This is a genomic window from Mucilaginibacter sp. UYNi724 (assembly GCF_054057495.1).
Window position 1 is genome coordinate 57,334 of sequence record NZ_JBSRZI010000015.1, and the last position, 57,671, is coordinate 115,004.

The 57,671-nt window shown below is 43.6% G+C and carries 58 protein-coding genes (2 of these 58 only partly in view); 29 read left to right on the top strand and 29 right to left on the bottom strand.

Annotation, left to right across the window (positions count from 1 at the left end; genetic code table 11):
* Positions 1-2,403 carry the 5' portion of an outer membrane beta-barrel protein gene (locus tag ACVW0P_RS18570; protein ID WP_457133388.1) on the bottom strand. It extends 45 nt beyond the left edge of the window, so only the first 2,403 of its 2,448 coding nucleotides appear in the window; the start codon lies at positions 2,401-2,403; the stop codon falls past the left edge of the window.
* A 188-nt stretch (positions 2,404-2,591) separates the two neighbouring features.
* Between ACVW0P_RS18570 and ACVW0P_RS18575 the strand changes: the two genes are divergently transcribed.
* Positions 2,592-3,872, top strand: coding sequence for an alpha/beta fold hydrolase (locus ACVW0P_RS18575; RefSeq protein WP_457133389.1), 1,281 nt, complete (start codon positions 2,592-2,594; stop codon positions 3,870-3,872).
* Positions 3,873-3,952: 80 nt separating this feature from the next.
* Here the strand turns inward: ACVW0P_RS18575 and ACVW0P_RS18580 are convergent, their stop codons facing one another.
* Positions 3,953-4,426 carry a DinB family protein gene (locus ACVW0P_RS18580; protein WP_457133390.1) on the bottom strand — a complete coding sequence of 158 codons (474 nt, stop codon included), beginning with the start codon at positions 4,424-4,426 and terminating at the stop codon, positions 3,953-3,955.
* Positions 4,427-4,521: 95 nt separating this feature from the next.
* On the opposite strand from ACVW0P_RS18580, the gene ACVW0P_RS18585 reads away from it, so the two are divergent.
* Complete coding sequence (locus tag ACVW0P_RS18585; protein ID WP_457133391.1) at positions 4,522-6,300, top strand: DUF885 domain-containing protein; 1,779 nt, start codon at positions 4,522-4,524, stop codon at positions 6,298-6,300.
* Between the two features lie 288 nt (positions 6,301-6,588).
* Here the strand turns inward: ACVW0P_RS18585 and ACVW0P_RS18590 are convergent, their stop codons facing one another.
* Both ACVW0P_RS18590 and ACVW0P_RS18595 read right to left on the bottom strand, forming a co-directional pair.
* Entirely contained in the window at positions 6,589-6,885 is a 297-nt protein-coding gene (locus ACVW0P_RS18590; RefSeq protein ID WP_354428639.1) for an FtsB family cell division protein, read from the bottom strand.
* Between the two features lie 282 nt (positions 6,886-7,167).
* A complete protein-coding gene (locus ACVW0P_RS18595; protein ID WP_457133392.1) occupies positions 7,168-8,520 on the bottom strand; it encodes a DEAD/DEAH box helicase in 1,353 nt (450 codons plus the stop codon).
* A gap of 309 nt (positions 8,521-8,829) precedes the next feature.
* Between ACVW0P_RS18595 and ACVW0P_RS18600 the strand changes: the two genes are divergently transcribed.
* Positions 8,830-9,261 (top strand): nuclear transport factor 2 family protein, encoded by a 432-nt coding sequence (locus tag ACVW0P_RS18600; RefSeq protein WP_457133393.1) that lies wholly within the window; start codon positions 8,830-8,832, stop codon positions 9,259-9,261.
* A gap of 41 nt (positions 9,262-9,302) precedes the next feature.
* On the opposite strand, the gene lspA is transcribed toward ACVW0P_RS18600, so the two are convergent.
* A complete protein-coding gene (lspA, locus tag ACVW0P_RS18605; protein WP_457133394.1) occupies positions 9,303-9,842 on the bottom strand; it encodes a signal peptidase II in 540 nt (179 codons plus the stop codon).
* A 198-nt stretch (positions 9,843-10,040) separates the two neighbouring features.
* On the bottom strand, positions 10,041-11,144 hold the full coding sequence (carA, locus tag ACVW0P_RS18610) for a glutamine-hydrolyzing carbamoyl-phosphate synthase small subunit (protein ID WP_354428647.1): 1,104 nt from the start codon (positions 11,142-11,144) through the stop codon (positions 10,041-10,043).
* Between the two features lie 847 nt (positions 11,145-11,991).
* Between carA and panB the strand changes: the two genes are divergently transcribed.
* Positions 11,992-12,807, top strand: a complete 816-nt coding sequence (gene panB, locus ACVW0P_RS18615) for a 3-methyl-2-oxobutanoate hydroxymethyltransferase (RefSeq protein ID WP_457133395.1) — start codon at positions 11,992-11,994, stop codon at positions 12,805-12,807.
* 105 nt (positions 12,808-12,912) lie between these two features.
* Entirely contained in the window at positions 12,913-13,635 is a 723-nt protein-coding gene (locus ACVW0P_RS18620) for an RluA family pseudouridine synthase (protein WP_354428650.1), read from the top strand.
* A gap of 3 nt (positions 13,636-13,638) precedes the next feature.
* Here ACVW0P_RS18620 and ACVW0P_RS18625 read toward each other — a convergent pair whose 3' ends face one another.
* From ACVW0P_RS18625 to yiaK, 3 genes are read right to left on the bottom strand one after another with little or no spacing between them, the layout of a single operon-like run.
* Entirely contained in the window at positions 13,639-13,995 is a 357-nt protein-coding gene (locus ACVW0P_RS18625) for a helix-turn-helix domain-containing protein (protein WP_457133396.1), read from the bottom strand.
* Positions 13,996-13,999: 4 nt separating this feature from the next.
* On the bottom strand, positions 14,000-14,293 hold the full coding sequence (locus ACVW0P_RS18630) for a type II toxin-antitoxin system HigB family toxin (protein WP_457133397.1): 294 nt from the start codon (positions 14,291-14,293) through the stop codon (positions 14,000-14,002).
* A 51-nt stretch (positions 14,294-14,344) separates the two neighbouring features.
* Complete coding sequence (gene yiaK / locus ACVW0P_RS18635; protein WP_457133398.1) at positions 14,345-15,331, bottom strand: 3-dehydro-L-gulonate 2-dehydrogenase; 987 nt, start codon at positions 15,329-15,331, stop codon at positions 14,345-14,347.
* 123 nt (positions 15,332-15,454) lie between these two features.
* Between yiaK and ACVW0P_RS18640 the strand changes: the two genes are divergently transcribed.
* Positions 15,455-15,955: a hypothetical protein gene (locus ACVW0P_RS18640; protein ID WP_457133399.1), complete on the top strand. Its 501-nt coding sequence runs from the start codon at positions 15,455-15,457 to the stop codon at positions 15,953-15,955.
* Between the two features lie 45 nt (positions 15,956-16,000).
* Entirely contained in the window at positions 16,001-16,579 is a 579-nt protein-coding gene (gene purN, locus ACVW0P_RS18645) for a phosphoribosylglycinamide formyltransferase (protein WP_457133400.1), read from the top strand.
* Positions 16,580-16,618: 39 nt separating this feature from the next.
* On the opposite strand, the gene ACVW0P_RS18650 is transcribed toward purN, so the two are convergent.
* From ACVW0P_RS18650 to ACVW0P_RS18665, 4 genes are all read right to left on the bottom strand, one after another.
* Complete coding sequence (locus tag ACVW0P_RS18650; RefSeq protein ID WP_457133401.1) at positions 16,619-17,170, bottom strand: STM3941 family protein; 552 nt, start codon at positions 17,168-17,170, stop codon at positions 16,619-16,621.
* A 48-nt stretch (positions 17,171-17,218) separates the two neighbouring features.
* Positions 17,219-17,599, bottom strand: coding sequence for a hypothetical protein (locus ACVW0P_RS18655; protein ID WP_457133402.1), 381 nt, complete (start codon positions 17,597-17,599; stop codon positions 17,219-17,221).
* Between the two features lie 62 nt (positions 17,600-17,661).
* Positions 17,662-17,946: a type II toxin-antitoxin system RelE/ParE family toxin gene (locus ACVW0P_RS18660; protein ID WP_354428660.1), complete on the bottom strand. Its 285-nt coding sequence runs from the start codon at positions 17,944-17,946 to the stop codon at positions 17,662-17,664.
* A 5-nt stretch (positions 17,947-17,951) separates the two neighbouring features.
* Positions 17,952-18,194 carry a hypothetical protein gene (locus ACVW0P_RS18665; protein ID WP_457133403.1) on the bottom strand — a complete coding sequence of 81 codons (243 nt, stop codon included), beginning with the start codon at positions 18,192-18,194 and terminating at the stop codon, positions 17,952-17,954.
* A gap of 194 nt (positions 18,195-18,388) precedes the next feature.
* Here ACVW0P_RS18665 and purH point away from each other — a divergent pair, with 194 nt between their 5' ends.
* From purH to ACVW0P_RS18700, 7 genes are all read left to right on the top strand, one after another.
* Complete coding sequence (purH, locus tag ACVW0P_RS18670) at positions 18,389-19,915, top strand: bifunctional phosphoribosylaminoimidazolecarboxamide formyltransferase/IMP cyclohydrolase (protein ID WP_457133404.1); 1,527 nt, start codon at positions 18,389-18,391, stop codon at positions 19,913-19,915.
* 215 nt (positions 19,916-20,130) lie between these two features.
* A complete protein-coding gene (locus ACVW0P_RS18675) occupies positions 20,131-21,153 on the top strand; it encodes a rod shape-determining protein (protein WP_067054626.1) in 1,023 nt (340 codons plus the stop codon).
* 89 nt (positions 21,154-21,242) lie between these two features.
* A complete protein-coding gene (gene mreC / locus ACVW0P_RS18680) occupies positions 21,243-22,079 on the top strand; it encodes a rod shape-determining protein MreC (protein ID WP_457133405.1) in 837 nt (278 codons plus the stop codon).
* A complete protein-coding gene (mreD, locus tag ACVW0P_RS18685) occupies positions 22,072-22,590 on the top strand; it encodes a rod shape-determining protein MreD (RefSeq protein ID WP_457133406.1) in 519 nt (172 codons plus the stop codon). Before mreC ends, mreD begins: the two co-directional genes overlap by 8 nt.
* On the top strand, positions 22,591-24,606 hold the full coding sequence (mrdA, locus tag ACVW0P_RS18690) for a penicillin-binding protein 2 (RefSeq protein WP_457133407.1): 2,016 nt from the start codon (positions 22,591-22,593) through the stop codon (positions 24,604-24,606). It begins immediately after the preceding gene.
* Positions 24,599-25,873: a rod shape-determining protein RodA gene (gene rodA / locus ACVW0P_RS18695; RefSeq protein ID WP_354428671.1), complete on the top strand. Its 1,275-nt coding sequence runs from the start codon at positions 24,599-24,601 to the stop codon at positions 25,871-25,873. Before mrdA ends, rodA begins: the two co-directional genes overlap by 8 nt.
* Before the next feature lie 50 nt (positions 25,874-25,923).
* Positions 25,924-26,835, top strand: coding sequence for a hypothetical protein (locus ACVW0P_RS18700; protein WP_457133408.1), 912 nt, complete (start codon positions 25,924-25,926; stop codon positions 26,833-26,835).
* Here ACVW0P_RS18700 and ACVW0P_RS18705 read toward each other — a convergent pair whose 3' ends face one another.
* Positions 26,836-27,924 carry a hypothetical protein gene (locus ACVW0P_RS18705; protein ID WP_457133409.1) on the bottom strand — a complete coding sequence of 363 codons (1,089 nt, stop codon included), beginning with the start codon at positions 27,922-27,924 and terminating at the stop codon, positions 26,836-26,838.
* Between the two features lie 77 nt (positions 27,925-28,001).
* On the opposite strand from ACVW0P_RS18705, the gene ACVW0P_RS18710 reads away from it, so the two are divergent.
* The 11 genes from ACVW0P_RS18710 to ACVW0P_RS18760 all read left to right on the top strand — a co-directional run bounded on the left by ACVW0P_RS18710 (position 28,002) and on the right by ACVW0P_RS18760 (position 39,303).
* The gene (locus tag ACVW0P_RS18710; RefSeq protein ID WP_457133410.1) at positions 28,002-28,583 is read left to right on the top strand and encodes a thymidine kinase; all 582 of its coding nucleotides are present in this window, start codon (positions 28,002-28,004) and stop codon (positions 28,581-28,583) included.
* 254 nt (positions 28,584-28,837) lie between these two features.
* Entirely contained in the window at positions 28,838-29,128 is a 291-nt protein-coding gene (locus ACVW0P_RS18715; RefSeq protein WP_354428679.1) for a putative quinol monooxygenase, read from the top strand.
* Positions 29,129-29,203: 75 nt separating this feature from the next.
* On the top strand, positions 29,204-29,569 hold the full coding sequence (locus tag ACVW0P_RS18720; RefSeq protein ID WP_457133411.1) for a response regulator: 366 nt from the start codon (positions 29,204-29,206) through the stop codon (positions 29,567-29,569).
* A gap of 386 nt (positions 29,570-29,955) precedes the next feature.
* Positions 29,956-31,374 (top strand): alkaline phosphatase family protein, encoded by a 1,419-nt coding sequence (locus tag ACVW0P_RS18725; RefSeq protein ID WP_354428683.1) that lies wholly within the window; start codon positions 29,956-29,958, stop codon positions 31,372-31,374.
* Positions 31,375-31,394: 20 nt separating this feature from the next.
* Positions 31,395-32,474 carry a lysylphosphatidylglycerol synthase transmembrane domain-containing protein gene (locus ACVW0P_RS18730; protein WP_457133412.1) on the top strand — a complete coding sequence of 360 codons (1,080 nt, stop codon included), beginning with the start codon at positions 31,395-31,397 and terminating at the stop codon, positions 32,472-32,474.
* A gap of 89 nt (positions 32,475-32,563) precedes the next feature.
* Positions 32,564-34,501, top strand: a complete 1,938-nt coding sequence (locus ACVW0P_RS18735; protein ID WP_457133413.1) for a tetratricopeptide repeat-containing sensor histidine kinase — start codon at positions 32,564-32,566, stop codon at positions 34,499-34,501.
* Between the two features lie 52 nt (positions 34,502-34,553).
* The gene (locus ACVW0P_RS18740) at positions 34,554-35,225 is read left to right on the top strand and encodes an NAD-dependent epimerase/dehydratase family protein (RefSeq protein WP_457133414.1); all 672 of its coding nucleotides are present in this window, start codon (positions 34,554-34,556) and stop codon (positions 35,223-35,225) included.
* A gap of 340 nt (positions 35,226-35,565) precedes the next feature.
* Positions 35,566-36,261: a response regulator transcription factor gene (locus ACVW0P_RS18745; protein ID WP_457133415.1), complete on the top strand. Its 696-nt coding sequence runs from the start codon at positions 35,566-35,568 to the stop codon at positions 36,259-36,261.
* Complete coding sequence (locus ACVW0P_RS18750) at positions 36,245-37,606, top strand: sensor histidine kinase (RefSeq protein ID WP_457133416.1); 1,362 nt, start codon at positions 36,245-36,247, stop codon at positions 37,604-37,606. The genes ACVW0P_RS18745 and ACVW0P_RS18750 overlap by 17 nt, the downstream gene beginning before the upstream one ends.
* A 249-nt stretch (positions 37,607-37,855) precedes the next feature.
* On the top strand, positions 37,856-38,353 hold the full coding sequence (locus ACVW0P_RS18755) for a hypothetical protein (RefSeq protein WP_457133417.1): 498 nt from the start codon (positions 37,856-37,858) through the stop codon (positions 38,351-38,353).
* 20 nt (positions 38,354-38,373) lie between these two features.
* Positions 38,374-39,303 carry a bestrophin family protein gene (locus ACVW0P_RS18760; RefSeq protein WP_457133418.1) on the top strand — a complete coding sequence of 310 codons (930 nt, stop codon included), beginning with the start codon at positions 38,374-38,376 and terminating at the stop codon, positions 39,301-39,303.
* Between the two features lie 76 nt (positions 39,304-39,379).
* Here ACVW0P_RS18760 and ACVW0P_RS18765 read toward each other — a convergent pair whose 3' ends face one another.
* Together ACVW0P_RS18765 and ACVW0P_RS18770 are read right to left on the bottom strand one after the other, a co-directional pair.
* On the bottom strand, positions 39,380-41,041 hold the full coding sequence (locus ACVW0P_RS18765) for an FAD-dependent oxidoreductase (protein WP_457133419.1): 1,662 nt from the start codon (positions 41,039-41,041) through the stop codon (positions 39,380-39,382).
* A gap of 3 nt (positions 41,042-41,044) precedes the next feature.
* Positions 41,045-42,445: an ATP-binding protein gene (locus ACVW0P_RS18770; protein WP_457133420.1), complete on the bottom strand. Its 1,401-nt coding sequence runs from the start codon at positions 42,443-42,445 to the stop codon at positions 41,045-41,047.
* Between the two features lie 414 nt (positions 42,446-42,859).
* On the opposite strand from ACVW0P_RS18770, the gene ACVW0P_RS18775 reads away from it, so the two are divergent.
* Positions 42,860-43,981, top strand: a complete 1,122-nt coding sequence (locus tag ACVW0P_RS18775; protein WP_457133421.1) for an ATP-binding protein — start codon at positions 42,860-42,862, stop codon at positions 43,979-43,981.
* Between the two features lie 206 nt (positions 43,982-44,187).
* Here ACVW0P_RS18775 and ACVW0P_RS18780 read toward each other — a convergent pair whose 3' ends face one another.
* Positions 44,188-44,736: a hypothetical protein gene (locus ACVW0P_RS18780; RefSeq protein ID WP_457133422.1), complete on the bottom strand. Its 549-nt coding sequence runs from the start codon at positions 44,734-44,736 to the stop codon at positions 44,188-44,190.
* Between the two features lie 208 nt (positions 44,737-44,944).
* Here ACVW0P_RS18780 and ACVW0P_RS18785 point away from each other — a divergent pair, with 208 nt between their 5' ends.
* On the top strand, positions 44,945-45,265 hold the full coding sequence (locus tag ACVW0P_RS18785) for a hypothetical protein (RefSeq protein ID WP_457133423.1): 321 nt from the start codon (positions 44,945-44,947) through the stop codon (positions 45,263-45,265).
* Between the two features lie 325 nt (positions 45,266-45,590).
* Here the strand turns inward: ACVW0P_RS18785 and ACVW0P_RS18790 are convergent, their stop codons facing one another.
* From ACVW0P_RS18790 to ACVW0P_RS18800, 3 genes are all read right to left on the bottom strand, one after another.
* On the bottom strand, positions 45,591-45,827 hold the full coding sequence (locus tag ACVW0P_RS18790) for a hypothetical protein (RefSeq protein WP_354428713.1): 237 nt from the start codon (positions 45,825-45,827) through the stop codon (positions 45,591-45,593).
* A gap of 229 nt (positions 45,828-46,056) precedes the next feature.
* Positions 46,057-46,539 (bottom strand): DUF4385 domain-containing protein, encoded by a 483-nt coding sequence (locus ACVW0P_RS18795; RefSeq protein ID WP_457133424.1) that lies wholly within the window; start codon positions 46,537-46,539, stop codon positions 46,057-46,059.
* A 38-nt stretch (positions 46,540-46,577) separates the two neighbouring features.
* A complete protein-coding gene (locus tag ACVW0P_RS18800; RefSeq protein WP_457133425.1) occupies positions 46,578-47,132 on the bottom strand; it encodes an N-acetyltransferase family protein in 555 nt (184 codons plus the stop codon).
* 204 nt (positions 47,133-47,336) lie between these two features.
* Between ACVW0P_RS18800 and ACVW0P_RS18805 the strand changes: the two genes are divergently transcribed.
* Positions 47,337-49,529, top strand: a complete 2,193-nt coding sequence (locus ACVW0P_RS18805; RefSeq protein ID WP_457133426.1) for an alpha-galactosidase — start codon at positions 47,337-47,339, stop codon at positions 49,527-49,529.
* Positions 49,530-49,562: 33 nt separating this feature from the next.
* On the opposite strand, the gene ACVW0P_RS18810 is transcribed toward ACVW0P_RS18805, so the two are convergent.
* From ACVW0P_RS18810 to ACVW0P_RS18820, 3 genes are all read right to left on the bottom strand, one after another.
* Positions 49,563-49,778, bottom strand: a complete 216-nt coding sequence (locus ACVW0P_RS18810; RefSeq protein ID WP_354428721.1) for a hypothetical protein — start codon at positions 49,776-49,778, stop codon at positions 49,563-49,565.
* Between the two features lie 67 nt (positions 49,779-49,845).
* A complete protein-coding gene (locus tag ACVW0P_RS18815; RefSeq protein ID WP_354428722.1) occupies positions 49,846-49,977 on the bottom strand; it encodes a hypothetical protein in 132 nt (43 codons plus the stop codon).
* Between the two features lie 150 nt (positions 49,978-50,127).
* Complete coding sequence (locus ACVW0P_RS18820; RefSeq protein ID WP_457133427.1) at positions 50,128-51,111, bottom strand: 3-keto-disaccharide hydrolase; 984 nt, start codon at positions 51,109-51,111, stop codon at positions 50,128-50,130.
* Positions 51,112-51,291: 180 nt separating this feature from the next.
* Between ACVW0P_RS18820 and ACVW0P_RS18825 the strand changes: the two genes are divergently transcribed.
* Positions 51,292-52,005: a hypothetical protein gene (locus ACVW0P_RS18825; protein WP_457133428.1), complete on the top strand. Its 714-nt coding sequence runs from the start codon at positions 51,292-51,294 to the stop codon at positions 52,003-52,005.
* Positions 52,006-52,032: 27 nt separating this feature from the next.
* Here ACVW0P_RS18825 and ACVW0P_RS18830 read toward each other — a convergent pair whose 3' ends face one another.
* From ACVW0P_RS18830 to ACVW0P_RS18855, 6 genes are all read right to left on the bottom strand, one after another.
* Positions 52,033-52,821 (bottom strand): polysaccharide deacetylase family protein, encoded by a 789-nt coding sequence (locus ACVW0P_RS18830; protein ID WP_457133429.1) that lies wholly within the window; start codon positions 52,819-52,821, stop codon positions 52,033-52,035.
* Positions 52,802-53,770 carry a glycosyltransferase family 2 protein gene (locus tag ACVW0P_RS18835; RefSeq protein WP_354428727.1) on the bottom strand — a complete coding sequence of 323 codons (969 nt, stop codon included), beginning with the start codon at positions 53,768-53,770 and terminating at the stop codon, positions 52,802-52,804. Before ACVW0P_RS18835 ends, ACVW0P_RS18830 begins: the two co-directional genes overlap by 20 nt.
* 248 nt (positions 53,771-54,018) lie before the next feature.
* A complete protein-coding gene (locus ACVW0P_RS18840; RefSeq protein ID WP_457133430.1) occupies positions 54,019-55,191 on the bottom strand; it encodes a glycosyltransferase family 87 protein in 1,173 nt (390 codons plus the stop codon).
* Positions 55,192-55,250: 59 nt separating this feature from the next.
* Positions 55,251-55,601, bottom strand: a complete 351-nt coding sequence (locus ACVW0P_RS18845) for a DUF1801 domain-containing protein (RefSeq protein WP_457133431.1) — start codon at positions 55,599-55,601, stop codon at positions 55,251-55,253.
* Between the two features lie 113 nt (positions 55,602-55,714).
* Positions 55,715-56,329: a PAS domain-containing protein gene (locus ACVW0P_RS18850; RefSeq protein WP_457133432.1), complete on the bottom strand. Its 615-nt coding sequence runs from the start codon at positions 56,327-56,329 to the stop codon at positions 55,715-55,717.
* An 858-nt stretch (positions 56,330-57,187) separates the two neighbouring features.
* On the bottom strand, positions 57,188-57,671 hold the end of the coding sequence (locus ACVW0P_RS18855) for a hypothetical protein (RefSeq protein ID WP_457133433.1). The gene runs 626 nt beyond the window's last position; the window shows 484 of its 1,110 coding nt (coding positions 627-1,110); the start codon falls outside the window, past its right edge — the gene reads right to left on this strand; it ends in the stop codon at positions 57,188-57,190.

Genomic DNA, 57,671 nt, shown 5'->3' on the forward strand with positions numbered 1-57,671 from the left:
GGTAACGTGCTTTGCGGAACCCTTAACGCTTGTTTTACCAAAACGGTAGCTAAAGTTTATATAAACTTTACGGTACTCTCGCCTATCTAAAATATTAATGTTAAGGTTTTGATAATTTATGGATGCCCTGTCGCGGTTCAGCTTAAAAATATCGTTGCCAACTAAACTTATGCGGCCCCTTTTATTCAATATCTGTTTGCTGATGCCTGCATCAACAAAGCCGGCGGGCCTAAATTGCTTAATGCCATAAAATGTATTGGTCTCAAATTTTCCTAACAACTGTGCAGCAAAGCCCCCCGGCAAAGTAAAGGTTTGCATAGAGGAAACTGTCACATCGGCTGTACCTTTATTAAGGTTGCCGTACTCAACATAAGCAATGTATCGTTGGTACGAAGCATCTACTTCAGTATTACTTGTCCACCAACGTGTGAATTTTATAGGTGTATTAATGTTAATGCCATAAGTATATACCCTGCCCAGGTTAACATCGGCACTTAGCGATAATTTAGATGCGTCATCCTGCCCAACAAATGGGAAGGTGGCACCAGTTGTAATTTCGGCACGTAATGTTGTAACCGTTTCACTATTATACGTATGACTAAGCTGCACCAGGTTATGATATTCGGGCTTTAAGTAGGGATTGCCCGATTGGTAATTATACAGGTCAATAAAATAAAGGAACGGGTTAAGCTTATCATACCCCGGCCTTGTAATACCTCTTGACAGGTTTAATGCAAACTCATTCTTATCGTTATGCTTGTAATTTAATGTCGCCGTAGGGAACATATTAAAATACTTATGGGGGGTTACTCCTGTGGTTATCCCGGCGGTGTTTAGCGATGTGCCCTCGTTGTTGGTGTATTCGCCGCGCAGGCCACCGTCAAAATCAAACTTGCCAAACTTGGTGGTGTAATTGACATAAGCGGCCGCAATTTTCTCGTCGAACAGGAAGTGGTTACTAAAAGTAGTGTTAATCGTGTAAATGCCATCCACTTGCGGGCCAAACACAAAGTTATTATCTGTAGTGGTGTAGCTATATTTTACCCCTATATCTAACTTGCCTTTTGGTAACGGGTTGGTTAATGCCAGAAAGCCACTCCAGTTTTTTATTTTAGTAGGCGATATATTTTGCAACAGAAGCGGGTCGCGGTAAGCAAAGCCCTGTTCATCGGCAAATGTATTGGTAATGTATTCGTCCGAGTGGCGCTTAGCCCTGCTGTAAGTTGCATTGGCGGTAATGCTCCTGCCCACTTTATCTAATTTGGCAGTATAGTTAAGGTTATAATTGATATTGCTGATATCCCTATCTACTGTTGAATTGGCAATAATGGTAGAATCTAAAAGCGCATTGTTATAAATGCGCAAGATGTTATTCTTGTCGATATTGTTATTATTTACAGTACCGGATACCAAAAAGCCAAGGCTTTGGTTAGGCGACAGAAAGAAATCGGTACCAAACCTAAACGTATGGCTGCGCGATTCGATAACGCTTTTATAGGTAGTGCTGTAATTGCTTTCTACACCTGCGTAATCAACTTTACGGTCGGTATAAACATCTTTCCATGTTTTATTGGCAACCACGCTATAACTGCCAAAAATATTATAGCTTGCTGTGCGATGGTTTAGGCTAATACCCGTGCTTCCTTTATAGTATTTGCCATACCCAGCCGATGCATTGAAAGTGCCGTTTGTACCGATGTTTGTCCCTTTTTTATAAATGATATTGATGATGCCGCCGCCTGCAGCATCATATTTTGCAGAACCTCCCTTGATCACCTCTATCCGGTCGATGTTGCTACCTTGTGTGCTTTTAAGCAACGCTGCCAGATCGGCGCCGTTAAGATTGGTAGCTTTGCCATCTACCATTACCAGGGCATCCTGGCGGCCATTAACGCTTACGTTGTCATTATTATCAACACGTACCCCCGGCGACTGCCTTAAAATTTCTAATACAGATTGCCCGTCGGCAACGATGCTGGCCGATGGGTTGATGATCATTTTACCCGGTTTTACCTCGATATAGGGCTTTTTGGCAACTATCGAAACTTCTTTTAACTCTTTATTAATTGATAACAGGGTGATGGAGGCGATGGTTTTATCGAGCCCGGCTGTAATTGTAAAGTTAGGGGAGTAAGCTTTTTTAAACCCAAGCCTTGTAGCGAGAACAATGTATTTGCCAGGGTTAACATACGATAAGCGGAAACTGCCGGTATTGCCAACAAGGGCAGACATAGCCACAGACGAGTCGGGCAGGTTTAATAGAATAACCGTGGCAGCTTGGGCCGGTTGGTTATTTTGTATTAAAACATTACCGCTTATAGTTGAAGAACCCGTTTGGGCATAACAAAAACTAAATAGACTTGACAGGAGAGCTGCAAATAAGCACCCGAATTTAACCCTCATTAATATACCTTGTAGAAATGTTGCTTATAGTATCCAATTTAAAGCCTTAAATATAACAACAATTTTACAATGGAAAATAATCTATTATTGCTTTTTACGACTTTATACTATTAAATGTTGCTTTAAGTTATTAGTATAAAAGTAAATCCTTTCTATTTATTAATTTCGCCACAGACAATTAGCACTATATGAAGAAAATATACCTGATAGCGTTTGTTTTATTATTTGCAGCACGGCTTAAGGCCCAAGAGCCTGCAAATTACGCGGCAGTTGCCAATAAATTTAAACAATTTTATAACAGTAACCAGCCCGATAGCATCTTTGCTATGTTTAGCCCTGAAATGAAGGCAAGCTTACCGTTAGATAAGTTTAAACCAACTACTGTACAGCTAAAATCGCAACTGGGTAACATCAAACAAAACAGTTTTTTAAGTTACAGTTCGCAATTAGCTGTTTACAAGGCAACGTTTGATAATGCCGTGTTTTTACTTAATTTATCGCTTAACAGCCAAAATAAACTGACCGCTTTGTTGCTTAGCCCTTATGTGGAGGAAGCTAAATCAATAGCGATGGACGCCTCTCTAAAGGAGTCTCCTGTGCTACTTAAAACCTTTTCGGGTTCTATTTCGGGCACTTTAACTACGCCGGCAAATGCACAAGGTAAAATACCGGTGGTAATTATCATTGCGGGATCGGGCCCTACAGACCGAGACGGTAACAGCCCTAAACTTGGCCTTAATGGCAATACCTATAAAATGCTGGCAAACGAGCTTGGTAAAAATGGCATAGCCAGCCTGCGTTATGATAAACGCCTGGTGGGGCAAAGTGTAACTACTACTAAAGAAAAGCAACTGCGCTTTGAAGACTATGTGGATGATGCCGTAGGCCTGGTGAATTTACTGAGCGAAGATCAGCGCTTTTCTAAAGTGATCGTTTTGGGCCATAGCGAAGGTTCGTTAGTAGGGATGCTGGCTATTCGCGATCAGCCGGTTAAAGGTTACATCTCAGTTGCCGGTGCAGGCCGCTCGGCAGATATTGTGGTGACCGAGCAGATGAAAGCTTACCCTAAATTTATCCAGGATAACTTTAAAACAATGCTGGATAGCTTGAAAAAAGGAAAGTTTACGGATAACATCGACCCGAAACTTTACCCAATAGCCAGGCCGGATATCCAGCCTTACCTATTATCATGGTTCAGGTACTCGCCAGCCCGAGAGATTAAAAAAGTAAAAATACCGGTCCTGATCGTACAGGGGACTACAGATATCCAGGTACCGGCCACTGATGCCGACCTTTTGAAAAAAGCAAAATCGGACGCGGTGTTATTGATGATCCCAAATATGAACCATGTTTTAAAAGAGGCCCCGGCAGATAAGGAACAAAATGCGGCCACGTACAGCAAACCTGACCTTCCCCTGAAACCCGAACTTGTTACCGGGATAGTAAATTTTATAAAGGGATTGAAATAGATGTGTAAATGTACGGATATCCAGATGTGCAAATGAGTTCATCTGCATATTTGCACATCTGAAATCTGCACATCCTTTAACTACTTCCAGGCACCCAGCAACCTTCTCAACAATATAATTTCTGAGGTATGGTACGCGTTATGGTCGGCTACCTGCAGGGCTTCGCGCAAGATGCTTTGCCCATCGCCATGCGGGATATTTTTGTAGATATCGTCGCTATTTAACAAGTTTATAAATTCGGCCCTGTCAGCGTTGATCTGGTCCACCGTTTTATCCCACTCGGCATCATCTTTAGGTTCGGCTTCTTTAGGCCAATAATCATCAGGCCATTTTGGCGATTGGTGGCTGCCGTCTTTACTAAACTCCAGCATATCCCACTGCGCAATGCGGATGTGCTCTGCAAGTTGCCAGATACTGTAGGGCAGGTTATGGGGTTTTACGCCGCGCAATTCTTTAGGCAGGCCCGCCAGTGCATCTTTCAACGTAACATGCGCGCCACCGCCCTCTATCATTTTTATTAATTCGTTTATAAGTATTTCGTGCTGATGATCCATAATAAATAAGTTTGTTGTTTAACAAATTAGATACAGGTTTGATTTATATGGTTCAAAAGTTTTAAGTTTATGCACCAAAGTTAAATTGTACCATAGTGATCAAAAAACTACTATTAATGGCCCTTTATGTGGCTGCATTTACCGGTTGTAAAAAGGATGGCAACATGTCCCAGGAGTTGGGACTGAAAGATGACGCCGCCTTTTTAAGATACGAAGACCACTTTTTAGAGGAACTATGGAAGAACAACCCCGACTGGGCAACAAGCGTTGGTTATCATAAATACGATAGCCTTTTGCTGGTACCATCGGCCAAAAACCGCGACCTTGCCGTAAAGTTTGCCAAAGTTCAGATAGACTCCTTGAGCCGCTACCAGCCTAATACGCTTAGTGATTTTAACAAGATGGATAGCCGCCTGATGCAAAACGAAATGGAGAAGATCCAGTTTTACAACGAGCAGCTTAAAGCATACGAGTGGGACCCTTCATCATATAATGTTATAGGATCTTTCGCTACAATATTGAATGAGAATTATGCACCGCTTACCAAGCGCCTGCGTAGCTTTTATCAAAAGATGGAAAACATCCCTGCGTATTATAAAGAGGCAGAGAAGCAAATAAAAAATCCAGTTGTTGAACTTACCCAACTTGCAATAGACCAGCACTTGGGTGGTGTTGGTGTTATTGAAAATGATTTTGCCGACTCCCTTAAAAAGACCAATATCCCCGCTGCCGAGCAGACATTAATGCTTGGCAGGGCTAAAATATCTGCGGCGGCTATTAAAGAATACGCGGCATGGTTAAAGGCATTGAAAAATGATAAGCCACGCAGCTTTAGGCTTGGTAAGCAATTCTACGAGGCCAAGTTTAAATACGAGATCCAAGCCGAGGGGACTGCTCAGCAAACTTATAACTCGGCAGTAGAGCGTAAGAAATTCTTGCACAAAGAGATGGCCAAGCTAAGCCGTGCGCTTTGGCCCAAATATTTTGGCAAGCAGCCAATCCCGAAAGATTCTTTAGAATTTATTGCCAGGGTGATAGATACGCTATCGGCTAAGCACGTTGCCCCGGGTGAGTTCCAGTCGGCAATTGAGAAAGAGATACCTAAGCTAACAGCATTTATCAGGAGTAAAGATATTGTAACGCTCGACCCTACGAAGCCGTTGGTTGTACGCAAAGAACCTGCATATATGGCAGGAGTTGCAGGTGCATCGATCAGCGCGCCGGGCCCGTATGATAAGAACGGTAATACGTATTATAATGTGGGTAGCCTTTCGGGCTGGCCGGCAGAAAAAGCGGAGAGTTATCTGCGCGAATACAATGATTATATATTGCAGATCCTTTGTATCCACGAAGCAATCCCCGGCCACTATACCCAACTGGTATACGCCAACAAAGCGCCAAGTATGATCAAAGCTATCTTTGGCAATGGTGCTATGGTAGAAGGTTGGGCGGTATTTAGCGAGCAGGAAATGATGGATGCCGGCTTTGGCGATAACGCGCCGGAAATGCGCCTGATGTGGTATAAATGGCACCTGAGATCGGTTTGTAACACCATATTAGACTACAGCGTGCACAGCAGCAATATGACCAAAGAGGATGCTATTAAAATGCTAACCAAAGAGGCCTTTCAGCAACAAGCTGAGGCCGAAGGCAAATGGAAACGTGTTAGCGTGAGCAATATACAGCTAACAAGTTACTACACTGGTTACAAGGAAATAAACGCCCTGCACGAAGAGTGGAAAAAGAAGAAAGCCGACAAATACAAGTTGAAAGAGTTTAACGAGAAGTTCCTGAGTTATGGCAGCGCACCGGTTAAATACATTAAAGAGGCAATGTTTGCCATACCTAAGATAGACCCGAAAGGGAATAATTAGATGAGAAGATGTGCAGATGTGCGAAATTTGCAGATATTTGGATAAAACAAATACTGGCGTAAGCTAAAGCTTGCACATGTTTTCAAACAAGTTACGCTATGCTTAACTTGCGCGAGCGGAAATTTTACTTTTTCATACTGAGTGATAGCGAAGCATCTATCAACAAACGTTGCATTGCCGATTGTCAAGTCGGCGATTAGATGCTTCAAATCGTTCAGCATGACGAACGAGAGATAAGCGCGATGGTGTTATTTATCTACACATCTGCATATCCACGCATTTGCACATCTATTTTTTCTTCTCGTGTACAATAACAAATACGTCTTCGTTATCTTTTTTCATGAGATACTTTTCGCGGGCGAATTTCTCGAGCTTGACTTTATCGGAGGTAAGTTCGGATAGGTCTTTGTTAACCTTGTCAGTTTCAGCCTGGTAAAAAGCCTCTTCTTGCTTTAACTTGTTGAGTTGCTGGTGATAATCGTACTGAGAGAACAGATCGTTCTTGTCAAAAAAGGTCATCCACACTACAAAAGCCACCGTAACCAGGAAGAATTTGTTCTTGATAAGGTTTAAAAGGCGTCTCATTTGTGTCGGTTCGATTTTCACTTTAAAGCTATTTAATTTCTTTTGAGGTTGCAAATATGGTTATTAACATCCTAACATAAAAATTTTATGATAGATGATCGCATGGAAAAAGGCCCTAAAAAACAAGTAAAAATTTCATCATTTTTCGACTTTAAACCACCTAAAAACGACAGTTGAACGCAAAAAACAGAAGGTTGCTTACCGAAAAAAAAGTAATAAAAAGAGGATAGAGATTAAGTAAATCCTAATCTCTATCCTCCAATCTCTAACCTTCGGCCCGGATTATCTCCGGCCCGATGATGACCTGCTGGCACCGCTCATACCGCTGGCACCGCCACGGCTGTTGGTTGCACCACCGCTACCGCGATGGCCTGCCGGCCTGCCGCCTGCACCGGCCCTTTTGTTGCCGCCACCATGCCTGCCACCTGCCGAAGCCGGGCTTTTTGGTGTGCCGTTTTTAGCTTTGCTCATCATCTTCTCCGTCATGGCTTCGTAGCTTAACGGGTAGGGATGGCCAAGCTCTACGGGGATATCTTTGGCAATCAGTTTATGGATGTCTTTAAGGTAATCTATCTCTTCCTCGCCATCGCAAAACGTAAGGGCTATGCCGCTTGCACCTGCACGGCCGGTACGGCCAATACGGTGTACATACGTTTCAGGGATGTTCGGGATCTCGTAATTAATAACGTGGGTAAGCTCGTCAATATCGATACCGCGGGCGGCAATATCGGTAGCTATAAGCACGCGGGTGGTACGGTTCTTAAAGTTAGTCAACGCACGCTGGCGCGCGTTTTGTGATTTATTCCCGTGGATAGCCTCGGCAGTGATGCCGGCCCGAAGCAGGTCTTTAACCACCTTATCTGCACCATGCTTGGTACGGGTAAACACAAGTGCTGTCTTGATACCTTTATCCTGTAAAATGTGGTTAAGCAATAAGCGCTTATCATTTTTGCTTACGTAGTATAACGATTGCTGAATGGTATCGGCAGTTGATGATACCGGGGCAACCTCTACACGTGCAGGTTTCTGCAAAATGCTGTCTGCCAGGTGCTGGATCTCGTTAGGCATGGTAGCGCTAAAGAAAAGCGTTTGCCTGTTGGCAGGTACCTTGGCTATTATTTTTTTAACGTCGTTAACAAAACCCATGTCCAACATCCGGTCGGCCTCGTCAAGGATCAGCATTTTTATCTGATCGATGTGTACGTGGCGCTGGTTCATCAGGTCTAATAAGCGGCCCGGGGTAGCTATCAGGATATCTACACCACGGCGCAAGGCATCAACCTGTGGGTTTTGCGATACACCACCAAAAATAACCAGATTTTTAAGGCCGGTATTTTTACCATACGCAGTAAAGCTTTCGCTGATCTGGATAGCTAGTTCGCGAGTTGGCGTAAGTATAAGCGCCTTAATTTGTTTTTGCTCTTTATGTTTTTGCTTATCCAGGAATAACAATTGTAAAATAGGGATAGCAAATGCAGCCGTTTTACCGGTACCGGTTTGGGCACAGCCCAACAGATCGCGGTGTTGTAATATATAAGGTATAGCTTGTTCTTGTATAGGCGTTGGGGTTGTATAACCCTCTGTTTTTAAGGCCCTTAATATGGGCTCAATTAAATTTAAATTTTCAAATGACATGTAATGATTGTAATGTATATGTGCTAACGCGAAGCATTAAGCGGATCTGAAGAGTGTCTAATAAATCAAAACCGTAAATCGACGGGTAATTATCGCAAAGATACGCTTTTTATACACAAGTTGTGTTAACAGCTGTAATGTGATGAAATAGTGACGATGTGGTTGATAAGTAGAGAGTGGTTAAATGTTGAGTGGGTGCTTTTCGCAGCAACTATTGCATTTGTGGAGAACTGGTAATTCGCTTATTTGATTGCTTGTTTATTCGTAAATAGCCTCATTATAAAACAGTTAAATTTATTATACTTGTTTATGAAAAAACTATACTGCCTTATCCTGTTTGCCTTTATAAGTGTAGAAGGCTTTAGCCAAAGCGCTGCCAATGAGCCGAAGATAAAAGCTGCCATAGTAAGTTTTTATAACGGCTTATCATCATTGGATGATGCTGCTATTGGCGCCGCGGTAACTAACGATTTTACCTTGGTAGAGCATAAAAAAATCTGGAATACCGATTCGCTGATGAAGGCCCTGGCGCCTATGAAAGGGACAGGCGTTAAACGGATTAATAAGCAGGAATATACTAAGATAGAGCAAAATGGCAATGTAGCATGGGCCGTTTATTACAATACCGCCGATATTACCCGCGGGGATAAAACAAAATCTTTTAAATGGCTGGAAAGCGCGTTGTTAGTTAAGGATGGCGGGAAATGTAAACTAAAGCTACTGAATGTAACCGACTTGTAGCAAGCCGAAGTTCTCTCTCCTGTTCAAACAAGCGGTACGTATTATTCCGCTGTATGTTCTCCTGCTTCAACCAGCCCTTCCGCTTTTTTCTGCTCTTTTCTTTTCAAAAAGGCATCCAATAAGATCAGCCCGATCCCTATCATGATAGAAACATCAGCCGCGTTAAAAATGCCTGTTTGCAATGCGCCGAATTGGATGTGTATAAAATCGGTAACCGATCCTTTTGTGATCCTGTCGTAAAGGTTGCCCACGCCGCCACCGATGCAAAAAATGATGCCGGTAACCATAAGGTTGCTTAACCCCTTTTTGGTAAGGCTATATATTAATGCGCCAACAAGTGCTATAACGGGTAATAGGGTAAGCAGTATAAACCTGAATGGCTGCACCAGTTTATCGCCAAGGCTTAAGAACGCGCCGGTATTTTCTACCCGTAGCAGGGTAACATGATCGTTAAAAAAGCGGTATTGGTCGTAAATGCCGATATGGGCACGCATCATGGCTTTCGTTTCCTGGTCGGCAATTACGTTCAGCGCCAGTATCACAAGGAAAAATATAATGCGAGTAGTGCCTGTTAATTTCATTGATGCGAAAATAGAAAAATATCTTCAAGCATCATTATAAGGAGTGATAGTGACGTGGTGATGATTTGATAGAACTAATCGCAGATCTTGCTATCAAAGATTGCCACGCTACGCCCATAATGGCGCATAGGTTAAACAAAAAGCCTTTCAAGTTAAACTCGAAAGGCTTAATCATTTGCACATCTGCACATCAAAATACTATTTCTTCATCATGCCGATGAAATCATCGAACAGGTAACGGCTATCGTGCGGGCCGGGTGACGACTCGGGGTGATATTGTACCGAGAACGCGTTCTTGTTTTTTACACGGATGCCTTCAATCGACTGGTCGTTTAGGTTTACGTGCGTAATTTCTACTTTGTCTGACGCTCTTACGGCATCTTGCACCACACCAAAGCCATGGTTTTGCGAGGTTACTTCACAATGATTGATGATCACGTTTTTAACCGGGTGGTTTAAACCGCGGTGGCCATTAAACATTTTTTGAGTTGGGATATCGTTAGCCAAAGCCAAAAGCTGGTGACCAAGGCAAATACCGAACAACGGTTTATCTGTAGCCAATATCTTTTTAACAGTATCTATTGCGTATGGCATTGCCGACGGATCGCCGGGGCCGTTAGAGATAAAGTACCCCGAAGGAGAAAAATCTTTCTCCATTTCTTCGAATGTGGTTTTTGCCGGGTAAACTTTGGCGTAAACGTCACGGTCGTCAAAATTGCGTAGGATGTTCTTCTTAACACCAAGGTCAAGCACCGCTACACGGTAGGCAGCGTTCTCGTCGCCAAAGGTGTAAGTTTCTTTGGTAGATACCTGTGATGATAGCTCAAGGCCATCCATATCGGGTGCTTCTGCCAGTTTGGCTTTCAGTTCGTCGAGGTCTAAAATTTCTGAAGAGATAATGGCGTTCATGGCGCCTTTATCACGGATGTGGCGAACTATCTGGCGGGTATCTACATCAGAGATGCCGACGATGTTTTGCTCCTGAAAATAATCCTGGATGCTTTCGTTTGCTTGTTTGCGGCTGTAGGCGATGTTGTAGTTTTTACAAACCAACCCGGCTATCTGGATATTGGCGGATTCAACCTCTTCGGTAGCAATACCGTAGTTGCCAATGTGCGCATTGGTAGCCACCATAATTTGCCCAAAGTAAGATGGGTCGGTAAAAATTTCCTGGTAGCCGGTCATGCCGGTATTAAAGCAAATTTCGCCTGTGGTAGTACCAATTTTCCCGGCGGCCTTGCCATAAAAGGCTGTTCCGTCGGCCAATAATAAAACTGCAGGTAATTTGGTGAAATGATTCATTTAGCAAAAAAATTGAAAGGGTTATTGATTCGGATTTTCTGGCACGAAGCTCCGTGAAAACAAACCGGATGGTTGAAGTAAGATACCTCGTTATTCACGGCGCAAAAATAGAAAAATATTTACGATTTTAGATGTACGATTTTAGATTTTTTGGATGCATGTAAATCCTGACGCAAATCTGAAGAATATACAGCCTTTTGTTTAAAAGCCAATTAATAGGTATCAAACATCTAAAGTTGTAGATTTGGGTAAGCCTTAATAATAATCACAAACGGAATTCAATTTTATGCCGCCAACCTTCCTTTTATTTTTAGGCTTTGTATGCTATCTCGGATTTATAACACTTTCATTAGTGATATGTATCCCAATGTTATTTATAGAGTCGGTAAACTTACTGGCAAAAAAGATTATCTTAACAGTATTGATCTCATTTCCATGTTTACTAATGACAGGATTTGTATTTACAATTGTATGTGTATTACCGGCATTGTTGTTTACCTGGTTGTACAATAATAAATATATACCAACAACAGTCGGAATTTATGCAACCATTGCAAGTTTTTTGATTTTCGTAGGCATAGTAGCTATTTGCTCGCTTTATCTTTGGTATTTTGCAAGTAACCTAATTTACAAACGACTGGATAAAAAGCCTTTGTCTGACTTTTTAGATAATGATAAGATTTACAATTACCTGAAGCTTTTTTTGATTAAACTTAGAATTGTCAATACTTAACGGACTTCTGCTTTTAACCCGTCAAAATATAACGCATTAAAAAAGCAAATCCGAAATCGTAAATCTAAAATCCGAAATAAGAATACCTTTGCATTACAAAACCAAAAAGATGCCATGTCGGTAAACAAAGAAGTTAAACGCATTACGACGCATATACTGCAGGAAATGAAGAACCGTGGCGAGAAGATAGTCATGCTTACGGCCTACGATTTTTCGATGGCTGCCATTGTAGATAATGCCGGTATGGATATTATCCTGGTGGGCGATTCGGCCAGTAACGTTATGGCCGGGCATGAAACCACGCTGCCTATCACGCTGGATCAGATGATCTATCATGCGTCGTCGGTAGTGCGTGCGGCTAAACGCGCTTTGGTGGTTGTAGATCTGCCATTCGGGTCCTACCAGGGTAACTCTAAAGAAGCTTTAGCATCAGCCATCCGTATCATGAAAGAAGCGGGGGCACATGCGGTGAAGTTGGAGGGTGGTGTAGAAATTGCAGAATCTATCAGCAGGATTTTAACCGCGGGTATCCCTGTAATGGGCCACTTGGGTTTAACCCCGCAGTCGATCTATAAATTTGGCACTTATACCGTTCGTGCAAAAGAAGAAGCAGAAGCTCAAAAGTTAAAAGAAGACGCCTTGAAATTGCAGGAACTTGGATGTTTTGGGATAGTGTTAGAAAAGATCCCCGCCAAGCTTGCCAAAGAAGTAAGCGCGAGCCTTACTATACCAACCATAGGCATAGGCGCAGGCCAGCATTGCGACGGGCAGGTATTGGTGATCCACGATATGCTGGGAATAAACAAAGGGTTTAAACCCCGCTTTTTACGCCAGTACGCCAGCCTGTTTGATGTGATGAACGATGCCATAAGCCATTATGTTGGCGATGTAAAGGCAAAAAGCTTCCCTAACGAGAAGGAGGAGTATTAATGTGCGGATATGCAGATGAAGCCTCTCCCCAGCCCTCTCCGAAGGAGAGGGAGTTATAAAATAAACACTTTCGGACTTCCGGACTACGGACTTCCGACTTAAAATATGGCTCGACCGGAATTTAATTATATAAGTAAAGATGTTACCGATGAGGATGTGCTGTATGAGGACAACCACCTTATTGCGGTGAACAAGCGCGCGGGCGATATTGTGCAGGTAGATGATACCGGCGATGATTCGTTAGATGAGAAGGTGAAGCGGTACATCGCCCAAAAATACAACAAGCCGAACGGCGCTTTTCTGGGCGTAGTACACCGGCTGGACAGGCCCGTTAGCGGGGTTATCCTGTTCGCTAAAACCAGCAAGGCTTTAGAGCGCATCAATAAGATGTTTAAGGGCCGCGAAATGCATAAAACCTATTATGCCATCGTGCGTAAACGCCCGCAGCCAGAGGCTGGTAACCTGGTGCATTACCTCATTAAAAACCCACAAAAAAATGTTACCAAAGCCCACGATAAAGAAGTGGCCGGCAGCCAGCGGTCCGAATTAAACTACAAACTGGTTGGCGAACTGGACGGCTACTTTGTAATAGAGGTAGACCCCATAACCGGCAGGCCGCACCAGATCAGGGTTCAGCTATCAACCTTGGGTTGCCCAATAGTTGGCGACAATAAATATGGTTACCCCCGTGGCAGCCTGCGTAAAAGTATTTGCCTGCATGCCCGCCGCCTGCAATTCATCCACCCCGTAAAAAACGAGCCGATCCTGATTGTAGCTTCCCTGCCTAAAGATGGTTTTTGGGAAAAGTTTGAGGGGTTGATAGATTAAGGGTTAGTAAGCCTGTATCAACACCTCTGTAGGTATTTTTAAATTATCGTGCAAAAGGCGTATCATTTCTAACGATAGCTTTCTTTTCTTATTTAAAATTTCACTTGCACGGCTTTTTAAGCCAATAACTTTAGCCAGGTCATTTTGGTTATAACCCATTTGTTCCATCCGGAATTTGATGGCTTCTACAGGGTCGGGGAAAGATATTGGAAAATATTCGTTTTCGTAATTCTCTATCAGTATCCCCAAGATCTCCAATTCGTCACCGTTTTCAGAACCATGTGCTGCATCAAAAATAAGCTCCAGTCTTTCTAAAGCATGTTGGTAATCTTTCTCGTCTTTAATCGGTTTTATTGTCATCGTTTTAAATAGTTGTGGCGTCAATTTTATCATACTCGGCATGCGTTCCTATAAACCTGATCCATGCCATTTGATAGCCATAATTAATTTTTACAATTAGCCTGTAATTATTCCCTTTAACATTAAAAACAACCCTGTTGTCAGCCAATATACTTGCACTTGGGTATTCTTTTTTTATATCATTAGGGCTGCTCCATTCGCTATTACATGCTTCTTGAAACCACGCCTTTAATTGCTGTTCGCAGTCGGCATGTTTTGCCCAAAAGTCACGTAAGATCTTTTTAGCGATTACTCTCAAAACAATAATTTAAATAAAGATAATAAATAAGTTCCCAATACGGGAATTTATTTACAATTGTTTTAATTTCTCCCAAGCCCCATCATCCACCCAAACTCCTTCCTTTAAACTTTGCTCCCTTGTGCGCAGCATGTTTTCGCCGGGGAACAGGATCTCGTCATTGCTTTCGCCACCGCCGGTTTTGGTGTAGCTGATGATCTGGTCTATCAGCGATGCGTTCCGTTCGTTATCTGTTTTAATGGCGATAAATACTTGCGATACCCCTGTTTCTTTCCTGCCCGATTGTGTGATAACCGAAGTAGAGTCGCCCCCGCTAAGCAAAGTGGCCAGCAAATCTAACACCAGCGACAAGCCCGAGCCTTTCCAAAAACCGATAGGCAGGGCGCGTTTACTTTCCACTATCGCGGCAGCATCAGTAGTTAAATTACCTTCCATATCATATCCACCGGGGACGGGTAGAGGTTTGCCCTGCGCCTCATACTGCCAAAGTTTGCCGAATGCATATTGCGAGATCGCCATATCCAGCACCACATTTCCGCCATCGCGAGGGATGGCAATGATGAGCGGGTTATTGCCCAGGCGTGGCTCGGTGCCGCCCCAAGGGGGCAAGTTGGCAATGGTGTTAGTAAAACAAAGGCCAATGTAACCTGCCTCCGTAGCTTGGTTGCCGTAGGTGCCGCCACGCATCCAGTGGTTGGTATTTTTGATGGCTACACAACCAATGCCGTTATCCGTTGCCAGGGATATGGCCCTATCCATACAAAACTGCGCGTTAAGCATACCGGGACCAAGGTTGCCGTCCCATTGTTCCATAGCGCCAAAAGCGTTTACTTTAGTTGGCACAGCACCGGGGAACACCAAACCCTCTTTAATATATTCAATGAAAGTGGGGAAACGGTTAAGGCCGTGGCTGTACACGCCGTCGCGGCTGTTATCGGTAAAAACGGTTGATATGGCATCGGCAATGTTATTATCAATATCGAGGCTGGTAAGCACCCGTTTAAATTCGGCTTTTAGTTGTTGGTAGGGTATGCGCATAAGGCAAATATAGCAGGCTTGTGCAAGCTGTATAATTATATCGCCCCGAAATATTTACACATATAATGAGTTATAATAAAGCAGCTTTTGAAATTGCTTAAGTAAACTATCTTTGTAGCGTAAATGAAGAACAAACAATTATACTTTTTACTGGCCGTTTTGATGGTTTTGGGCTTTATGTTTAACTCATGCAAAAAGGAAAAGACCGACAGCCTAAAAAGTTTATTTACAACCGGTAAATGGCAATTGGGTACCGTTATCGAGTATAAATACCTGGGCAACCAGGAAACTTCCAAAGATACTTTGCAATGCGATTCGGCCCAGATATTTAAGTTTAACAATGATATGACCTGTAGCTACAGCTACTTTGATTGCCTTGGGTCTACGGTAAATGGTAAATGGTCGTTATCTGATACTAGGTTGTTTTTGTTTGCAGATCTTACTTATCCGACCGCTACTACAGCGGGCACAACGCAGCCCTTCATCAATTCGCGCATTGTTAACCTTGGCGAATTTTCGATGGTGCTGGAAACCGGCAACCTGCAAACTTATTACACCGCAACCGATACGCGAACCATTCGGCGATATGGATTTATACGTATTAAGCCTAATGTTGCACAATAATTTGAATAAATTTTATATTTTGCGTAACAAAAGCTACCATCCATTTTGAAAAAGAGAATTGCCATTTTTGCATCAGGGTCCGGGTCTAATGCCCAAAAGATAATGGAGCATTTTAAGCGTAACGCCGATGCCGAAGTTGTACTGATACTCACCAACAACGCACAGGCCTACGTTTTGCAACGTGCCGATAACTTCGAGATCCCATCGCATATATTTAACCGCCACGAGTTTTACGATACCGATGATGTGATAAGCCTGCTAAAAAATCTTCAGGTAGATATCATTGTGCTGGCCGGCTTTTTATGGCTGGTACCGCCAAGTTTGCTAAGCGCCTTCCCCAATAAAATCATTAACCTGCACCCCGCATTGCTGCCTAAATTTGGCGGCAAGGGTATGTATGGCGATAACGTGCATAAGGCTGTATTGGAAGCAGGCGAAGAGGAATCGGGAATTACCATCCACTTTGTGAACACCCAGTTTGATGAAGGCGAGATAATTCACCAATCGCGCTTTAGGATAGAACCCGGCGATAACCTGGAGATGGTGAAATTTAAAGGCCAGCAGTTAGAGCACCAACATTTCCCCAAGGTTATTGAAAATTTGTTGAAGAAGATGCGTTCGTAAGTGATTAGCTAACTTATGGTTATTATAAGTTGCTTGTTATTATAACTGACCTTCAATCTCTTCCGAAACTGTCTTCCACCTCTCATTTACCTGTTCGTATAGGTCTTCAAAAGAGATCCGCAAAGTGCTTGTGCTGATATTTATCGGCGAGCCGTACATCCGGTAGTTCATCCTAGCTGCGCGCCTGCCCAATACATTGTTTTGCCTTTTGATGTAGCCTTCTGCGTCTTCTACCTTAACCACCATAAATTTTTGACTGCCAATTTCTATAACAGATAAGCTCACAATGTCTACCCAGGGTATAAAACCAACTGAAAAGGGGCTCGAATTATCTACAATGCCGTTATTATCTATAACAAAACCGGGGCCGGCATCAAACATTTTATTGGCTATAAATAAGGCGCATACGCCAAAAAATACAATGGCTGTGTATCCAACAATAGTTATTAATAAAAGGCTTTTGTGGAAGATGCCGGGGTTTTTCACAAGCCAGATGCCTGCGGCAACAAACAATAACGCACCAATTAGCAACGCTGTTATTTTTAGCTTATTTAAACCTATTTCTACAACACCGTTTACATCCTGATCCATAGCGGTAATTAGTTAACGCTATTGTAACCGCAGGGATGGCGAACTGTTTTATTTAACCTTTACAAACTGCATGGCGCAGCCCTCAATACAAGCTCTGTTGCCAAGGTTTAGCGAATCGCCTTTTACGCGGTATATAAAGTTTTGTTGGCCCGCGCCGCTAACTGTAAGGGTGATGCTGTCAGTTAAAGTATAGGTTTTGTAATCTTTAAACAGGGTGCCTCCAATGGCGCCGCCTACTTTAAATACAGCACTGGTATTGCCGGCTGCAGGTGTCCAAATTGTAGCAGGCGGGCCTATGCCTGCTTTAGTTCGCACCAGCTTCCATTCACCAACTATAGAATTTGTAGGGTTGGAGACACTTTTTTTACAGGCACTCACACTAATAAACACCAGCATAGCAAGCAATAAAATTTTAACAGCAGGTTTCATAAAATTGGTTTTTATCGTGTTACGCAAAGGGTTGTAAATACGCTACAAAAATGAGGCTGTTTTTACGCTAATAACGAACCATGAATGATTTCATAAACAATCAATTCTCCATTGACTATTTTAAAAGCAATCACCCAGTCGTTAAAGTTAGTGCAAGAGTAACTTAGGGCCGCTAATTTTGGGTGCGAGCAAATGGTGTATTGGACATTAGGTATCGCGAGCCTATCAATTGAAGCTTTAAATTTAACGGCAAATCGGGCTCCACTACCAGGTGTGTTTTTAGATTCAACAAAGTCAGCTATAGCATACAGCACACGAGCCGCTTTAGGAAGTAGTTTAACTTTCACGCGCACTACTTGCGATTGATGTAGTTTGACAAAACTGTGTCTAAATCAATAGGTTCTTCATTTAACCCTTTGTTTAGATATATTTCCAGTTCCGCATCTGTTGCATTTCTGCCAATGCCGGTAACCATGTCAGCCTCACTTAATTCTTTAATTTCAGAGGTTTCGGCATGAAGGCCAAGTTCTTCGGCAAGCTGCATAAGCAACGTGGTTTTTTTGTCTGAGTTTGATTGAATAATCACCGTTGTCATACCTCTAATTTAGCTCAATTATTTAAATTGAACAAATTTTATTAAACCAACCAAATTTGCGAGACACAAGCTTAAAAAATACTGCTGCCGATCTCTTTCTCTAACCGCCAATTAACTAATCACTAATTAACTATTTATCTAACCACTAATTAACTTAATTACTTACCTTTGCGGCTCAAAAATTCCCTGTTGTAATGAGTCATTCTGTTCAAATAAAAAACGCGCTGATTTCTGTTTATTACAAAGACAACCTCGAGCCTATAATACACGAGTTGAACCGCCTTGGTGTGAAGATCTATTCTACCGGTGGTACCGAAACCTTTATCCGCGACCTGGGTGTTGATGTAGTTGCTGTTGAGGACCTTACATCGTACCCGTCTATCCTGGGCGGCCGTGTAAAAACCCTGCACCCAAAGGTGTTTGGCGGTATCCTTGCCCGCAGAAGTTTTGACAGTGATGAACAGCAGCTGGCACAGTACGGAATTCCCGAAATTGACCTGGTAATTGTTGATCTTTATCCGTTCGAAGAAACCGTAAATTCCGGCGCAGGCCAGGAAGATATTATCGAGAAGATAGACATTGGTGGCATCTCGCTTATCCGCGCGGCGGCAAAAAACTTTAAGGACGTGGTTATCCTTGCGTCTAAAGACGATTACAGCGAGTTAGAAGAGATATTGAAAACACAGGAAGGTGCTACCACGATTGACCAGCGCCGCCGTTTCGCTCAAAAAGCATTTAATATCTCATCAAACTACGATACCCATATTTTCCAATACTTTGACCAAAGCGAGCCGATGCCTGTTTTTAAACAAAGTATCCAAAGAAGCCAGGTTTTACGTTACGGCGAAAACCCGCATCAAAAAGGTACATTCTATGGTAACCTTGATGCCATGTTCAACAAACTGAACGGTAAAGAACTTTCATACAACAACCTGGTTGATGTTGACGCCGCCGTTTCTTTAATTGATGAATTTACCGAGCCTACCATCGCCATTTTAAAGCACACTAACGCCTGCGGTATCGCATCGCGGCAGCACATTAAACAAGCCTGGATAGATGCTTTGGCTTGCGACCCGGTTTCGGCCTTTGGTGGGGTTATCATCGCTAATGATGAGATAGATGCCGCTACCGCGGCAGAGATCGACAAGATATTTTACGAAGTTTTAATTGCCCCGGCTTATACCGACGAGGCGGTGCAGATACTATCAGCTAAAAAGAACCGTATCGTATTGGTTCGCCAGCCGGTTGAGCTGCCGCTTAAACAATTTAAAACTTTGTTGAACGGTGTTATCGAGCAGGATAAGGATAATACAGTAGAAGGCCCGTCGCAAATGAATTCGGTAACGGATAAAAAAGCAACCGATCACGAAATGCACGACCTATACTTTGCCAACAAGGTAGTTAAGCATACAAAATCAAATACCATCGTGTTCACCAAAAACAACCAGTTAATGGCAAGCGGTGTTGGCCAAACTTCAAGGGTAGATTCTTTGAAACAGGCTATTATCAAGGCAGAAGGCTTTGGATTTGACCTAAAAGGCGCAGTAATGGCATCTGATGCTTTTTTCCCGTTCCCCGATTGTGTGGAGATCGCTGCCGATGCCGGTATTACCGCGGTTTTACAGCCGGGTGGTTCTATAAAAGACCAGGACTCTGTAAATATGTGTAACCAAAAAGGTATTGCCATGGTTACCACAGGAGTTCGCCATTTTAAACATTGATTGTGAGTGGTGATTAGAGAGGGGTGAGTGGTTGCTTATTTGACAACATAATAACTACTCACTTAATAAACTCCCCACAAATCAACCACAACAAATACGAATTATAAAAAATTAGAGTTATTAATTACTAATTTACACGAATACAAGGCCCGTGTTACCTGGGCACCAAAAACAGTTTTTAATTTCACATTCCAGCTAAATAGAAATAACGCCAAATGGGTTTATTTAATTTTTTCACGCAAGAGATAGCTATCGATCTGGGTACTGCAAATACCCTTATCATACATAATGATAAAGTTGTAGTTGATGAGCCATCAATTGTGGCCTTTGACCGTACAACAAACAAAGTAATTGCCATTGGCCGCCAGGCTATGCAAATGGAGGGCAAAACCCACGATAACATCCGTACTGTTCGTCCGCTTAAAGATGGTGTAATTGCCGACTTTAACGCTGCCGAGCTAATGATACGCGGCATGATAAAAATGATTAATCAGGGTAAAGGATGGTTTTTCCCATCGTTACGTATGGTGATCTGTATCCCATCGGGCATTACCGAGGTTGAAAAGCGCGCGGTACGCGATAGCGCCGAAATTGCAGGCGCTAAAGAAGTTTACCTGATATACGAACCAATGGCTGCTGCCGTAGGTATCGGTATCGACGTGGAAGAGCCCATGGGTAACATGATCATCGATATTGGTGGTGGTACTACCGAAATAGCGGTTATCGCTTTATCGGGTATCGTTTGTGACCAGTCTATCCGCGTAGCGGGAGATAACTTCGATTCGGACATCGTTCAGTACATCCGCCGCCAGCATAACATTATGATAGGTGACCGTACTGCCGAGAAAATTAAAATTGAAGTAGGTGCAGCTTTGCCTGAGCTTAGCGAACCTCCTGCAGATTTTGCGGTACAGGGCCGTGATTTGATGACAGGTGTTCCAAAACAGATCACCGTATCATACACCGAAATTGCGCATTGTCTTGATAAATCGATCTCTAAAATTGAGGAAGCGATCTTAAAGGCATTGGAGATTACCCCGCCCGAGCTTTCTGCCGATATTTACCAGACCGGTATTTACCTTACAGGTGGTGGCGCATTATTACGCGGTTTAGATAAACGTGTGGCTGCCAAAACCAAACTACCTGTACACGTAGCCGAAGACCCGCTTCGCGCCGTAGTACGCGGTACAGGCACAGCCCTTAAAAATATAGGTAACTTTAAGTTTTTAATGCAATAGTGTAGAAGCAAGAAATAAGAGTCAAGAATCAAGATAAGGTCTTGGCTCTTGACTCTTGACTCTTGATTCTAATAGCAAATCTTCCAGGCATGCGTAACCTCCTGATATTTATTGCCAAGTACAACGCATTCTTTCTATTCCTTATTTTCGAGATAAGTTCGCTTATCATCTATATCAAATACAACTCTTTTCAAAAGGCAACTTTCATTAATAGCACCAATCAGGTTACCGGTAATTTATATGCTAGGGCAGATGAGTTTAAAGGTTACCTGAGCCTGAAAGAAGTTAACGATAAGCTTGCTAAAGAAAATGCCGCGTTGCGTAACGAGTTGCGCTCATCTAAATATGTAGATACCGTATCAAAGCACCAGGTAACCGATTCTGTTTACAAGCAGCAATATATATACATCCCGGCGCAGGTTATCAGCAATTCGGTAAATAAGCGTAGCAACTATTTAACAATTAGCCGCGGCAGTAAAGATGGTATTGCCAAAGGTATGGGTGTAACGTCTGCAGATGGTGTGGTAGGCAAGGTTGTTTTTGTGGGCGAGCATTTGTCTATCGTACAATCGCTGCTGCATAAAGATTCGCGCTTTAGCGCTATGCTGGCTACCAACAAGGCTATTGGCTATTTGCAATGGGGCGAAGCTATGGACCCGCATAAAGGTTTATTGGTTGATGTATCTAACAACGCCCAGCCAAAGGTTGGGGAGTTAGTGGTAACGTCAGAATTGTCGCTGTTCCCGGCGGGGATCCCGATTGGTAAAGTAAGCAAGCTTAACGCCAAGGGTGGCGGTTTTTTCCTGAATATGGAAGTAGCCTTCGCGGTTGATTTTAGCAAACTGGAATACGTGGATGTAGTGATCAACAAGTTTGCCCTGGAGCAAACCACTTTAGAAGCACAGGAGAAAAAGGCCGATGAGTAGGATCTTAATAATTAATCTTATCCGTTTTGTAGTGCTTGTAGCGCTACAGGTTTTCCTGCTGAAAAATATTTCGCTTTACAACCTCTCAACGCCGTACCTGTACATACTGTTTATACTTTTGCTGCCGTTCGAAACCCCAAACGTGGTGGTTTTTGTGCTCGCATTTGTACTGGGTATAACCATAGATGCTTTTTATGATACGCCGGGCCTGCACGCTGCATCATGTACCTTGCTGGCATTGGTGCGTGTGCTGTTCATCAGCATAACGGTGCAAAAGGATGGTTTTGATAATGAACCCGAGCCTACGCTAAGCATAATGGGTTTCAGGTGGTTTTTTACTTACGCGCTTGTCCTTACACTTTTTCACCACTTTTTCCTGTTCAACCTCGAGGTTTTTAGGTTTGATGAGATAGGCTACACACTAAGCCGGTTTTTATTGAGTTCGATATTTACTGTATTTTTGATGCTGGTTTCGGGCTTATTGTTTTTCAGAAAGAAAGAGCGTAAATAAATGAATAGTTTTTTTGAGCGGAGGTACGTTATAGCGGGCATCTTTATCACGTTGATATTGGTGTTGCTTGCCCGCTTGTTTTATATCCAGGTGGTGGACGACCGCTACTCGCTTTACGCCAGCCAAAACGTTGTACGTAAATTTGTAAAATACCCTGCCCGCGGGCCAATACTTGACCGCACCGGCAAAATAATGGTGGAGAACGAACCCGTTTACGACATTACCGTTGTGCCCAAACAAGTAAAATCATTTGATACCGTTGAGTTTTGTAAACTGCTTGGCATAGACCGTGAAGGTTATGATAAGCGCATGGTAAAGGCACGGAAGTATTCGCCATACCGCACTTCTGTTTTTGAGAAGCAGGTAACAGTAGAGCAATATGCCGCCTTCCAGGAACGCTTGTCAGAGTTTCCCGGTTTTGATACCCAGCAACGATCGTTACGTACCTATCCGGATACCGCCGCGGCGCAATTTTTAGGTTATATAGGGGAAGCTACAGATGCCATCATCAAAAGATCTAACGGGTACTATAGTCCGGGTGATTATGTGGGAATAACCGGGGTCGAAAAATCATATGAAACCGTTTTGCGCGGCCAGCGTGGTGTCGAGAACATTATGGTAGATTCGCGCAATGTACGTAAAGGCAAATATGCCAACGGCGCTTTCGACACATCGGCAGTAGCCGGCGAACGCCTCATCTCGTCACTGGATATGGCCATCCAGAAACTTGGCGAAAAACTAATGACCAACAAGGTGGGCAGTATTGTAGCCATCGAGCCATCAACCGGCGAGATACTTTGTTATGTAAGCAGCCCAACCTATGATCCTAACCTGCTTGTGGGGCGCCAGCGTGGCAACAATGCCGCTAAATTATATAAAGACCCGTACAAGCCATTTTTTACCCGGCCCGTTCAGGCATACTATCCGCCCGGCTCGTCATTCAAACCGCTTAGCGCGCTTATAGCAATGCAGGAAGGTGTTATAACCCCGCAAACCGTTTACCATTGCAGGGGGTATTACCAGGCCGGTAACCGCCGCGTTCCATGTTTCCATCACGAGGTACATGGCGATGTTAACCTGGCCAGCGCGGTTGCCCATTCATGTAATGGTTATTTTGATATGGTTTTTGAGAAGCTGATCAATCGTAACGGGGCAAAAAAAACGGATACATCATTTAATTACTGGCGTGATAATGTGGCCAAGTTTGGCCTGGGGGCAAAATTAGACCTGGATATGCCAAATGAAAACCGTGGCAATTTGCCTAAAGCAGCTTATTACGATAAAGTTTACGGTAAAGGCGGCTGGCGTTCAAGTACTATAATTTCGTTGGGTATAGGCCAGGGTGAATTATCTGCAACGCCACTGCAGTTAGCTAATATCGAGGCTACTATTGCTAACCACGGTTACTATTACAAACCGCATTTAATTAAGTCTGTTGGCGATAAACAAGTGATCAGGAAAGAATATACGCTACGGAATTATGTAGGTGTTGATGCACAATATTTTGAACCTGTTATAGACGGAATGCAAAATGTGGTTGACTTTGGTACGGCCAGCAGTTCAAAAATACCGGGCATTGTAATGTGCGGAAAGACAGGTACAGCCGAGGTTAAGAACCGCGAATCTAATTCGGTGTTTGTAGCGTTTGCCCCGCGCGACAATCCGAAAATAGCTATAGCTGTGGTTGTTGAAAGCGCGGGACAGGGCGCTACCTGGGCAGCGCCCATTGCCAGTTTTATTGTTGAGCAATATTTAAAAAAGAGCATCTCTAAACGCCCGTCGGGTATTTTCCCGGAGTATTATATTGGGAGGAACCTGCTGCCCGAAATAATTTTGAAACCTGCCGATAAAGCAAAGATAAAAGCTGATAGCCTTAAAAAAGCTACTGCCGACTCACTAAAAAAAGCAGCGGCAGATTCCGCAAAAAGAATTAAATCGGCACAAAACAAACCGGCAAAAAAAACTGACCAGACCAGGTTAACTGCCATGCTGCCAAACAGGAGGGACAATGAATAACCAGCGCAGCTTCTTTTTTAATGTAGACTGGTTAACGGTGTTGCTGTACCTTGCGCTGTGTACAATTGGTTGGTTCAATATTCATGCTGCGATGTATGATGAGAGTAATACAACCATCTTTAATATGGATACCGAATACGGTAAACAACTTGTTTATATCATTTCGGCGTTGGTAATAGGGTCCGTGATCTTGTTGTTAGAAAGCAGGTTTTTGTCCGCCTTGGCGCCCGTGTTTTATATTGTAACGGTACTTTTGCTTATAGTGGTACTTGTTGCCGGGCATAATGTTGGCGGTAACCAGGCCTGGATAGATATGGGCGGCGGTTTTAGGCTGCAGCCATCCGAGTTTGCCAAGTTTTCTACCTGCCTCTTGCTGGCGCGATACCTAAGCGCCACCAACGTAAAAGTTACCGACCCAAAATCGTTTCTGATAGCCGGCGGGATCATTTTCCTGCCCATGCTGCTTATTAAAATGCAGCCCGATGATGGGTCGACATTGGTATTTTGTTCGTTAATATTGGTGCTTTACCGCGAAGGTTTATCGGTTTATTTCCTCATTATTATTGGCCTTTTGGTTACCCTGTTAATTTCAGCATTGCTGGTGAACGCCTGGTATATCATCATCGTTTTGGTAATTGCAGTTGCTTTACTGCTGTTTATGTTTGGCCGTAACCGCAAGTTTGCTACCGGTATAATTATAGGCTTAGTAGTAGCTATCGGCTTTGTTTTTGCCGCGAAACCTTTGTACCTGCATGGTTTAAAACCACACCAGCGCGTACGTATTGATGAGGTTTTGGGCTTAAGTAAAGACTTGCGCGGGGTTGGGTATAATCAAAATCAATCAAAAATTGCCATAGGCTCGGGCCGTGTCTGGGGTAAGGGCTATTTGCAGGGCACCCAAACAAAATACTCTTTTGTCCCTGCGCAAAGCACCGACTTTATATTTTGCACCGTAGGCGAAGAGTGGGGCTTTGCCGGTTCTGTTGTGGTACTTGGTTTATACCTGTTCCTGCTATTGCGCCTAATTGTTATTGCCGAGCGGCAACGTGCGCCTTTCGCGCGGATTTATGGATATGGGGTAGCCTCTATCATCTTCTGCCACGTTATCATAAACATAGCCATGGCTATCGGTTACATGCCTGTTATTGGCATTCCGCTGCCATTCATCAGTTATGGCGGGTCTTCATTATGGAGCTTTACTATCCTGCTGTTTATCATGCTAAAGCTCGATTCTAACCGGATGGGCTTATCTAATGATAGGTTTTAATAACTGCAAAAAAGCGTTAATTTAGGATACCTAACTTTAAGGTGATTACAATGAGCGCAATCCTTAACTTCCTCAAAAAGAAAGACCTTTACCTGGGGATACAACGCTATCTGCTGGGTTCGGTCATGATCGCTTACGCCATCCCCAAAATATTAAAAGCCCAGTTTGTAATTATACCCTTCGAAACCTGGCAAACACCATTAGAGCATCTTTCTGGTAAATCATTGGCGTGGGCATTTTTAGGATATTCGACTTGGTTTGAGATAATGCTTGGCTTTTTTGAGCTTATCCCTGCGGTGCTTTTATTATTCAGGCGCACTACACTCACCGGGGCGATATTGATATTTCCACTTACACTAAATGTGTTCCTCATTAATATGGCGCTAAACATATCGCATAACACCAAAGTGATTGCCTTGATCTTACTTGTGCTGAATATTTTAGTGCTGGTATTCGAGTGGAGAAAACTATGGAATGCAGCTCTGGTCATCATAGGCAAAGTAAAATTGAAATTCACAGCAGCCGAAATTGCCATAAATTTTATAGTGATTGTTGTTGTAGGTTACATGGCTGTACGCGGCTTAAGCGTTTACATAAAACAAAGAAACTTTTTAACCGGCGACTGGATAAACCGCCACCCCAATGAGTGGGTGCTTAAAAGTGAAAAGTTAGGCGATAGTACATTAAAAGCAAGGGAACTGAAAGTTTACTTCGGTTCTTACGGTAGTTATTCGGAATTGGATTCGGCCGGCAAAAACGGTGAACAATTAACGTATCGCTTAAACGAAAAGAAAAAGACCTTAAATTTTTATACTGTTGGTGGAAACGCGGTGTTTTACAAAGGCAAATACCAACTAACCGGCGATACTTTACTACAGATCAAAAAGGTGATAGACAGCACTCAAAATACCATATTAACGCAGGTATATAAACGACGGATAATTAATGGCGATAGCGAATAACTACGCGTAGCGCCGTTTTAGTAGAGCATAAAATTTATCCATCGTAGCCTTTTTGCCTTCCCAGTTGTTTTTGGTGACGTAGTTAGTTTTCAGGAAGCGGTCGGCCTCTTCAAAATTGGCAAAGCGGTTCACTATTTCAATGGCCTCGCTGTAGGCAAGGCTGTAGCCGTTAAACAGGTCTTTCACAAAAAGTAGCTTATCATTCAGGCTGATGGCTGCTTTAATATCCTTTATCGGTGCTTGGGCAGGGTCTGCGCTTGTTGACGCCTGTGTTCCCTTCAATTGTGCCGACATGCGCTCGTTAAACGATAGTGGCTTGGTTTCCTTTATGGGTTCGGGTGCAGGTACAGGTTCTTCCTCCTTAACCTTTGGCGTATTATCAATAACCGGCTCGGGGTTGGTTGGTACTATGTTAGGCTCCTGTGTTTCGTCGTCGGTATTAATTGTCTCGCCATCCAGGATGCTTTCCATGGTAACCGCGTTAGTTTTTGGCTCTTCCTCTTTCTCAGTGATAACAACCGGGGCCTCGTCTTCCTCGTCCCAGTCATCGGCTTCATCCAGGATCAGGTCATGCTTAATAACTTCCGGCTCCTCGCGTTCAAACGAATAGCTGTCTTTATCGGTACCGCTGCTTAGGTCTATCTGCGGGGTTGGTTGTTCATCCTCAACAGGGGTAATATCTATTTGAATAGGCTTTTGTTCAACAGGGTTTTCGGGCTTAAACGGCGTACGCTCAACTACCGGCCTTGCCTGGTGCACAAGCGGTTCAAAATATTTGGGTTCGTTGGTATTTAGCTTTTTTACTTCCTCAATAACGGCTTTTACAGGCGCCGGTCTTAAATCTGCGGGTTTTGGCAAATCAAGCTTTTTCTCCTCCACATGCGGGGGCAGGGTATGCTGCAACTGTACCTTTTGCAGGTTTAGTTTCCTTAAAATTTCGGCGTGGTCTTTTAAAAAGTGGGTGTTGGCAACAAAAAGTTCAAGTTCAAGGTCGTTAAGGTTATCTGCAGTACTTTGCAGGTACTCATATTGCTCGTTAAGTTCTTTTATTATGGCGCCGGTCTTTCTAAATACTTCCTGCTGCTTCATGGCTGTAATGTTAGGAAAATGCTTACCAAAAATAGCATAAAATTCTGATATTAGCCCCTCACTAAAGTTTTGAGAGATTGTACACCGAGGAAGTTTTTAAGAGGCGAAATGAGATTGGCGGGAGTGTGGAAGTTGTCTGTGGATCAATGTTTTCGGGTAAAACCGAGGAATTGATCAGGCGGGTAAACCGCGCGCGGATAGCGAAAGTAAATGTTGAGATTTTTAGCCCCGTGGCCGATACACGCTACGATAAAAGCGCCCTGGTATCGCATAACCTCAATTCTATCCCATCTAAAGCGGTTAGTAAAGCTGCCGAAATTTTGCCCCTTGCCAGCCATATCCAGGTTGTCGGGATTGATGAAGCGCAGTTTTTTGACGATGGCCTGCCCCAAGTTTGCCAGGCCCTGGCAGATGCCGGCATCCGGGTAATTGTAGCCGGTTTAGATATGGATTTTAAAGGCCGCCCCTTTGGTACCATGCCGCAGATAATGGCCATGGCCGATTCGGTAACCAAGCTGCATGCCGTGTGCGTAAAATGCGGCCAGCAAGCCATGTACTCGTACCGTTTAGTACCCAACGAAAGCCAGATACTTTTAGGCGAAAAAGAAAGCTACGAAGCCCGTTGCCGCAATTGTTTTAATTTGGACGGAAGTATATAGCATATATTTTAGCCTGGTGAGTTACTCCCCCCCCACACAAGCCTGTCCCCGCCCACTCTCTGAAGAAGAGGAGTAAACCAAAAAGTCTTTTCCCCTCCTTCCGCGCAGCGAAAAAAGGGAGGTCGAACGTAGCGATGACAGGGAGGTAAAATCTTCGCCTACAGCCCACAAATCCACTTTGTATAAATAAAATTACATTCCTCAAATAAACAATACACCGATTATAAAGGTTATCTTACAAAACAAGATACACCATGAGCATTAGCTTACTTGCCTCTATACACTGCAAAAAAGATGCAGAGGGAGCGTTTGATACCGAATTGAAAAAATTAGTTGAAGCGTCGTTAAAAGAAGAGGGCTGTATTGCCTACGAACTTTACCAATATAAAGACGAGCCTACCAAGTATGTTATTGAAGAGGAGTGGGCCGACGAAGATGCCCTGAGCCGCCACATGGAAACGCCTCACCATAAATATTTTGTACATATATCGCCGGCACTTTTAGAAACGCCTGCTGATGTAAAGATCCTGACACGATTGGTTTAACGTGTCGTTTGTCCTCGTAGATATAAACAATATTTACATTTTACTGTTATCATTTAAAGCAATATTTTTAAGGTTATGGCCAGGAAGATTTTATTAATTGAGGATGATAAGGATATTAGGGACACGGTAACACTCGCGCTTGAAAGCGAAGGGTATGAGGTGATCTCGTCTGATAACTCCCGTATACTAAAATCGTTAGACCAACACCAGCCCGACCTGATCATGATAGATAACTGGCTTACTGAATGGAAAAGTGATGCCAACGGCCAGCAATTAAGCCGCGAATTAAAATCAGACCCAAAAACAAAACACATCCCCGTTATCATCGTATCGGCAGTTAGCAACATTGCCGAGATAGCGAAAGAGGGCCTGTCTGACGGATATCTCAAAAAACCATTCAACCTTGATGAGTTGTTTGGGATAGTTAAGAAACACCTGTAAGGTTAAGGAGAAAGGGCTTTAACATCATATAAAAGGCGCGAGGTTTTAAAACTTCGCGCCTTTTAACTTTAACCTCAGGTTACAACTTCATACCTAACCCATTACCAAGCGAAAATGCCATCACCAGGCAAAATGCCGGGGCCGGGATACTTTACACGGCTGGTGAAGTATTTCTGATCTGTTAGGTTATTGATATTGAAGTTAACTTGATGGTTTTTCAGGAAACTGTAGTTAAAAGCAATTGCATCGGTATCATAATATGCATATTAGTTACACGTTATATCCCAAAAATTAATAATTATTTAGTTATTTTACAGTTACAAACATAATTTTCATATCGGCCTTAAACCCCTTTAAAGTCGGTTTTTTATAATATTTTTCTATTGATGCAAAGCAAAAAGCGAGTGCTGTTCTATTTAGTCGACGGCGCCCACAGTGAAGTTTTACCAGAGCTGATAGCGCAAGGCGAACTTCCAAATATAAAACGGATAATAGACGAGGGAACTTACCGTAAGGCTACTACCTGTTTCCCATCTACCACCGGCCCTGCATACCTGCCGTTTTTAACCGGGCATTTTCCGGGTACTATGGATATTACGGGCATCCGATGGTTCGATAAAAAAGAATTTAAACGCAGCCGCCTAAATAAAATGGCTATGCGCAGCTACTGCGGCCCCGAAGCCGCATGGTTTAATACCGATATGCCCGCAGATAAACCCACGCTGTTTGAACTGATGGGCGAATCTTACAACCTGTACAACATGATAACCCGTAGCGTGCCCGATGAGTACGATTTGGGTAAAAAAGGCAAAGGCTTAATGTACACACGCGCGCATTTTAAACTGCGCCACCACCCGGTTGATATACAGGGGCATGCACGTATCATGGAAATGCTCAACTCGGGCAAGGATTTCGATTTCCTGTTCGCGGTATTCCCAAGCGTGGATTGGGATTCGCACTATCACCACATCCGCGACCCACGCACAGTTGAAGCTTATAAAATTGCCGACCGCAGTTTAGGTGAAGTGCGCGCCAAATTAGAGGAGCAAGGTAAATGGGACGATATCCTGTTTATAATGACAAGTGACCACGGCCTTACACCAACCACCAAGCACCTTGACCTTGCCGACTGGATGACCGATCATGGAATAAAATCTGTGTATTACCCGGTGATTTGGAAAAGCAACCCAAAGTGTGCGGTGATGATCTCGGGTAACTCGTTCGGGAGCATCCATTTCCTAAATCATGAGGGCGACCACGTGCTGCGCGAGCAAGGAATTATGGAAGCCATGGGTGCCGACCGCTTAGCTTTACTCCTGAAGGAAGACGCCGTTGATTTTGCTATTTACCGTGGCGATGAGGAGCAAACATTTATTGTACATAACAAAACAGGTAAGGCGAAGATCTCTGTTAAGGGTAGTATATTTACCTATGAGCCTGTTACTGCCGATGTGCTAAAATACGGCGGCAAAATAGAAGCTGCCGGCCACCGTGCCATACTTGCCGCTACATTTGATACCGATTACCCTGACGCTATATTCCAGATCTACCAATTGTTCCAAAGCCGTAGGGCGGGGGATATTGTGATCAGCGCGGCCTTGGGTTATGACCTGCGCGATTTTTGGGAGTACCCGGAACACAAAGGCTCGCACGGTTCGTTACACAAATACCACATCCATGTGCCGATGATCTATAACCAAAAAGGTTGGGACGAGAAGCCAATGCGTACCGCCGACTTGTTCGATAGCATCCTGAAATGGAAAGGCATCACCCCAACAAGTTCTGAAGGCGAACCATTATTTTAATTATTACTGCCAAAGTATAAATGACACAAACTAATAAGCATAACGCCGAACCCGAAAAGCAGGACGCGAAAAGCGTATTTAACAGAAAGGTGATAGTCAAAGGCGCCTTTTGGTTCGCGCTGATCACGATTGCTACAATCGCGGTTGTATTTTTTTATAATAACACCGGCGATACGTTAAAGGCCCTATCGCACATCTCATACAAGTACATTGCAATTTGTTTTGTAATGATCGCTGTCGATTTGATGCTGGGCAGCTGGCGTAACCATATCTACATTCGCAAACTGGCGCCCGGTGTATCAAATTGGGTAAGTTTTAGGGCCAATGTTGCCAATATGTTTATGGGGGCGGTAACCCCGGCGCATGGTGGCGCAGGCCCCGCGCAAATTTTTGTTTACACCAGCAATGGCGTAACGTTTATAGACTCGTTCGCGGTAACGTTATTAAACTTGGGCGCCACGTTGATATTTATGCCTTTGGCAGGGTTTATTGCCATAATGCTAATGGATACAACCGAAGTTGGAAGCCTGGTACCCGCCATGCTTAAGTATGGCTTTAGTTTTTTCCTGCTTTTTTTATTGGCATTTTTAATGGCATTTTGGAAGCCGTTATGGGTGGGTACAATCATTAAGAAATTGGCTAACGGCTTATCAAAGATCTTCCCTAAACGTAAAGAAAAGCTGGAAAAATGGGCCGATAGTTCTTTCCAGAGCATCACCAAATACCAGCAAACCTGCAGTGTTATCATTCGCAAACACCCATATTTATTCCCGCTGAGTTTGCTGATAACAACGGTATTATACCTGAATAAATACTGCCTGCAATGGGTATTATTAATGGGCTTAGGCGTTAATGCTAACCTGGTGCAGGTAATATCTATTCAGATCCTGATCCAATTTATGATCTATTTTGCACCAACCCCGGGTGGTAGTGGCTTTGCCGAAGGTTTTATATCTACCCTGTTTGGTAAGATAGTGCCTGCCACGCTGATACCCATTTTTACACTGTTGCAGCGCTCGTTCCTGTTGTTTTTCCCGGCATTGATAGGCGCCTATGTGGTGCTTAACCTGCTGCGCAAACAAACCATGAAGAAGGCTTAGGTACAGCCGGTTAGCTTATTATTCTGCAAGTAAATATTTTTATTAATAGCAATAATATATATCTTTAATAACCAAATCTTATTCCCCTGATGAGAAAGTTATTATTGATGCTGTTGCTGTGCGCTCCTGTTTTTGCGCTTGCCCAAAACAAAACTGTTGATAGTTTAAAAAAGGTGCTTGCCATTACCAAGGTTGATACCACCCGGTGTGACCTGTACTACAAAATAGCCGTCGAACTGCAACGCATGGATCCCGTTGATGCCCAAAAAATGATAGAACGGTCCATGGCTATCGCGCAGAAAGAAAATTTCCAGAAAGGCTTCGCCAATATATATTCATTTAAATCAGTACAAAGTTCCTACAAGGGAGAGTTTGATTCAATGAGGATTTACAGCGAAAAATGTATCTACATATCTAAAAAAGTCAGCTTCCCGTTAGGGATAGCAAAAGGCCATAATGGGTTGGGGATATTTTACTGGCAAACAGGCAACTTCAGCGAAGCGATAAAAAACCACCTTACAGCATTATCCATTCGCGAAAAGCTGAAAGATACAGCGGGGATAGCTACTTCGCTGGGCAATTTGGCGCTGGTGTATTTCGATAATCAAAATTCTAAAGAAGCTGAGCATAACGCGCTGCTAAGCGTACAACTGGCTAAAAAAATAAATAAAAGCAGCATCGTTGTCAGCAATTTACAGTTACTGGCAAATGTTTACGGGCAGGATGGCCGGTATGACAAAGCCCTTGCCCGCGATGCCGAGGCTTTGGTGCTTTGTAAGCAGCATAACGATATGCGCGGCTTGTCGCAGGTGTACTCCAACATGGCGAATTGCTACACCGCAATGAAACAATATGACAAAGGGTTAAAATTCCAGTTAGAGGTATTAAAGATCGACGAGTTTTTTGGCGATAAAAAGAACATCAGTGATACCTATATGAACATCAGCGCCATTTATACCGAGCAAAAGCAATACAAAACCGCGCTCGATTGGATGCAGAAAGGCCTAACATATGCGCAGGAGAGTAAATACAAACAGGGCGAAAAGCAAGGCTGGGGCGCGCTTAGTAATATCTACGAACAACTGGGCGATTATAAAAATGCGCTGGCCACGCACCAAAAATTCCAGGCCATGAGTGTTGAGATGATCAACGAGAAGAGTAACCAGCAAATTGCCCTGATGCAGACCACATTTGATACAGAAAAGAAAGAGCAAAAGATAAACTTGCTGCACAAAGAGAATACCATCCAAAAGCTATCCATAAGCAAACAAGAAACTACCATTGCCATTATTATAGGCCTGCTGGTGGTTGCGATAGTGGTGGCCAGCCTGGTTTACAACCGAAACAAATTGAAGCAAAAGGCACAGCTACAAGCCCAAATGCTACAACACCAGGACACACTGACTAAAGCGGTTATTGACGCGGAAGAGCATGAGCGCAAACGTATTGGTGCCGACCTGCACGATGGTGTAGGGCAGCTATTCTCGGCAGTGAAAATGAACCTGAACGGGCTGTTCGACAGGATCACATTACAGCGCGAGGAGGACAGGTTTTTGGCCGAGAATACCCTGGCCCTTGTGGATGAAAGCTGTAAGGAGGTACGTGTGATATCGCACCAGATGATGCCAAATACCTTGCTAAGATCAGGCATAGCATCGGATCTGAAAAAGTTTATAGAGAAAATAGATGCCGACAGCCTCAAAATAAAACTGGAAACCACAGGCTTTAAAGATCAGCTGGAAAGCAATGTGGAAACAATGCTTTATCGCATCATCCAGGAAACGATAAATAACGTTATTAAACATGCCAATGCTACCCAGCTGGACATTGTTTTGAGGCGTGATGCTGATGAAATAACAGCAATGATAAAAGACAACGGCGTTGGTTTTGACACCACCAAGCCCGGCGGCTTCGAAGGCATCGGCCTTAAAAATATCCAAACCCGGATAGAATATTTGAGAGGAACGATAGATTATGAGTCGGCACCTGGCAAGGGGACAACCGTTACAGTAAACGTACCTGCCTGATTATTGCAAAACCATTACCATAACTCGCTTGTTTAAATAGATATTTACAAACATGGCAGGCAAAAAGTTAAAGGTGATTATAACAGGCGCCACCGGCATGGTTGGCGAGGGCGTAATGATACAGTGTTTACAACACGCGGATGTAGAGGCAGTGCTCATCATCAACCGTAAGGCATCGGGATATAACCACCCTAAACTAACCGAGATTGTCCACACCGATTTTTATAACCTGATGCCTATTGAGGATCAATTGGTGGGTTATGATGCCTGCTACTTTTGCCTCGGCATCTCGTCGGTAGGGGTAAGTAGGGACGATTATTACAAAACTACTTATATGATTACCCTTGGTGTTGCCCAAACACTTGCGGCGCTAAACGCGGATATGACCTTCTGCTATGTATCCGGCGCAGGTACCGATAGTAAAGAAAAAGGGACAAGCTGGCCAGCCGTAAAAGGGAAAACCGAAAATGACCTGATGAAGCTGCCATTTAAACAGGTGTTTGCCTTTAGGCCGGGTTTTATAAAACCGATAGAAGGGCAAACGCGGGTAAACAAGCTTTTTAAATTTATTGCCTGGATGTACCCTATAGGCAGATCGTTATATTCCGGCGGGTTTGTCCAGGTAAGGGAGATAGCAGAGGCCATGATAAAGGTTACACGGGATGGTTACGCCAAACCAGTTATAGAGGGTAAGGATATCATTGCCCTTGGCAAAACAGCTTAACAATAGCAGTGCGGTATATGAGAAAGTGCTCCGCAATAATTTGCAAGGCACTTTCTGTGTAATTCTAACAGGTGGAAAATAACTTAATTAAAGGTGTTTTACAGCCTATGGATTTTTTTGCGGGTGAAGTAGCTTTACATCGTTAATAGGAACACCTAAACCTTATTAGTTAATACAATTAAGTGCCATAAACGGAAATTCGGGGGATTTTTCGTGTATGGCACTTTTTGTTTTTGCCTTTTTTGGCTGTCAAAAGACGCTTTGCTCAAAAATTAATCGCCTTAATAAGTTAAAACATTTATTTTGGGCAGATGGTTCTAAGTTCCGTAACCCCAATTAAATGAAAGTACTGCTTGTAGAGGATGAACCGGGATTGGTATCGGTAATTGTGCGCGGCTTAACTGATGCAAGTATGGACGTGAGTGTAGCTGCCGATGGCATCATGGGGTTGGAGATGGCGCAGGCGCATAAATTCGACATTATCTTGCTGGATATTATGCTGCCGGGCATGAACGGCATCCAGGTTTGTAAAGAGATCCGCAAGCGGGATGATGCCGTGGCTATTCTGATGCTGACCGCCCTAAACAGTACTGAAAACATTGTTACCGGCCTCAACAGCGGGGCAGACGATTACCTGGCAAAGCCCTTTAAATTTGCCGAGCTCGAAGCCCGCATCCGTACATTGGTACGCCGCAGCAAGGCTGGCAGCGCGCCCAAAAATGTACTTACCATTGCCAACCTGGAGATAGATACCGTTTCAAAAACAGCCAAACGTGCGGGTAAAGCGATTTCGCTTACCGCAACAGAATATCATTTATTGGAGTACTTTGCCAAGAACCAAAATATGGTGCTATCGCGCATCCAAATTCTGGAGAATGTTTGGGATATCGATTTTAATATGGGCACCAACGTGGTTGATGTGTATGTGAACTACCTGCGTAAAAAGATAGATACGGGCTATGATAGCAAACTGATCCACACCGTATTTGGGATGGGTTATATTTTTAAAGAGGGCGGGGATGAAGCTTCAAACTAAGATAACCCTGCTGTTTGTCGTAATTTCTACCATAGGCCTGGTATTACTCAACGCGTCTATATTTTATTTTGTATCTGAATTTAGCTTCGAGGACTTTTTTAAACGACTGGAAGCACGCGTAAACCTTACCGCCGAAACCAACATCCACCCGGATAAAGAATCGGCGGCCTACAAAGAAGTGCGTACCCGTTATCTCGAAAAACTGGCGAACGAGCAGGAGTATATCATTAAGTTAGACACCACCAGATCGCCATCATACAAAAAAGTTTTAAACCTGCCCGATGAGTTTTACCAAAACATACTGAAAAAGAAGAAAGAACGATATACGCAGCAAAATCATTTTTATGCGGGGGGGCTGTTTACCGTGCACGGCGAAAAATACATCGTAATTGTAACGGCTAATGATCCCTATGGCTTTAAGGAACTGGAACAATTGAAGCGGGTGCTCCTTATAATTTTCGTGGTTTCTATCTTGCTTACGTATGTAGCGGGTAAGATCTTCTCATACTACACGGTGCAGCCTGTACGCGGCATCATCAAAAGCGTAAAAAATATAACAGCTAATAACCTGCACATGCGGCTGGACGAGGTAAAGGGAAAGGACGAGATAGCCGAACTGGTGCTTACATTCAACAATATGCTAACCCGATTGGAAACCGCCTTTGAAACGCAGAACAACTTTGTAAGTAACGCCTCGCATGAATTGCGCACCCCGTTAACCATCATCAGCGGGGAAACACAGCTGCTGCTGAAAGGGGATAAGGTTACCGAAGAGGGCCGGGAGTCTGCCAAAACAATATTGGCCGAGGCCGAAAAGCTTGGGCATATTTTAGCAAGTCTGCTTGGTTTAGCTCAAACAGGTTTCGACGGTAAAAAGCAAAACTGGACCAGGATAAGGGTAGATGAGCTGGTAATGGGTGTCGCCGATTCGGTAAAAAAGATAGACCGTAACAGCATTATCGATCTTGATTTTTCGGCCCTGCCGGATGATGAACGCCTGCTTTATACCGAAGGCAATGTAAACCTGCTGCAACTGGCTGTAAGCAATATTGTGCTCAATGCTTGTAAATACTCCAACAACCGTCCGGTAGGCATACAGGTTACCGCGCAGGACGGCCACATTGTTATTAAAGTAGCCGATAAAGGCATCGGCATCCCCGAGCAGGAACAACAGCACATATTTCAACCATTCTTCCGCGCGTCAAACACCGGCGATTTTAAGGGTCACGGTATTGGCCTGCCGCTAACGCTAAACATCATCCGCCTGCACAAAGGCAGTATTGGCATCAGTTCGGAAGAGCTGGTGGGGACAGAGATCCAGATCTTGCTACCGGTAGCAGGATAATCCTGCTCTTGAAAAGGAAATCAACCTTTAGAAGACCAAGAACCGGCACCCCGCTTCTAATAACTTTCTAATAAGTCGTCCTCAATCATTATTCTTACCGGTTTTATTAACTGATAATCAATTCTTTGATACCACACAATAACCGTGACATTCTAATAAACTTCTAATAGCGCTCTTAATTCATTTTAATGGGCTGTAGGTAGTATTGTAATAAGCAAAAACACAAGGTTTAACTTAAAACATCTACCCATGAAAACCATATTGATCCCAACCGATTACCAGGCAACCTCATTAGATAGCATCCACACGGTTTGCCGCCAATTTAAAAACGAGGAACTAAACCTTGTATTTGTACACGTATTTAAACTGTCAGACTCCTACACCGACCTGCTGATGCTTAGCCGCCGCAGCCGCGATTACGAAAAGGTGAGCGACGAGTTTTACCGCTACTGCAATGTGCTGCGCGCCCAGTACCCGCAGATTCAAAACATCAGGATAGATTTCCTTTACGGCAGCACGCTAAGCATGTTTAAGGATTTTATTGAGCATAACGAAGTGGACGTAGTTTTAGAAAGCGACAGCTACACTTTCACGCCCATCCATCAATCAAGCGTTGACCCGGGCCTGCTCATTAAACGCTCGGGCCTGCCAGTAATTAACGTCCCCAAAGGCGACTACGCTAAAATGATGCGCCAACAAAAAGACGCCGTTCCTGCAAATCAGCACGAAGAATTGTTAGAAGTATAACCCCTAAAACATCTGCCATTATGTTATTAAAAGAAAATATCCCCGTTACCTACATCTTCGGGAAGATCAAAAAAGAAGTGTTGCTGGTAACCGTGTACTCGGTTTTTATAGCCGTTATGTACAGTACTTTTCACTTCACGCGCATCTCGATACCCATTGCCGTGCCTACCATTTTGGGTACGGTTATATCGCTGCTGCTGGCCTTTAAATCTAACCAGGCTTACGACCGCTGGTGGGAAGCACGTACCCTTTGGGGCGCAATTGTGAACGATACCCGCAGCCTAACCCGACAGCTATTAACTTTTGTAGATACCCCGTATGCCGAGCACGAGCAGAAAGACTTTTGCGAACGGGTAGCCAAACGCCAGATAGCCTGGTGCTACAGCCTGAGCCATCACCTGCGTAAAGAGAACCCTTTGCAGGGCCTCGACCGCTTGCTTTGCCCGGAAGACTTGGAGCATGTTAAACGTTACGATAACGTACCGATGGGTTTGTTAGAAATACAAGGTGCCGACTTGCGCAGCGCCTACAAACTGGGCTGGATAAACGAGTACCAACAAGTAGCTATGGACGAAACCTTAACCCGTTTCAGTAACGAAATGGGTGGCTGCGAACGCATCAAGAACACGGTGTTCCCGGCTACGTATAGTGTTTATATCCACCTGTCGGTATTGTTGTTTGTGTTGTTGCTGCCGTTTGGGTTGATAGAGTTTTTTGGTGTGATAGAAGTGCCGCTGGTTATCGCGATAGCCTCTTCTTTCTTTTTGATAGAGAATATGGCCATCCACCTGCAGGACCCATTTGAGAACAAGCCTACCGATACCCCAACTACAACCATATCCCGCACCATAGAGCGTGATATAAAACAAATGCTGAAAGAGAATTACAAACACGAAGAGCCAGCGCAAGGGGCGTCCTACAATAAATCAAAAGTGTTTTATATCCTATAATTAGTTTCGTTGACTTGTTTATGAAAAGGCCGGTGAGTTGTGAGAGCTCCCGGCCTTTGTTTTTTTATCGGATTGATTATACTTCGTTCAAGTATTTATGCACAAAGCTTATTGCCATAGAGCCTTCGCCTACGGCAGATGCCACGCGGTTCATGGCGCCGGCACGTACATCGCCTGCGGCAAAAATACCCGGGCAACTGGTTTCTAACAAGTAAGGGTCACGGTTGCCTTTCCAAATCTTTTCAAAATCCGAACACAGGTTAAGATCGCGGCCGGTTTCTATAAAACCCTTGCCATTGGTGATGATGTCCTTGCAAAGCCAGTCGGTATATGGTTTTGCGCCGATGAAAATGTACAGCGCCTCTGCTTCAACGGTAGTTTCTTCTTTGCTTTGCAAGTTTTGAATTTTTAACTGCTGCAGGTTGCTATCGCCCAATGCCTCGGTGATCTCACTGTAGGGCATCAGCGTAATATTGCTTTGGTTGCCCAACTGGTCTATCAGGTATGACGACATGGTTTCTGCCAGGCTCTCTTTCCTTATCAGGATGAAAACCTCTTTAGCGAATTTGGACAGGTACATGGCCGCTTGCCCGGCAGAGTTGCCGCCCCCTACCACGAAAACGTGTTTGTCTTTGCAAGATGCAGCCTCCGTCATGGCGGCACCATAGTAGATGCCCGCGCCGGTAAATTTATCGATGCCCGGCGTATTTAAATGACGGTAATCTACGCCTGTGGTTATGATAACCGCTTTGGTGATCACCTCCTTGCCATCATCCAGTATCAAAGTTTTATAATTGTCTTTCAGTTTAATTTCTTTTACAGCTTGCGGCGACAAAAAATCGGTACCAAAACGGGCCGATTGGGTGATGGCCCTGCGTGTAAGATCAGCGCCGCTAAGCCCCGCCGGGAAGCCGAGGTAATTTTCGATGCGCGAACTTGTGCCCGCCTGTCCGCCGGGTACTTTCTTTTCTATCAGCAGGGTTTTCAATCCTTCAGATGATCCATAAACTGAAGCAGCCAGCCCGGCAGGGCCTGCACCGATGATGACTACATCATAAAGCTCGTTTTTGGCTTCCTGGTTAAGGCCTATCTTGGCGGCAATATCCTTTACTGCCGGGTTTTTCAACAACGTACCATCCGCGAAAATAATAGCGGGCAATTCTTTAGTATCCAGTTTATTAAGGGCGACGATTTTTTGGGCGTCCTCGGTATTGGCGTCCATCCAAAGGTAAGGCACCAGGTAACCCGACAGGAACTCCTTAATATCGTGCGATTTTGGAGAGTATTGGTAACCTATCACCTTTATCCCTCTAAAATCCGGGCGGTAATGGCCTTGCCAGTCTTCCAGCAGATCGGTTAGTATTGGGTATAGTTTTTCTTCGGGCGGGTCCCAGGGTTTGGTGAGGTAGTAATCTAATTTAACCTCGTTGATGGCTTTGATAGCGGCATCCGTATCGGCATAAGCGGTTAATAAAACGCGTTTGGCATTCGGGAAAATGGAAGTTGTACGGCATAAAAAGTCTACACCCTCCATTTCGGGCATGCGCTGGTCGCTCAGGAAAAGGGCCACCACTTCGCCTTTATTTTTTAGTTCAAGCAGGCTGTCTAAAGCCTCTTTGACCGAGTCGGTGCTAAGGATGCGGTAGTCCTGCCGGTAATGGTTTTTTAGGTCGCGGCTTATGGCGCGCAGTACTTGCTGGTCGTCGTCAATTACAAATATGATAGGGAGTTGGTCCATTGCTTAGTTGTCTTTTAGGGGGAAACAAACAGTAAATTCGGTATTGCCGGGTGCCGAGGCCACCTTTACGGTGCCATTATGCTGGCGGATAATGCGGGTAACCATATCCAGCCCAAGGCCGGTGCCTTTGCCCATATCCTTGGTGGTAAAAAACGGATCGAACACCTGCGACTGCACATCTTCCGGGATGCCCACGCCGTTGTCTTTGATGTAAACGCACACATAATCTCTGTCCAGTTGGGTGCGGATGGTTATTATGCCGCTGCCGTTCGCTTCCATGGCATCAATGGCATTATCTATAATGTTGGTCCAAACCTGGTTAAGCTCGCCGGCCAGGGCTTTTACAAGGGGCAGTTTCAGGTCAAAATCTTCCTCTATCTTGATGTTGCCCTTGCGCAATTTATAGTTGAGCATGGTGATGGTGTTGCGGATGCCGGCGTGGATATCCAGCGGCTGCTTATCGGTATCCCTATCCATGTGGGTAAAGGTTTTTACCGAGCTAACCAGTTCTGAAATGCGGCCGGAAGATTCTTTGATATCCGACACCATTTTTTCTTGCAGCAGGTAGTTGCTCATCCAATCCAACACAACGCTTAACTGGGGCTGCGGCGTACAGGTGTTCATATGCTCCAGGTCCTCGGGCGTAAAGCCAAACTCGGTTAAGTTTTCGGCTATGTCGAAATCTTTTATGCCGTGGCTGTTTAGCCAGTTGCTCAGTTCGTCCTCTAGGTCGGCGCGCTGCATCATGCTGAGGGCGGGGCGGTCGGTTTGGTGGGTTTTACTGATGAGGATCTGGTTTATGGTATCCAATTTTTCGGGCACGATATTGAGCGCCGCCACCTCCTTGAAAATTTCGGGCAGGCGTTTTATCTGGCTTTGTAGCGACGATGCGCCCCTGCTAATAGCCGATGCCGGGTTATTCAACTCGTGCGCTAAGCCTGCCGATAGTTTACCAAGCGCGAACATCTTTTCGTTTTGTTGCTGCTGCGAGGTAAAATCGCGCACGCGGGTGGTCATGGTGTGGACGAGGGCGGCAATAAGTTCGTAATGCAGTTTGATGGCATCGTGCAGTTTTACCTTGGGCACGCGTAGCATGCGGCAATCCTCTACTGCCTCGCCATAGCCAAAAGTATTGGTGCCGCGGCTAAAGGGCAGGTAACCGGTAATGGACTGCGGCTTTATCACGAACACCTCGCGCAGTTTGCCATTTTGCTCGGCACACACGCGGATGCGGCCCTCTATCATAAATATCGTACCGTCCAGCGCCTCGCCTTTTTCGAAAACGCGGACGCCTTCTTCAAACTCCATGGTTTGTCCGTTGGCAAGCAGCCATTCCAGCTGATCATACGGGACATCTTGCAGGGCAGGGAAAGCCTTTAAATCGGCCAAAGTTACGTTAGTCATGCGGCGGTGGTAATGTTATACAAGTATAACGGTATTTATGGTTTACCACAAGGCAGGTTAGCCGTTAACCACCAAAAAAGCAGCCGCAAATAGCCCTCTTTTTCTGTCTGCTGTACCGGGGTGTCCCACTATTTATGACAGGAATGAAAAATTAAATGCAATAAACTGATAATGAGATATTTGAAATATTGACTAATTGGCAATAATAGTCAGCATAAAATATAGTTAATTGATAATAAGATATTTAAATATTTTAATGGGTGTCTAATTTTGCGAAAAACGGTACAGAGTGGTACAGGGTGAGACACCCAGGTTTTTTGTGGTTTTTTTGATGGGAGCTTTTTAATTAAAAATTAAAAAAATTGTCACAAATCAGCTTTTTAGCTGTATATATCTATACATACAGTAAAGAAAATGGATAATCGTGGCATATTATTATTGAAAAATATTGAGGGGCAGGAGCAATTACTTATCGCAGCTTTGGGGGCATCTATAAGCGGAGTGGTAATAACCGACTGGCAGCAAGAGGATAACCCTATTATATATTGCAACAACGCCTTTGAGGAAATGACAGGTTACAGCCGGGAAGAGATATTAGGAAAAAACTGCAGGTTTTTGCAATTAGAAAACCGCGAACAAATAGGAAGATACAAAGTACAGGATGCCTTGTCTGCCGGCTCTGATTGTTATGTTGAACTGGCAAACTACCGTAAAGACGGCTCGATGTTTTATAACGAGTTGTATATAGCCCCTATAAAGGATAGGGAGGGTATTGTTACCCATTACATCGGCATACAAAACGATATTACTTTAAGAAAGCAGAAAGAGATTTCCTTAGAACTGGAGTTAAGAATGCAAAAGCAAAAAGATGCTTTTACAAACCTTGCCAGCCACGAGTTAAGAACGCCCATCACCAGTTTGCGGGCAACACTTCAATTGATGAACCGGATCATTCAGGAGAAAAAAATAGAAGATAAGCGCCTGATTGAATTAGCGAAAAATTCGGAACGCCATGCTAAAAAACTTGGAGCGTTGGTTGACGATCTGCTGATCACGACGGTGCTGTCTAACGAAGAACTTGTACTCAATAAAACGATGTTTTTATTTTCTGACGTAATAGATGGGTGCTGTAACCACATCGCTATGAATGGAACAAATACTGTAGAAAAGTCGGGTGATATGAAACTGCCGATCTTTGCTGACCAGCATAAAATTGACCAGGTAATGATTAATCTGCTTAATAACGCGGTAAAGTATGCACCCAATTCTAAAACTATTTCGATAAGCGTTGAACATAAAGATCATTTTATTAAAATTACGGTGAAGGATAAGGGTATCGGGATAGCCGATAAGGATGTTAGTTCGATTTTTAAGCGTTTTAAAAAGGCGGACAATGGGCAGCACAGCCAATCCGGTCTCGGAATAGGGCTTTACATTAGTTCAGAGATCGTAAAACAGCATGGGGGCGAAATGGGAGTTGATAGTGTACTTGGGCAGGGGTCGTCCTTTTGGTTCACGTTGCCTGACGTTGCTTAGACCCCCTGCCGGCGCATGCATGGCGCGTGCTATAATTGGAAGCAAGGACTATGTGCATATAAGCGCATAGCGGAATCACCCCATCCCATGCACAACTGCCGTTACTTTGGATAAAAACCTTATTGACTCCAAAAAGCAAAAGCCGCATCCTCAAACGAGTGGACGCGGCTTTGCATTGGTAATTAACTATGAACTGTTTCGGCTTATTATTCGGTGGTGGTGGGGATAAATTTCCAGGTGAATTTATCGGTTGGTTCGGCCGCTTCGAAACGGATCTCGGTTGCCGAATCGGCGCTATATACAAAGCTGCGCAGGGCGTCGCCATTATAAAATGTGCTTTTGATGAACCATTCTTTGGCGCCCGGCCCGGCCAAGATGCGGAAGCTTGTGCCCGCGCCTGCAGGGCCTATCATTGGGGTATGGTCTTTAACGGCATTTGGCTGAAAGAACATGTTGTCCGTCCCCGCCAAACGCATGGTGTAGCTGAAGCCTTTTTTAGTGCGGAATTGTTTTACTTCCCACTTTTGCATCCCGCTGCCACTGTATGGCCGCAGAAATACGTTTTGGGCAATCGTTGGCTGCAAAGGGGTAAGGGCTTTAGAGCCATTCACGATAAAATAGGTGCCGGTGGGCAGGGGCGCGGTATTATCGATGCCGGCGGGCATCTGCATGCTTTGGCCTATGGTTTTCATTTGGCTGCAGGCCGATATGGCGAAGGTGAGCAGTGCGGCAATGGATAGTTTTAATGTTTTCATGGCGGTTGTTTGTTTTGTTGATACAAGTATAAAGGCCTGCTTGTTATGGTTTTGCGGGAATGAGTGAAGTGGGGGTTTTAGTGAGTGGGGAGTGGGTGAGGAGTGAGTGGTTGGGGTTTTAAAAAAGCCGTCATTGTGAGCGATAGCGTGGCAATCCCCGATTTACATAGAGGTTAAAAAGGTGATCTGCTTCTGATAGATTGGGGTAATGAATGGCTTTGAATTAATTAGTTCTTTGTTAGTAATGGGTTTGCTTTATGAATCGTCAGTAGATGTTCGTTTCTTTTTTGTCGCAAAAAACAAACGAACCAAAGAAAAAACACGCGGCTTAACCGTGTTGCTGTTTAAGGGTGTGGGAGGGCAGTGCCTGTGCTATCCGCGACACGCTAATGCCGCATTAGGAGTGGACCCCTTGGGTTCATCAGATAGAAGAAAAAATGCTACACCCATACCGCCAACAGGGCCACCAGTGTTCTGCCCAATTTCAGGCGAAGCTGTTTTGACTGACGGGGAAAGGAAAGCCTGGTAATAGTATAAATAAGAGGACCTGGTTCAGAGAATTGAGTTTGACGAACCTGAATTTACCGTCCAAATGTAACACACGGGTGGCGCAGGCAATGCCAAAACCCCAGCACTCACAGCGTGTTACCAACCCGCGACTTTCTTTGGTTTGTTTCTTTTGAGAGAAAAGAACGGCGTAGACCTCTTGAGGCTGAAAAAAAAACACGAAAAAATGATCATCCACAAGCCCTACAATTTAGAACGACCACTCCTAACGAAGAACTAATAGTGTGCTCTGTACAGCAAAGAGATTGCTTCGTACCTCGCAATGACGCGCGGAGTGGTGTGCCGGCTTAAAACGCCATCTTCCTTCTCACCAAAATGCTATCTATGCGCTTACCAATAGCGTTAAGGATCTGTTCGTCTAAAAAATCTTCGTTACGCTGCATCCATTCGCTGCCCAGTTTAAACAGGGTGGCGGCTTTGCCGTCGGCGAATTTTATGTTCCACACGTGCCAGGTTTTAAAGTAAGCGCTGGTAATTTCTATGAGTTGAGCGGTACCATCGGGCAGTTTAATTTTGTGTTTCATATGTAGCAGGTAGTTGTAGAGCGATGTCCTATAGAGACGTATAAAAACGCCTGATATTGTGGTTTGTTTGTCGGTAAATTGTCTGATTTGGGTACTTACCTGCTAATGCATTAATTCTCAACCGATAATATTTAATGACTTTTTTACTTCGTTAAAGGGAGACTTATTCGGGTCACTTGAGCTGATTGAATTTACCCGCCTTATAATTTTTCAGGTATTGCCTGGCGGGCTATCCTTTGTCTTTCTTCCATGCGGTTTTCATGGCTTTGTATTTTGGATTGGCTTCGGCCTGTTTGTATAGCTTGTAGAATACGGCCGCTGCCCGCGCTTTTTCGTCCTCGCCGGTGCCGCGTTCCAACTGTGCGTAGTTATTTTGTTCGTCGTATTTTTTGCCGCCTTTATAATTGGCATAGCGGCGGGCGCGGGTGTAGCCCATTTGCAAAAACTTGCGGGCCATATCGGCGCCTACAAAGTTATCGTGTTCCAGATAGTCGTTAAACATGCTGTAAATTATCTCGCTGCTTTGCCGCGCGATGGCTTCGGTTTTAAAACGCCAGTGCTGGCCTATCTCGCTTTTGTAAGGTTCGCAAATAAGCACACCTTGTTCGCCCTTGCCCACACGGTAATGCCCGGGCTGCTTGCGGTAATCGATATCCGGTTTCCATGGATAGGCGGCTTTATCAAAATTAAGGTACGAGGGTTTATCGGCCATAATCAATTAACAGCTGTTGCCTGCGGGATGTTTGGCAGTCACACCCGGCGTTGCAAATGGTAATGAGAGCCGCCCAGTAATCGCTTTTCGCCTTGCTCGGTAAAACCCAGATCGGTGTAGAGCTTTTTAGCTTTATCGTTGCCTTTATCTACCAACAGGCCAACGGTATGGTGGCCAAGTTCCGCGGCGTAGTTAAACAAAGCGGTGAGGATTTTTTTGGCGATGCCTTTACCCTGGTGACCGGGGAATACCGCAAGGCAGTCGATGTAATATTCGCCGGGCTGGGTTTCATCTTCGGGTGTACCGGCGAAACCAAGTTGGGTGCGGGTGTAATCTAAAAAGGGTTTGCGCAGGTCGTCAAGTTTTGCGCCGTCGTAGGCCATGATCATGCCTGTGGTTTCGCCTTGTTCATCCCAAACTAAAATATTGGTATAGCTATATTGGTTGCCGGTTAGCCGGGCAAAGCGTTCAAATAGTTCGAGTGCTTTTGCCGGGTCATCGTTATTGGCGAATTTGGCGGCAAGCGGGCCCATGGCCAGTGCAATAAGGCGGGATATGGCAGGTGCGTCGGCAGGGGTTGCTTGTCGTATCATGGGTGGTGTAAATTAACAAGAATGTCCATCATATTATAGTTTTTGTCCATTATAAAAGTTACTATAATGGCTAAATTTACCCATCAATTTAATAAGCGATATTGGTAATGTGTTGTGCAAAAATGATAAATTTATTTGCGCGCAATAATTACAAATTACTTTACCGTAATATTGCCTATAGCCAATACAATCAATTTATCCAACGTGAGAAGCAAAAATTACCTGTTCACCGCATGCCTTATTGCGGCCTCTTTCATAGCCAATGCACAAGTAGTGACGATCCCGGTAGAAACCCAGCACAATGCCCTGGTGTTACAGACCGATGCCGGCAAAAACCTGAAGATGGTTTACTTCGGCGTCAAACTTAGCTATGCTAAGGAGTATGCAGGCATTGCAAAAATGTACAAACCAAATGATGATTCGGGCATATTGGATGATGCTTACACGCCGTCGGGCTCGGCCAACCTTGCAGAGCCTGCCATTACGGTTACCCATGCCGATGGCAATAAATCGCTGGACCTGCAGTATGTTAGCCACACCGTAACCAAGGTTGATGATAACGTGTCGTTATTAACAGTGACGCTGAAAGATCCTGCTTACCCGTTCGAGGTGAAGCTATACTATAAAACATTTTTTAAAGAGGACGTTACCGAGCAATGGAGCGTAATCAAACACAACGAGAAGGGTGTGGTAACGTTGAATAAATTTGCATCGGCCAACCTTAATTTTAAGGCTGATGGTTTTTGGCTGAAACAATATCACGGCAACTGGGCATCAGAAATGAAGCCCGAAGAAAGCAAGCTTACCCACGGCATCAAAACCATCGACAGCAAACTGGGCACCCGTGCCAACCTGTACGAGCCGTCTACTTTTATGATATCGATGGATAAACCGGCTACCGAGGACGAAGGCAAAGTGTTGCTGGGCTCATTGGAATGGTCTGGGAATTTTAGGGTTGATTTTGAATTAAGCCCCGAGCCGTCAAACTACCTGCGGCTGATTGCGGGCATTAACAACGCCGCTGCCGAATATCACCTAAAACCTAACGAGGATTTTGTAACACCGGCGCTGGTTTATACCTACAGCGACCACGGTACAGGCGATGCCAGCCGCAAAATGCACCGCTGGGCACGCAAATATAAAATTGTGGATGGCGAAGGCACCAGGCTAACACTACTCAACAACTGGGAATCTACCTACTTTGATTTTAACGAGACCAAGCTGGCGCAGCTTTTTAAAGATACCAAAAAGCTTGGCGTTGATCTGTTTTTGCTGGATGATGGCTGGTTTGGTAATAACCACCCCCGCAATGGCGATAATGCAGGCCTTGGCGACTGGCAGGAAAACAAGCTGAAACTGCCAAATGGCATTGGTTCGCTGGTGAAAGAGGCTGATGCAAATGGCGTAAAGTTCGGGATCTGGATAGAGCCTGAAATGGTTAACCCCGCCAGCGACCTTTATAAAGCCCACCCGGATTGGGTAATAAAAGAAAGCGGCCGCCCCGAAAAGTATTTTCGTAACCAGCTGGTGCTTGACCTGAGCAACCCTAAGGTGCAAGATTTTGTATTCGGCGTGGTTGATAACCTGTTCACCAAAAACCCGAAACTTGCCTATATTAAATGGGATTGCAACGCGGTTATTTATAATGCTAACTCGGCTTACTTAAAGAAAGATCAATCACATCTGTACACCGATTACGTTCGCGGGCTTTATAAAATACTGGATAGGGTGCGTGCCAAATACCCAAAAGTGCCGCTGATGCTTTGCTCTGGCGGTGGCGGCCGGGTTGATTATGGCGCGCTTAAATATTTTACCGAGTACTGGCCAAGCGATAATACCGATCCGTTGGAACGCATCTTTATCCAATGGGAGTATTCTTATTTCTTCCCGGCGATAGCCAGCTCTAACCACGTTACAGATTGGGGTAAACAGCCGCTTAAATTTAAGATAGATGTGGCTATGATGGGTAAAATGGGCTTTGATATTGTAGTAGGTAAACTAAGCGAACAGGAACTGGCTTACGCCCATCTTGCCCTAAAAAACTATGATGGTTTGAAAGATGTAATCTGGCACGGCGACCAATATCGCCTGCAAAACCCGTGGGCAAACGACGTAGCATCATTGATGTATGTGAACGAAGCGAGATCAAAGGCGGTGGTTTTTAATTATTTGGTGAACAACCGCTACAATGCCGGTACCAAAACGCCTATCCGTTTCAAAGGCCTCGACCCTAATAAAACCTACTCTGTGAAAGAGATAAACCTTTATCCTGGAACAGCCACTATACTGGAAACTGAACCTAAATACAAAGGAGACTTTTTAATGAATGTAGGCATCAACCCGCAGGTGAGCGCTTACCATACCAGCGTGGTGATCCAGCTGGACGAAGTGCAGTAAACGGTATTGTAAATAAGTAGAGTTAAGGGGTGATTATGCAGCTAATGATATGCCATCGCCCATTACCTGTCTTATATCAAGGTCTACAAGAGATATTAAGTTAGAGCAGCATAACAGGCAGGTATGTTTTTGGCGAAAGGTAGATAGCTCGTAAGGTAACCGAAGCACCTGTGCATATTTATGGTTATAAACCGAGCCAAAACAGGCTTTGTTAAAACAGTAGTATGATATAGTTACTTTGGTGCTCATAATTGTTACTCATAAAAAAAGCCCCTTGTGAGAAGCTTATTTTCCATAGGTAGATGGTATATATAGATCAGGCAATAAAGCCTGTAAATTGCTGTTGATTAAAAGCGCGCAGGCTAAATGCTTTTTTCCTGAACAAGCTTATCACTTTAGCTTCTATTGTTTTTACGGTGCTGATTGTTTTGATATGTACAACTTTCATGATAAGGGTTAATCTAATTCCGTGCCAATTTTAATCCGGCAATATTGATCAACCTAAATGCCTTAATTTGATGTACAGAAAACAGAAAGGGCTGTCTATTATTTAGACAGCCCTTTCATAAATATAGCGAATAAGTGTACAGTTAGCCGGTTACTTAGCAGGGGTTATCACAATGTTGCGGTAATCTATAGGGCCGTGGTCGCCCTGAATGAATAATGGGCCTGGTTCGCCTTCCTTGCTATCCATAGCGCCACCGGTAAGGCCGGGTATTATCTGGCGGGTAATAACCTCGGTGCCGTTAGCCGAAAGGGTTATCATGCGGCCAACCAGTGTAATATCATATGATTGCCATTCGCCGGGGTTTTTAGCCATCATTTTGTTTGGCGGCAAAAATCCATATACCGAACTGAATTGGTTGTTAATAGGCTCTGGTTCGCCGCTTTTGGTATCTATCACCTGTATCTCGTAACGGCCGCGCAGGTAAACGCCGCTGTTGCTGCCCTGTTTGTAACGGAACTCGATATGCAGTTTAAAATCATTGAATTTTTTATCGCTGATAAGGTTGGCGCCCGATTTTAGGCTACGTAAAATGCCATTCTCCACAATCCATTGGTTTTTGCCATCGGTGTGGAAACCTTTAGTATTTTTACCATTAAACAAGCGAATGGGTTTGCCCCATACCGGTGCTTTACTGCGGATAAGTGCAGGCGCGCGTACACCGGTAAAGTTGTAACTTTTGCCATCGGTATAAACCATGGTGCCTTTTAAGCTGTTGCCGCTTACGTCAAATTCAAAATCCATATTGCGGTCGCCTTGTTCCCATTGCGGCGGGATAGAAAAGCTGAACTTACCACCGGCAGGTTTAACTTCTGAAATAGGGCGGGCACTCCCGAAAGCATAAGTGAAACGGCCAATAAGCGTATGCGTGCCCGATTTTTGAACCTCTAACCACGATGGGATGCTTTTACCGTCTTTCTCCATAGTAATATCCCAGCGGCCAATCACATCAGGATCTTTAGCCAATACATCGGTTTGTGCCGAAGCTTTACTACCACAAATTAAGGTTAACGCCAACAGGGTGATGCCGAAAAAGCGGGCAACAAGCCCCGGCTTTGAAACAGGTGTATTTTTCATAAATGGTTTATATTGAATGATAAATCTACAAACTAAATTGGCAAAACAAAAAGGCGTTTGTAGTTAAGGCAGGTAGTTTAGCTTGATCCCGAATACTCCACAACAAAAATCAGGAGGAAAATTTGAAAATACGGATTTATTATTAACTTTGTAGTGCAAAGTACTTTGATTAAGAAAAGCATGACCCTAACCCTCAAGTTACATCATTTACAAACCCATACCAGACGAAATAAATGGATGGGCTACTTCGCTGTGTTTAACCGCCTGGCCCTTGCCGCAGGCTTTTTACCGGCGGGTTTTGTAAAGATAATGGGCGAACGCTTTACGGATTTGCACAACAACCAGCCCATGGGGCACTACCTGGAGGCATTATTCCATACGGGATATTACTATACATTTATCGGCGTTTTGCAGGTGATCGCGGCAATGCTGTTACTAATACCCCGCACAGTGGTCTTGGGAGCATTCTTATACCTGCCCATCATCTTAAATATTTTTATCCTATCCATAGCGGTACGGTTTGAAGGTTCGCTTTTAACAGCGCCGTTAATGATACAGGCAAACCTGTACCTGCTTTGCTGGTATTACGATAAATGGAAATTCATCCTCCCGTTCAACCATTATGATGCACCGCCTAAAATTGAAACTACTGATAAAAAATTCCCGTGGAGATTTTTTGGTGGTGCCTTGGCAACCATCATCCTTGTGCTATTTGTGGTGACCCATATGTATGATATTATGCCCCGCAATACTTTAGCGAGTTGCAAAAGCCGTTGCAATAACAGCAAGAACCCCGGGGCTTGTAACCATTTTTGCGATATCGTACATACTAAAGGCGTCCCGCTGGACCAAGCGCTTGAGGAATATCATAAGGCTGTAGACAACCGTAAATAAGACGTCGGTTAACAGTTGTTAATAATACTAACGCTTATTTTTATTTATATCAGCAGCAAAATCGCAGGTTCTACCAAAAGCATATCCTTTGCCCTGCGCCCAGCCAATAAAATCTTTCAGCCGGTTTACAAATGGTTCCCCGGAGTTTTTGGTGACATAGGCGGGCAGGCCTAATTTATCTTTATCGTTCAGGTCAGTAAATTCCCAGGGGTGAAAGTACAAGTTTAAATAACCATCTTTTTTATAAGCAGCCCTGCTCAACCATTTAATAAGCGGCAAAGGCAGGTTATGGAAACTGAGCCAAAAAAGGGGGATCCGTACCAGGGGCGATACCGATGCCGGGATCTGTAAAACCTTATGGTCGTAAAACCAGGTGCGCGGTTTATTAAAGTTATTATAGCGCCCTGGTAGCCAGGTAGGGTTAAGGGATGAGTTATAGGTGTACCCTGCTTTTTCAGTCTCTGCCTCATCCACCGGCATCATCCGCGCCATACGAAAGCCGGTTACTGGTGTGCCCGAAATTTCTTCGAGTTTAAGCTTTGATTCTTTTAAATGTGCTGTCTCAAAATTGGAATGATAATATCCGTGCGATGCTATCTCGTGCCCCTGGTCAACAATGTTGCGAATCATATCCGGCTGATGGATGGCATAATTAGCAGTGCAAAAAAAGGTTGCTTTTATACCGGCGGCCTGCAGCATGGCTAACACTTGTACAGTGCCGGCCGTAGAAATTGCTAATTGCTCATCAAAAGGGAGCGATTTGCCGTATTCAAAAGGCATGTCAAATTCTTCTACATCAAACCCCAACAAGATCATTTTTAACAAGCATAAGGTTGGTGGAACGGATGATATAATTTGGGCGATTTTTTGACTGCATAAATATTTTACCTACATAGATACCTATAATACCTAATACCAATAGTTGCAGGCCGCCAAAAAACGCTATAGTAGCTATAATAGATGCCCAACCCGTAACAGCATTACCGGTAACATAACTTATTAGCACATACGGAATGTAGAGAATAGCAAGCGTAGAAAAAGTTAGGCCAACACCGCTTACAAGGTAAAGCGGGCGGGCGCTAAACGTGGTGATGCTTCTGATAGCCAGTTTGCAAAGTTTAAAAAACGAGTAACTGGCTTCGCCGGTATGCCTTTTAGATGGGGTATAAGGGATGCCAAGCTGTTTGTACCCCGTCCATTTAATAATTCCCCGTAAAAATATTTCGTACTCATCTATCTGCTTTAATTGTTTTACCACTTTTTCATCCATAAGCCTAAAATCGGCGGTGCCATTTTCCAGCTTAATGTCCGACAGCATGTTGATGCCTTTATAAAACATTTTTGATGTTGCCTTTTGATAACCTTTGGCATGCGGATTTGCGTTTTGGCGATAAGTGTAAACAATATCATAGCCATCTTCCCAATAGTTCAGCATCTTTAAGATCATCTCGGGCGGGTGTTGCATATCTGCATCCATGGTTATAACTACATCGCCTTTTGCCATGCCAATGCCGGCTTTAAGCGCGTGGTCTTTACCAAAATTTCGCGAAAGTTCTATATAGTAAATGTTGTGGTGCAGCTCTGCATTAAATTTCAGTTCGTTAAGGGTATTATCCTTACTTCCGTCGTCAACAAAAATAAGCTCAAAATCATAGTCGGTGGGCATCAGCGTTTCGTTGATCTGTCCAATCAAAAAAGCGATGTTTTTTTCTTCATTGTAAGAGGGGATTACAATAGAGATCTTCTTTTTTACAAGGGATGCCATGTTAAACAATAGGTTAGGGGATAATTGTGATCGGTTATTTTCTGTAGTCGCTTGGTAATTGTAATAAGTATGTTACGCTAATTTAAGTTGGAACGCTACATTGCTTTGTTAAAATAATCATTTTATAACAGGAATGATACAACAATCAATTAGCGTAACATTCACGTTACAAATATAAAAATATTACGATAATAGCACCTGCAAAAGGCGGCTACTTATTTAAATGACATTTGTTTTACGATAGCTAATTATGCATGCTTTTCGGCGAGCTGTTGGCGCGAGAAATCGCGGAATAAGGTTTCATAAATTATTTTAAGCCAAATCAAGAAACAAGGCAGCACCTTTAATCGATAAGGCTGAATATAAATCTTATTAATGGTTTTTGGGAAAAGATCAGACGCGGCAAAGCTGGTAAAGATAATGGCAAAAACCAGCAGGAAGATCTCGAAGCCCGTAGGTTTGTTCAAATTCATGAACCAGATAGCTACACCCGCGAAAGCAATGATGAAAGTTGCCGACTCGGCCGATGTGCTAAATATTACGGTGAAAATTAATACCGATGCCAGGATAAGCAGCTGGTATTGGGTGGTCTTGTAATATTTGATACGCAAATAAGATAGGCCGAAAAGAACCAACGCGGGGGCTATTACAAACAGGTTGTTTAAAGCAGGATAATTAAACAACCTGCGGATCATTCCCATCAGGGAAAAATCCTGCATTTTAGAGGCCTCGTTCTCCGCGTTTTTGGCAATAAGGTCATAAAACCAATCGTGGTAAGTGCGTATGATAAACGATGGCGATGAGATAGCCATCGGCAACACAAATAACACTGCCGACCAAAATATAAAGCTGGCAATAAATTTCAGTTTGTTATCCGAAAAGAAGAAGAACGCCAAGCCCACAATACCATAAATTTTGGTGGATGCACCGAGGACTATCATTAGCGTAGCCCAAAAATCTTGCTTCCTTTTAATGAAATTAAAGCTAAGGATTATAAGCGCTGCAATAATTGGATTGAACTGAAAATAGATGGTAGATCCCACAAGATCGTTAGCGCAAAGCAGCAAAACAATCACATACTTGTTTGGCCCTAAAGGCAGCATCTGTATGGCTTTGAATAACACAAAAGCGCTAAATGCTACCCATAGTAAAATGCCGATACTATCCGGCAGTAAGGCAAAGGGTGCAAATATTAAAGAAAATACGGGCCCGTAATGGTTACGATCAAAATAAAACTCAGGCTGCAACTGAAACAGGCTTTGCTGCGAGATAGTATTTAAAAAATTATGCTTAAATATGATGTAGTTGTTAATTCCCTGGTGTGTTAAAAGGCCTTTTAAAGCCAAAAGCAGGCATGCGCCAAACCATACAGAGTAAACAAAAGGCTTATTATAAATAAGCCGGGTAAGCGCTTGCTTCATCAGTTTAGGGATTAGTGCCCGCTAAGATACAAACTTGGTTTATATCCTTTTAAAACAAGCTATCGGTTTTTTATTTGGTTAATATAATCGGTTAGTTTTTGTAAGATAAGTTCTACCGGGAGATCTTCATTTGGGTCTATCAGAATAGATTCATACTGGTCTTTTGGTTTGATGCCCTCCTGTATAGGTTGTAAACTTTTATCGAGGCAAAAGCCCATTTTAAGTTTCTTGCGGTCCAGCCATAGGTAGGCCAGCTTTTTGCCACGGTAGGTAAAGAACGGGATTTGGAATTTACGTTCGTGAATTACCTCAGCATCCACCCGCAAAATAATATCCCTCAAAGCCAGCAGGCAACTTTGATAAGGCTCGGGCTTGGTTAGGTAATAGGATTCGAGGGTGGGCGTTTGCATGGGGAGGAGCAAGGTAAAGATCTGCCCACAGATATAAGATAAATTTTTTCTGTAAGTAATATATCTAAAGAGTGTTATCCATACATCTGCTCACACTTACCATTTCCATAATACTAATCTGATGATGACTTATTAGAGATGGATTTAATTACACCATCTAATTCAACGGAACTTTCCAATAACATTTCATTCATGTTTTTGATGTTTTTACTTACATCCATGGTATTAATAATATTGACCAGCCCAATGATATTTGCCAGCGGTTTACGAACGAGGTGGGATTGAATGAAACCGATTTCCTGAAGCCTCGTTTCTTTGTTTGATAATTCCGAATTTGCGTCAGCTAATCTTGATTTTGTATCCATATACTCTGTAATGTTATAGCCGATACAAAATATGCCGCCCGGTTGCCCATCTTCATCAAAATAGGCTTTCATTTCCCATTGGGTAACAACGAAACCGCCTTTTCCATCGTGTTTACGCAAAGTGGCCGGGAAAAGCCGGCCTGGTTCTGCAAAACACTTTCCCCCAACTTCTTCACAAATAGCGATGTCATCGGGATGAAGGGTGATAGAAAAATTTTTCCCAAGTAAAGATTCATTCAAAAAATCGAAATTCCTGTCATAATTAGCGCTGACATAAGTGTAATTGCCATCCATTCCTATCCCTATAGAGTAAAAAAAAGAAGAATCTGCTAAAAATGAGATGATCTCGGTATTTTGCTGCATGATATTATTATGGAATATTATACAATGCTTTAATTATATCGCGGCATGCCGGCAGCTTTTAAGTTGCCAAAAAATGTGTATTAAACTTGCGGCAATAATTATGCCCATGAAATAGGAGGGCCGGCTGTAATGGTAATAAAATAATTACCCAACGTAAAGCGTTATTGGCGTTGAAGTTAATGCTTTGGGTTTTTGATGGCTATAGTGGTTTGTGATATAGTAAATCGGCAGGTATAACCTTTCAATAAACGTAAAAATTGTCAAATTTCTACTTCAAGTCTCTTTTAATATATTTATGATATAAGTATTCCGCATACCCTACGCTAACATAATCAGGGAACTTCCAATTTGGATAATATTTCCTTTTAATTAACTTGAGAAAGCTAAAGAATAATATTGCTAATATAAGGAGTATGGCAATCGCCAAAAAGAAGATTGCAAAGTATATTAAAAAATTCATAAGTTATATAAAGTACGGTTATACGCATAACAAATTATATTGTTGCGTCATAACCAAGTTTTCTACCGGCAACTTCCACTTAAATTACTTTAAGCGTTTAACTGAAATAGTGGATATCAAATCCCCCAGCTTCAGATACGTAATTATCCCGGGTGGGTGCATACAAGTCCGTTGTAAACTTTAGAAATTATGAAGCGGTAAAACAGCAGTTCCATTTAACCGATGATCTGTTTCGGTTACATTTACATGCGAGTTACTTTCTAACTAATAAGAACGCAAAAAGCCTTTAATCTTTCGACTAAAGGCTTTCTAATTTAAGGTGTGGTGGCTACTTTACAAATCTCGAACTATTTCCTGTCTGATTTGCGTTTAATCGCTAATTTAAACTTGTAATTTTTTTATTCACTTTTTTCTAATATGGTTTTCTGTAATTCCGATACAGCCGCCATTCGACGATTAGCTAATTGTAATTGTTTTGCCTTATTCAGTTTGCCCATGTACAGAGGTCCATCCGAGTCAGGATAACAGGCTTGCCATACTTGAAGACCAACCTGTAAAGCAACATCACAAAAATTACGGGATTTTTCTATCCAGTCTTGTGGTGACATCCAAATTCTGTGTTTAATAGGCGAATAATGGACGGACGCATTTCTCAATGCTTCAAACTGGTCAAAGAAAGATATAAATGGTTCTTTTCTTTGCTGGTCGTCTGTTACATTGAGTACAAGTTGCTTGTCTTGTCGAATAATTATTTGTAAGCTTTCGATCCGGTGTTTTAAGTTCATGTAGCCGCCATTTTTCTTAAGCCCCTTTAAAATCAATATTTCACTGGCTGAAAGATTTTTCTCGTTGCGATATAGAAAATCAAATCCGATGCTATTA

Coding starts and splice junctions, on each gene's coding strand:
- ACVW0P_RS18840 (WP_457133430.1), bottom strand. CDS start 55,191: ATGAAGCAAGCGCTTACCCGGCTTATTTATAATAAGCCTTTTGTTTAC.
- carA (WP_354428647.1), bottom strand. CDS start 11,144: ATGAATCATTTCACCAAATTACCTGCAGTTTTATTATTGGCCGACGGA.
- ACVW0P_RS18715 (WP_354428679.1), top strand. CDS start 28,838: ATGAGCATTAGCTTACTTGCCTCTATACACTGCAAAAAAGATGCAGAG.
- ACVW0P_RS18780 (WP_457133422.1), bottom strand. CDS start 44,736: ATGAAAACATTAAAACTATCCATTGCCGCACTGCTCACCTTCGCCATA.
- ACVW0P_RS18750 (WP_457133416.1), top strand. CDS start 36,245: ATGAAGCTTCAAACTAAGATAACCCTGCTGTTTGTCGTAATTTCTACC.
- yiaK (WP_457133398.1), bottom strand. CDS start 15,331: ATGCGCATACCCTACCAACAACTAAAAGCCGAATTTAAACGGGTGCTT.
- ACVW0P_RS18770 (WP_457133420.1), bottom strand. CDS start 42,445: ATGACTAACGTAACTTTGGCCGATTTAAAGGCTTTCCCTGCCCTGCAA.
- ACVW0P_RS18720 (WP_457133411.1), top strand. CDS start 29,204: ATGGCCAGGAAGATTTTATTAATTGAGGATGATAAGGATATTAGGGAC.
- ACVW0P_RS18785 (WP_457133423.1), top strand. CDS start 44,945: ATGAATGGCTTTGAATTAATTAGTTCTTTGTTAGTAATGGGTTTGCTT.
- ACVW0P_RS18845 (WP_457133431.1), bottom strand. CDS start 55,601: ATGCAAACGCCCACCCTCGAATCCTATTACCTAACCAAGCCCGAGCCT.
- ACVW0P_RS18600 (WP_457133393.1), top strand. CDS start 8,830: ATGAAAAAACTATACTGCCTTATCCTGTTTGCCTTTATAAGTGTAGAA.
- ACVW0P_RS18815 (WP_354428722.1), bottom strand. CDS start 49,977: ATGAAAGTTGTACATATCAAAACAATCAGCACCGTAAAAACAATAGAA.
- ACVW0P_RS18800 (WP_457133425.1), bottom strand. CDS start 47,132: ATGATACGACAAGCAACCCCTGCCGACGCACCTGCCATATCCCGCCTT.
- ACVW0P_RS18740 (WP_457133414.1), top strand. CDS start 34,554: ATGGCAGGCAAAAAGTTAAAGGTGATTATAACAGGCGCCACCGGCATG.
- ACVW0P_RS18675 (WP_067054626.1), top strand. CDS start 20,131: ATGGGTTTATTTAATTTTTTCACGCAAGAGATAGCTATCGATCTGGGT.
- ACVW0P_RS18625 (WP_457133396.1), bottom strand. CDS start 13,995: ATGACAATAAAACCGATTAAAGACGAGAAAGATTACCAACATGCTTTA.
- ACVW0P_RS18835 (WP_354428727.1), bottom strand. CDS start 53,770: ATGGCATCCCTTGTAAAAAAGAAGATCTCTATTGTAATCCCCTCTTAC.
- ACVW0P_RS18580 (WP_457133390.1), bottom strand. CDS start 4,426: ATGGATCATCAGCACGAAATACTTATAAACGAATTAATAAAAATGATA.
- mrdA (WP_457133407.1), top strand. CDS start 22,591: ATGAATAGTTTTTTTGAGCGGAGGTACGTTATAGCGGGCATCTTTATC.
- ACVW0P_RS18745 (WP_457133415.1), top strand. CDS start 35,566: ATGAAAGTACTGCTTGTAGAGGATGAACCGGGATTGGTATCGGTAATT.
- ACVW0P_RS18650 (WP_457133401.1), bottom strand. CDS start 17,170: ATGGATCAGGATGTAAACGGTGTTGTAGAAATAGGTTTAAATAAGCTA.
- ACVW0P_RS18730 (WP_457133412.1), top strand. CDS start 31,395: ATGACACAAACTAATAAGCATAACGCCGAACCCGAAAAGCAGGACGCG.
- ACVW0P_RS18735 (WP_457133413.1), top strand. CDS start 32,564: ATGAGAAAGTTATTATTGATGCTGTTGCTGTGCGCTCCTGTTTTTGCG.
- ACVW0P_RS18655 (WP_457133402.1), bottom strand. CDS start 17,599: ATGAAACCTGCTGTTAAAATTTTATTGCTTGCTATGCTGGTGTTTATT.
- rodA (WP_354428671.1), top strand. CDS start 24,599: ATGAATAACCAGCGCAGCTTCTTTTTTAATGTAGACTGGTTAACGGTG.
- ACVW0P_RS18640 (WP_457133399.1), top strand. CDS start 15,455: ATGAAGAACAAACAATTATACTTTTTACTGGCCGTTTTGATGGTTTTG.
- ACVW0P_RS18825 (WP_457133428.1), top strand. CDS start 51,292: ATGACCCTAACCCTCAAGTTACATCATTTACAAACCCATACCAGACGA.
- ACVW0P_RS18595 (WP_457133392.1), bottom strand. CDS start 8,520: ATGTCATTTGAAAATTTAAATTTAATTGAGCCCATATTAAGGGCCTTA.
- ACVW0P_RS18725 (WP_354428683.1), top strand. CDS start 29,956: ATGCAAAGCAAAAAGCGAGTGCTGTTCTATTTAGTCGACGGCGCCCAC.
- lspA (WP_457133394.1), bottom strand. CDS start 9,842: ATGAAATTAACAGGCACTACTCGCATTATATTTTTCCTTGTGATACTG.
- ACVW0P_RS18575 (WP_457133389.1), top strand. CDS start 2,592: ATGAAGAAAATATACCTGATAGCGTTTGTTTTATTATTTGCAGCACGG.
- purH (WP_457133404.1), top strand. CDS start 18,389: ATGAGTCATTCTGTTCAAATAAAAAACGCGCTGATTTCTGTTTATTAC.
- ACVW0P_RS18760 (WP_457133418.1), top strand. CDS start 38,374: ATGTTATTAAAAGAAAATATCCCCGTTACCTACATCTTCGGGAAGATC.
- ACVW0P_RS18765 (WP_457133419.1), bottom strand. CDS start 41,041: ATGGACCAACTCCCTATCATATTTGTAATTGACGACGACCAGCAAGTA.
- panB (WP_457133395.1), top strand. CDS start 11,992: ATGTCGGTAAACAAAGAAGTTAAACGCATTACGACGCATATACTGCAG.
- mreC (WP_457133405.1), top strand. CDS start 21,243: ATGCGTAACCTCCTGATATTTATTGCCAAGTACAACGCATTCTTTCTA.
- ACVW0P_RS18705 (WP_457133409.1), bottom strand. CDS start 27,924: ATGAAGCAGCAGGAAGTATTTAGAAAGACCGGCGCCATAATAAAAGAA.
- ACVW0P_RS18850 (WP_457133432.1), bottom strand. CDS start 56,329: ATGCAGCAAAATACCGAGATCATCTCATTTTTAGCAGATTCTTCTTTT.
- ACVW0P_RS18790 (WP_354428713.1), bottom strand. CDS start 45,827: ATGAAACACAAAATTAAACTGCCCGATGGTACCGCTCAACTCATAGAA.
- ACVW0P_RS18820 (WP_457133427.1), bottom strand. CDS start 51,111: ATGAAAAATACACCTGTTTCAAAGCCGGGGCTTGTTGCCCGCTTTTTC.
- ACVW0P_RS18795 (WP_457133424.1), bottom strand. CDS start 46,539: ATGGCCGATAAACCCTCGTACCTTAATTTTGATAAAGCCGCCTATCCA.
- ACVW0P_RS18810 (WP_354428721.1), bottom strand. CDS start 49,778: ATGAGCACCAAAGTAACTATATCATACTACTGTTTTAACAAAGCCTGT.
- ACVW0P_RS18665 (WP_457133403.1), bottom strand. CDS start 18,194: ATGACAACGGTGATTATTCAATCAAACTCAGACAAAAAAACCACGTTG.
- ACVW0P_RS18700 (WP_457133408.1), top strand. CDS start 25,924: ATGAGCGCAATCCTTAACTTCCTCAAAAAGAAAGACCTTTACCTGGGG.
- mreD (WP_457133406.1), top strand. CDS start 22,072: ATGAGTAGGATCTTAATAATTAATCTTATCCGTTTTGTAGTGCTTGTA.
- ACVW0P_RS18590 (WP_354428639.1), bottom strand. CDS start 6,885: ATGAGACGCCTTTTAAACCTTATCAAGAACAAATTCTTCCTGGTTACG.
- ACVW0P_RS18620 (WP_354428650.1), top strand. CDS start 12,913: ATGGCTCGACCGGAATTTAATTATATAAGTAAAGATGTTACCGATGAG.
- ACVW0P_RS18755 (WP_457133417.1), top strand. CDS start 37,856: ATGAAAACCATATTGATCCCAACCGATTACCAGGCAACCTCATTAGAT.
- ACVW0P_RS18775 (WP_457133421.1), top strand. CDS start 42,860: ATGGATAATCGTGGCATATTATTATTGAAAAATATTGAGGGGCAGGAG.
- ACVW0P_RS18830 (WP_457133429.1), bottom strand. CDS start 52,821: ATGATCTTGTTGGGGTTTGATGTAGAAGAATTTGACATGCCTTTTGAA.